General features: G+C 63.8%; 51 protein-coding genes (1 of these 51 running past the window's edge). 35 read left to right on the top strand and 16 right to left on the bottom strand.

Going from position 1 to position 57671, the window contains the following annotated elements; all coding sequences use genetic code 11:
* Nucleotides 1-308: 308 nt before the first annotated feature.
* The 11 genes from AC0L2O_RS28375 (at nucleotide 309) to AC0L2O_RS28425 (ending at nucleotide 12809) form a co-directional block, all read left to right on the top strand.
* Nucleotides 309-1166 carry a class I SAM-dependent methyltransferase gene (locus AC0L2O_RS28375; protein WP_473372051.1) on the top strand — a complete coding sequence of 286 codons (858 nt, stop codon included), beginning with the start codon at nucleotides 309-311 and terminating at the stop codon, nucleotides 1164-1166.
* Nucleotides 1167-1347: 181 nt separating this feature from the next.
* Nucleotides 1348-2370, top strand: coding sequence for a substrate-binding domain-containing protein (locus AC0L2O_RS28380; protein WP_369724757.1), 1023 nt, complete (start codon nucleotides 1348-1350; stop codon nucleotides 2368-2370).
* Between the two features lie 46 nt (nucleotides 2371-2416).
* Nucleotides 2417-3883 (top strand): sugar ABC transporter ATP-binding protein, encoded by a 1467-nt coding sequence (locus AC0L2O_RS28385; RefSeq protein ID WP_473372052.1) that lies wholly within the window; start codon nucleotides 2417-2419, stop codon nucleotides 3881-3883.
* 1 nt (nucleotide 3884) lies between these two features.
* Nucleotides 3885-4871 (top strand): ABC transporter permease, encoded by a 987-nt coding sequence (locus AC0L2O_RS28390; protein WP_473372053.1) that lies wholly within the window; start codon nucleotides 3885-3887, stop codon nucleotides 4869-4871.
* On the top strand, nucleotides 4868-5818 hold the full coding sequence (locus tag AC0L2O_RS28395; protein WP_369724762.1) for an ABC transporter permease: 951 nt from the start codon (nucleotides 4868-4870) through the stop codon (nucleotides 5816-5818). Before AC0L2O_RS28390 ends, AC0L2O_RS28395 begins: the two co-directional genes overlap by 4 nt.
* 260 nt (nucleotides 5819-6078) lie before the next feature.
* Nucleotides 6079-7080, top strand: coding sequence for an autoinducer 2 ABC transporter substrate-binding protein (locus AC0L2O_RS28400; protein ID WP_369724764.1), 1002 nt, complete (start codon nucleotides 6079-6081; stop codon nucleotides 7078-7080).
* A 108-nt stretch (nucleotides 7081-7188) separates the two neighbouring features.
* Entirely contained in the window at nucleotides 7189-8673 is a 1485-nt protein-coding gene (locus tag AC0L2O_RS28405) for a sugar ABC transporter ATP-binding protein (RefSeq protein ID WP_473372054.1), read from the top strand.
* A complete protein-coding gene (locus tag AC0L2O_RS28410; RefSeq protein WP_409189328.1) occupies nucleotides 8666-9670 on the top strand; it encodes an ABC transporter permease in 1005 nt (334 codons plus the stop codon). The genes AC0L2O_RS28405 and AC0L2O_RS28410 overlap by 8 nt, the downstream gene beginning before the upstream one ends.
* Complete coding sequence (locus tag AC0L2O_RS28415; protein WP_369724769.1) at nucleotides 9667-10674, top strand: ABC transporter permease; 1008 nt, start codon at nucleotides 9667-9669, stop codon at nucleotides 10672-10674. Before AC0L2O_RS28410 ends, AC0L2O_RS28415 begins: the two co-directional genes overlap by 4 nt.
* Before the next feature lie 6 nt (nucleotides 10675-10680).
* On the top strand, nucleotides 10681-12099 hold the full coding sequence (locus AC0L2O_RS28420; RefSeq protein WP_473372055.1) for a carbohydrate kinase: 1419 nt from the start codon (nucleotides 10681-10683) through the stop codon (nucleotides 12097-12099).
* Nucleotides 12096-12809, top strand: a complete 714-nt coding sequence (locus AC0L2O_RS28425; protein WP_473372056.1) for a class II aldolase/adducin family protein — start codon at nucleotides 12096-12098, stop codon at nucleotides 12807-12809. Before AC0L2O_RS28420 ends, AC0L2O_RS28425 begins: the two co-directional genes overlap by 4 nt.
* A gap of 130 nt (nucleotides 12810-12939) precedes the next feature.
* On the opposite strand, the gene iolE is transcribed toward AC0L2O_RS28425, so the two are convergent.
* Both iolE and iolD read right to left on the bottom strand, forming a co-directional pair.
* Nucleotides 12940-13839: a myo-inosose-2 dehydratase gene (gene iolE, locus AC0L2O_RS28430; RefSeq protein ID WP_369724776.1), complete on the bottom strand. Its 900-nt coding sequence runs from the start codon at nucleotides 13837-13839 to the stop codon at nucleotides 12940-12942.
* A 40-nt stretch (nucleotides 13840-13879) separates the two neighbouring features.
* Nucleotides 13880-15727, bottom strand: coding sequence for a 3D-(3,5/4)-trihydroxycyclohexane-1,2-dione acylhydrolase (decyclizing) (iolD, locus tag AC0L2O_RS28435; protein ID WP_473372101.1), 1848 nt, complete (start codon nucleotides 15725-15727; stop codon nucleotides 13880-13882).
* Nucleotides 15728-16160: 433 nt separating this feature from the next.
* On the opposite strand from iolD, the gene iolG reads away from it, so the two are divergent.
* Nucleotides 16161-17180, top strand: a complete 1020-nt coding sequence (gene iolG / locus AC0L2O_RS28440) for an inositol 2-dehydrogenase (protein ID WP_473372057.1) — start codon at nucleotides 16161-16163, stop codon at nucleotides 17178-17180.
* A 106-nt stretch (nucleotides 17181-17286) separates the two neighbouring features.
* Entirely contained in the window at nucleotides 17287-17742 is a 456-nt protein-coding gene (locus tag AC0L2O_RS28445; RefSeq protein WP_409192920.1) for an RbsD/FucU family protein, read from the top strand.
* A gap of 76 nt (nucleotides 17743-17818) precedes the next feature.
* Here AC0L2O_RS28445 and AC0L2O_RS28450 read toward each other — a convergent pair whose 3' ends face one another.
* Nucleotides 17819-18844 (bottom strand): aldo/keto reductase, encoded by a 1026-nt coding sequence (locus tag AC0L2O_RS28450; protein ID WP_473372058.1) that lies wholly within the window; start codon nucleotides 18842-18844, stop codon nucleotides 17819-17821.
* Nucleotides 18845-19036: 192 nt separating this feature from the next.
* Between AC0L2O_RS28450 and AC0L2O_RS28455 the strand changes: the two genes are divergently transcribed.
* Nucleotides 19037-19936 (top strand): SMP-30/gluconolactonase/LRE family protein, encoded by a 900-nt coding sequence (locus tag AC0L2O_RS28455; RefSeq protein WP_473372059.1) that lies wholly within the window; start codon nucleotides 19037-19039, stop codon nucleotides 19934-19936.
* Nucleotides 19937-19939: 3 nt separating this feature from the next.
* Here the strand turns inward: AC0L2O_RS28455 and AC0L2O_RS28460 are convergent, their stop codons facing one another.
* The 10 genes from AC0L2O_RS28460 to AC0L2O_RS28505 all read right to left on the bottom strand — a co-directional run bounded on the left by AC0L2O_RS28460 (nucleotide 19940) and on the right by AC0L2O_RS28505 (nucleotide 31032).
* The gene (locus AC0L2O_RS28460) at nucleotides 19940-20899 is read right to left on the bottom strand and encodes an ABC transporter permease (RefSeq protein ID WP_369724782.1); all 960 of its coding nucleotides are present in this window, start codon (nucleotides 20897-20899) and stop codon (nucleotides 19940-19942) included.
* Nucleotides 20896-22008, bottom strand: coding sequence for an ABC transporter permease (locus AC0L2O_RS28465; RefSeq protein WP_473372060.1), 1113 nt, complete (start codon nucleotides 22006-22008; stop codon nucleotides 20896-20898). The genes AC0L2O_RS28460 and AC0L2O_RS28465 overlap by 4 nt, the downstream gene beginning before the upstream one ends.
* Complete coding sequence (locus AC0L2O_RS28470) at nucleotides 22001-23542, bottom strand: sugar ABC transporter ATP-binding protein (protein WP_473372061.1); 1542 nt, start codon at nucleotides 23540-23542, stop codon at nucleotides 22001-22003. The genes AC0L2O_RS28465 and AC0L2O_RS28470 overlap by 8 nt, the downstream gene beginning before the upstream one ends.
* A gap of 66 nt (nucleotides 23543-23608) precedes the next feature.
* On the bottom strand, nucleotides 23609-24739 hold the full coding sequence (locus tag AC0L2O_RS28475; protein WP_369724786.1) for a sugar ABC transporter substrate-binding protein: 1131 nt from the start codon (nucleotides 24737-24739) through the stop codon (nucleotides 23609-23611).
* Between the two features lie 427 nt (nucleotides 24740-25166).
* The gene (locus AC0L2O_RS28480) at nucleotides 25167-26216 is read right to left on the bottom strand and encodes a LacI family DNA-binding transcriptional regulator (RefSeq protein WP_473372062.1); all 1050 of its coding nucleotides are present in this window, start codon (nucleotides 26214-26216) and stop codon (nucleotides 25167-25169) included.
* Nucleotides 26213-26857, bottom strand: coding sequence for a ThuA domain-containing protein (locus AC0L2O_RS28485; RefSeq protein WP_473372063.1), 645 nt, complete (start codon nucleotides 26855-26857; stop codon nucleotides 26213-26215). Before AC0L2O_RS28485 ends, AC0L2O_RS28480 begins: the two co-directional genes overlap by 4 nt.
* A 10-nt stretch (nucleotides 26858-26867) precedes the next feature.
* Nucleotides 26868-27965 (bottom strand): Gfo/Idh/MocA family protein, encoded by a 1098-nt coding sequence (locus AC0L2O_RS28490; protein ID WP_473372064.1) that lies wholly within the window; start codon nucleotides 27963-27965, stop codon nucleotides 26868-26870.
* Between the two features lie 22 nt (nucleotides 27966-27987).
* Nucleotides 27988-28836: a carbohydrate ABC transporter permease gene (locus AC0L2O_RS28495; protein ID WP_473372065.1), complete on the bottom strand. Its 849-nt coding sequence runs from the start codon at nucleotides 28834-28836 to the stop codon at nucleotides 27988-27990.
* On the bottom strand, nucleotides 28829-29740 hold the full coding sequence (locus AC0L2O_RS28500; protein WP_409192921.1) for a carbohydrate ABC transporter permease: 912 nt from the start codon (nucleotides 29738-29740) through the stop codon (nucleotides 28829-28831). The genes AC0L2O_RS28495 and AC0L2O_RS28500 overlap by 8 nt, the downstream gene beginning before the upstream one ends.
* A gap of 32 nt (nucleotides 29741-29772) precedes the next feature.
* Nucleotides 29773-31032, bottom strand: coding sequence for an extracellular solute-binding protein (locus AC0L2O_RS28505; RefSeq protein WP_409189338.1), 1260 nt, complete (start codon nucleotides 31030-31032; stop codon nucleotides 29773-29775).
* Nucleotides 31033-31202: 170 nt separating this feature from the next.
* On the opposite strand from AC0L2O_RS28505, the gene AC0L2O_RS28510 reads away from it, so the two are divergent.
* The 21 genes from AC0L2O_RS28510 to AC0L2O_RS28610 all read left to right on the top strand — a co-directional run bounded on the left by AC0L2O_RS28510 (nucleotide 31203) and on the right by AC0L2O_RS28610 (nucleotide 54512).
* The gene (locus tag AC0L2O_RS28510) at nucleotides 31203-31955 is read left to right on the top strand and encodes an SDR family NAD(P)-dependent oxidoreductase (protein ID WP_473372066.1); all 753 of its coding nucleotides are present in this window, start codon (nucleotides 31203-31205) and stop codon (nucleotides 31953-31955) included.
* Nucleotides 31956-32366: 411 nt separating this feature from the next.
* Entirely contained in the window at nucleotides 32367-33617 is a 1251-nt protein-coding gene (locus tag AC0L2O_RS28515; RefSeq protein WP_369724799.1) for an ABC transporter substrate-binding protein, read from the top strand.
* A 130-nt stretch (nucleotides 33618-33747) separates the two neighbouring features.
* A complete protein-coding gene (locus AC0L2O_RS28520; protein ID WP_369724801.1) occupies nucleotides 33748-34575 on the top strand; it encodes an AraC family transcriptional regulator in 828 nt (275 codons plus the stop codon).
* A gap of 201 nt (nucleotides 34576-34776) precedes the next feature.
* Nucleotides 34777-35787: a branched-chain amino acid ABC transporter permease gene (locus AC0L2O_RS28525; RefSeq protein ID WP_409189340.1), complete on the top strand. Its 1011-nt coding sequence runs from the start codon at nucleotides 34777-34779 to the stop codon at nucleotides 35785-35787.
* Between the two features lies 1 nt (nucleotide 35788).
* On the top strand, nucleotides 35789-36889 hold the full coding sequence (locus tag AC0L2O_RS28530; protein ID WP_473372067.1) for a branched-chain amino acid ABC transporter permease: 1101 nt from the start codon (nucleotides 35789-35791) through the stop codon (nucleotides 36887-36889).
* Nucleotides 36882-37664, top strand: coding sequence for an ABC transporter ATP-binding protein (locus AC0L2O_RS28535; protein ID WP_473372068.1), 783 nt, complete (start codon nucleotides 36882-36884; stop codon nucleotides 37662-37664). The genes AC0L2O_RS28530 and AC0L2O_RS28535 overlap by 8 nt, the downstream gene beginning before the upstream one ends.
* A complete protein-coding gene (locus tag AC0L2O_RS28540) occupies nucleotides 37657-39873 on the top strand; it encodes a Tm-1-like ATP-binding domain-containing protein (protein ID WP_473372069.1) in 2217 nt (738 codons plus the stop codon). The genes AC0L2O_RS28535 and AC0L2O_RS28540 overlap by 8 nt, the downstream gene beginning before the upstream one ends.
* 3 nt (nucleotides 39874-39876) lie before the next feature.
* The gene (locus AC0L2O_RS28545; protein ID WP_473372070.1) at nucleotides 39877-40710 is read left to right on the top strand and encodes a phosphoenolpyruvate hydrolase family protein; all 834 of its coding nucleotides are present in this window, start codon (nucleotides 39877-39879) and stop codon (nucleotides 40708-40710) included.
* Between the two features lie 26 nt (nucleotides 40711-40736).
* Nucleotides 40737-43640, top strand: a complete 2904-nt coding sequence (locus AC0L2O_RS28550; RefSeq protein ID WP_369724809.1) for a flotillin family protein — start codon at nucleotides 40737-40739, stop codon at nucleotides 43638-43640.
* 9 nt (nucleotides 43641-43649) lie between these two features.
* Nucleotides 43650-44087: an SRPBCC family protein gene (locus AC0L2O_RS28555; RefSeq protein WP_409189345.1), complete on the top strand. Its 438-nt coding sequence runs from the start codon at nucleotides 43650-43652 to the stop codon at nucleotides 44085-44087.
* A 3-nt stretch (nucleotides 44088-44090) separates the two neighbouring features.
* Nucleotides 44091-44534 (top strand): SRPBCC family protein, encoded by a 444-nt coding sequence (locus AC0L2O_RS28560; RefSeq protein WP_409189346.1) that lies wholly within the window; start codon nucleotides 44091-44093, stop codon nucleotides 44532-44534.
* Nucleotide 44535: 1 nt separating this feature from the next.
* Nucleotides 44536-45354 carry an FAD binding domain-containing protein gene (locus tag AC0L2O_RS28565; protein WP_409189347.1) on the top strand — a complete coding sequence of 273 codons (819 nt, stop codon included), beginning with the start codon at nucleotides 44536-44538 and terminating at the stop codon, nucleotides 45352-45354.
* A gap of 5 nt (nucleotides 45355-45359) precedes the next feature.
* On the top strand, nucleotides 45360-45836 hold the full coding sequence (locus AC0L2O_RS28570) for a (2Fe-2S)-binding protein (protein ID WP_369724817.1): 477 nt from the start codon (nucleotides 45360-45362) through the stop codon (nucleotides 45834-45836).
* A gap of 11 nt (nucleotides 45837-45847) precedes the next feature.
* On the top strand, nucleotides 45848-47440 hold the full coding sequence (locus AC0L2O_RS28575) for a xanthine dehydrogenase family protein molybdopterin-binding subunit (protein WP_473372071.1): 1593 nt from the start codon (nucleotides 45848-45850) through the stop codon (nucleotides 47438-47440).
* A complete protein-coding gene (locus AC0L2O_RS28580) occupies nucleotides 47441-48463 on the top strand; it encodes a xanthine dehydrogenase family protein molybdopterin-binding subunit (protein ID WP_369724819.1) in 1023 nt (340 codons plus the stop codon).
* 10 nt (nucleotides 48464-48473) lie between these two features.
* A complete protein-coding gene (locus AC0L2O_RS28585; protein WP_369724820.1) occupies nucleotides 48474-49355 on the top strand; it encodes an AAA family ATPase in 882 nt (293 codons plus the stop codon).
* Nucleotides 49352-50473, top strand: a complete 1122-nt coding sequence (locus AC0L2O_RS28590) for a vWA domain-containing protein (RefSeq protein ID WP_369724822.1) — start codon at nucleotides 49352-49354, stop codon at nucleotides 50471-50473. Before AC0L2O_RS28585 ends, AC0L2O_RS28590 begins: the two co-directional genes overlap by 4 nt.
* Nucleotides 50470-51354: an amidohydrolase family protein gene (locus tag AC0L2O_RS28595; protein WP_473372072.1), complete on the top strand. Its 885-nt coding sequence runs from the start codon at nucleotides 50470-50472 to the stop codon at nucleotides 51352-51354. The genes AC0L2O_RS28590 and AC0L2O_RS28595 overlap by 4 nt, the downstream gene beginning before the upstream one ends.
* Nucleotides 51355-51385: 31 nt before the next feature.
* A complete protein-coding gene (locus AC0L2O_RS28600) occupies nucleotides 51386-52234 on the top strand; it encodes an MBL fold metallo-hydrolase (protein ID WP_369724826.1) in 849 nt (282 codons plus the stop codon).
* Nucleotides 52235-52307: 73 nt separating this feature from the next.
* Nucleotides 52308-53882, top strand: coding sequence for an isochorismatase family protein (locus AC0L2O_RS28605; protein ID WP_473372073.1), 1575 nt, complete (start codon nucleotides 52308-52310; stop codon nucleotides 53880-53882).
* A gap of 3 nt (nucleotides 53883-53885) precedes the next feature.
* Nucleotides 53886-54512: an FMN-dependent NADH-azoreductase gene (locus AC0L2O_RS28610; protein WP_473372074.1), complete on the top strand. Its 627-nt coding sequence runs from the start codon at nucleotides 53886-53888 to the stop codon at nucleotides 54510-54512.
* A 12-nt stretch (nucleotides 54513-54524) separates the two neighbouring features.
* Here the strand turns inward: AC0L2O_RS28610 and AC0L2O_RS28615 are convergent, their stop codons facing one another.
* The 3 genes in view from AC0L2O_RS28615 to AC0L2O_RS28625 are tightly spaced (at most 21 nt apart) and all read right to left on the bottom strand, a layout consistent with a single transcriptional unit that may run on beyond the window.
* Nucleotides 54525-55535 (bottom strand): NAD(P)H-dependent flavin oxidoreductase, encoded by a 1011-nt coding sequence (locus tag AC0L2O_RS28615; protein WP_473372075.1) that lies wholly within the window; start codon nucleotides 55533-55535, stop codon nucleotides 54525-54527.
* 21 nt (nucleotides 55536-55556) lie between these two features.
* On the bottom strand, nucleotides 55557-56744 hold the full coding sequence (locus tag AC0L2O_RS28620; protein WP_473372076.1) for an acetyl-CoA C-acyltransferase: 1188 nt from the start codon (nucleotides 56742-56744) through the stop codon (nucleotides 55557-55559).
* A 14-nt stretch (nucleotides 56745-56758) separates the two neighbouring features.
* On the bottom strand, nucleotides 56759-57671 hold the 3' portion of the coding sequence (locus AC0L2O_RS28625) for an acyl-CoA dehydrogenase family protein (RefSeq protein WP_473372077.1). It continues 218 nt past the right edge of the window; the window shows 913 of its 1131 coding nt (coding positions 219-1131); its start codon lies off the right edge, out of view — the gene reads right to left on this strand; its stop codon occupies nucleotides 56759-56761.

The following is a 57671-nucleotide window of genomic DNA, read 5'->3' on the forward strand; positions in this document are numbered from 1 at the left end:
GGCCTTATCTTTGGCGGCTTGCAGGGCCCCGGCAACCAGCGCGGTCCGTTTGGCCCGGGATCGGGCCCGGGGCAGCCGCCCTTCTAAGCTCGTTTTCCCGGACTGCTCGCGAATTGGAGGTCGCCTCAGTCGGCGGCCTCTTTCGTTTTGGGCTCTAACAGCACGGTTGACCATTGCGAGCTTGCGATCGGGATGAAGTTCATTGGCCGCAGTACCCAAACGATCTAAGGTGCGTCGCGTAGTTGCCCGTAGATCGGAATGGCCAGGGTGTGATGAGCAAGCCTAGAACGAGTGGCGGAAAAGGCTTGTTGGCGGCAGCCGCCGTGAGCGCAAGCCTGCTCCTGAACACCTATGCAGCGACAGCTCAGAACAGTCAGCCAGCGCTTTCTTCGGAGCAAATCGGCCAGATCATGAAGAGCGCTGATCGCACTGCAGCAGATCGAACCAACGATCAGCGGCGCAAACCTGAGCAGATGCTTGCGTTCATCGGCATTCGTCCGGGTATCGTCGCACTCGATCTCAGCGCGGGCGGAGGCTACACCACCGAGCTGCTTGCTCGGGCAATCGGGCCCTCGGGTAAAGTTTACGGTCAGAGCCGGCCGCGTGACCCCAATCAAGCCCCGACGCCCCGCGTCGCACCAGAGGGCAACAGTAACCCGACCACCACGCCGAGCGCGGCGCCTGCAGCGCCAGCAAGCACACCGCGCCCGTCCCCTGTCGCCCTCGCCGAACGTGATAACAATCTCCGAAGCAACGGCGTCCCGGCCGCACCCATCGTTGCGCTCTCCCGACCGTTTGAAGACCCCGTTCCATCCGAGCTTGCGCCAGAACGCCTCGATCTCGTGACCCTGATGTTCAACTACCACGACCTGGGACACCTCGGCGTCGATCGCGCGGCCATGAACAAAGCAGTCTTTCGCGCGCTCAGGCCGGGAGGCCTTTACGTCATTGCTGACCATTCGGGTCGACCTGGTACCGGCATCTCCGAATCCGGCACCTTGCATCGGATCGAACAAGCGTTTCTTCAGCAGGAAGTCGAAGCGGCCGGATTCAAGCTGATCGAACAAGGCGATTTCCTGCGCAATCCGAACGATCCCAGAGATAACAATACGCCCGATCCGCCCCAACCCAAGGACGAATTCGTGCTCAAATTCATGAAGCCTTGAGTCCGACCGGAGCGACATTCGGAGTGGTGGAAACACGTCGCGACGGTTGTCGCTTCAACTGCGGCGGGCGGCAAACCAGCTTGTCGAACCGGCATCGCGACGATATCGTTCTCAAGGACTCCGGCGAAAATTCAAATGTTCGGAGCCGTGCAAGACCAAACGCTCGGGGAGGAGCATCACCATGAAATCCGCCATCGCAATCCTGGCTTGCTGCGCGGTCGGCAGCACGATCCTCGCTGGATCGGCTTTTGCCGGCACAAGTGACAAGAAAATCGCATTTTCCAACAACTACGCCGGCAATTCGTGGCGGCAGGCGATGCTCAAGAGCTACGATATCGTCACTAAGAAGGCGGTCGCGGACAAGTTGGTCGGAGCGGCGGATGTTTTCACCACTGCGGACAAGGACGTGCCTACCCAGGCCGCGCAGATCCAGAACCTGATCCTGCAGGGCTACAACGCCATTGTCATCAACGCGTCCTCTCCCGATGCCCTGAATGGTTCGATCAAACAGGCCTGCGATGCCGGCGTGGTCGTGGTGTCGTTCGACGGCATCGTCACCGAACCCTGCGCTTATCGCGTGGTCGTCGACTTCAAGGCCATGGGCAAAGAGGAAGTCGAGCAGATGGTCAAATTCCAGCCCGCCGGCGGCAATTTGCTCGAAATTCGCGGCCTCGCCGGGACCTCGATCGACGACGCCATCCATGCGGGCATCCTCGAAGGGGTCAAGGCCCATCCCGAGTTCAAGATTGTCGGGTCGGTAACCGGCGATTGGGACCAGACCACGGCGCAGAAGGCGGTCGCGACAGTCCTGCCGTCGCTGCCCGCCGTTGTCGGCGTGGTCGATCAGGGCGGCGACGGCTATGGCGCGGCCCAGGCGTTCGCCGCTGCGGGCAAGCCGCGGCCCACTATCATCATGGGCAACCGGCAGGACGAACTGGAATGGTGGAAGGAGCAAAAGGCCAAGGACGGCTATCGCACCTGGTCGGCCTCGATCGCGCCCGGTGTATCGACGCTCGCTTTCTGGGTCGCTCAACAGGTGCTGGACGGCAAGAAGGACATGCCGCACGACCTGCTGGTGCCTTACCTTGCCTTCACGCAGGACAATTTCGAGGCCGAATTGCCCAACATCCCGAAGGGCAGCGTCGCCACGCATGAGTATACGCAACAGGACGCCATCGCTGCGATCAAAGCCAACATGAAGTAATGGCTCGAAACGGACGAGGTCTCGCAGTCACCAGGTGCACGACGTAATGGTCGTTGCGAGCCCGGTTGTCGTCAAGCTGGACGGCGTCGAAAAGCGTTTCGGCGCCGTCCGCGCGCTGGGCGGTGTCGATTTGCGCGTCGAACAAGGTGAATGCCTCGGGTTGGTTGGGCATAACGGAGCCGGCAAATCAACGCTGATGCATATCTTGGCAGGGACCTCCCTCCCCGATCGCGGGCGCATCGTGCTTTGCGGCGATGAGCAGGCGCGCTATTCGCCAGCTCACGCCAAGAGGCTTGGTGTCCGGTGCGTCTTCCAGGAGCTCTCCCTGTGTCCCAATCTGACGGTTGCTGAGAACGCCCGCGTATTTCATCCCGCACTCCGCGGCTTCAACTGGCGACGAAGGGCCGGCGCGCTGATCGTCGACAAACTTGACGAAATCTTCCCCGGTCATGGCGTCGGCGCCTCCGACCTGGTTCAGGACCTCGCGATCGGGCGACGCCAGATGGTTGAGGTGGCGCGTGCCTTCACCGCCACGGATGAGCCGGTCCGCCTCGTCATTCTGGACGAGCCGACCTCGTCGCTCGATGCTCACACCGCCGGGCAGCTGCTCTCCTATATGCGACGCGCCGTCGCCGAAGGCATCAGCTGCATCTTCATCTCGCACCTTTTAGGTGAAGTGCTGCAAAACTGCGATCGCATCGTTGTGATGCGCGACGGCAAGACGGTTGCCGCCGATCGCGCCGAAGCCTTCGATCGCGACAAGCTGGTGACGGTCATGGGCGGCGAGGCGCAGGAACGCGAAGCGCGCGTCGGCAACCGTCTGGCGCGGGGGCATTCGCCACTTCGTGTTCGCGCTCGGCCCAGCCGGCAGACCGGCATTGCAGAACTGGTCGCGCATGAGGGAGAGATCATTGGGCTGGCCGGCCTCGCCGGTCACGGCCAGACCGAGCTGTTGCGTGCGATCTTTTCGGCGGCGATGCGTGCTCGCGCGGGCATCGAGGTTACCGCAACAGTTGCGCTCGTCGCCGGCGACCGCCAGGCCGAGGGTGTTTTCCCCGACTGGTCGATTTCGGAAAACATCGGCATCTGCTCGATCCGAAAGCTGAGCCGTGGCCTGCTGATTTCGCGTCAACGTGAGGAGGCGCTGGCTAAGTTCTGGCGTGACAAGATCGGGATACGAACCCCCGATGTCCGCAATAACATCCTTACGCTCTCGGGCGGTAACCAACAAAAAGCATTGTTCGCCCGCGCGCTTGGCTCGGATGCGCGCATCGTGCTGATGGATGATCCCATGCGCGGCGTCGATGTCGCCACCAAGCTCGAGGTCTATGACCTGATCGGCGAGGAGGCGCAGACCGGCCGGACTTTCCTTTGGTACACGACTGAAACCGACGAGTTGAGGAAATGCGATCACGTTTATATTTTTCGCAACGGCGCCATCGTCGCCGATCTGACCCGCGACGAACTCACCGAGGAGAGGGTCATCCAGTCATCATTCACGGAGCCGAACTGAGATGACGGCCGTAACGACCGCGGCAGCGCCGTCGAAGTCGCGCGCGACGGGCAGGCTCAAGGTGCCGCGCTTGTTGCGCGCGCTGCTGCCGGCTCTCTCGCTTGCGCTGGTGCTCGCGGCAATCGCCACTCTCAATCCGCGCGCGATCAGCTATTTCGGCTTCACGCTGATGCTCAACCTTGCAGTTCCGATCGCGCTGGCCACCATCGCGCAGATGTTCGTCATCGCCGGGAACGACCTCGATCTGTCGATCGGTGCCTTCGTCGGGTTTGTCGGCTGTGTCACTGCGACCTATTTGCGCGATGCGCCGCTGTTCGGAATCGTGGTGCTGCTGGGCTGCGTCGGTAGCTACGCGGCCGTTGGCGCCTTGATCCATCTGCGCAATCTGCCCTCGATCGTGGTGACGCTCGGCATGAGCTTCGTCTGGCAAGGGCTTGCCATCCTGCTGTTGCCGAAACCCGGGGGCCGAGCGCCGGACTGGCTGCTGGCGGTGATGGGCCTGAAGCCACCGCTGGTCCCCTTTCCCATCTTGGCCGCGCTCGTGATCGCGGTGGTCGCCCATCTTGGCCTGATGCGGACATCCTATGGCGCCATTCTGCGCGGCTCGGGGGGCAACGGGATCGCCATCAGCCGTGCCGGCTGGTCCTTGCTCAAGGCGAAAATGGCATTGTTCGCATTCACCGGCCTGTTCGGCGTGCTGTCGGGTCTGGCTCTGATCGGCATCACCACCTCCGCCGACGCCAATATCGGCAATGGCTACACCTTGCTCTCGATCGCCGGCGTCATCCTGGGCGGCGGCGAATTTGTCGGTGGCCGCGTCTCGCCAATCGGCGCGGTGATCGGGGCACTGACGCTGGCGCTCGCCGCTTCACCGCTCCTCACCTTCATGCATATTCCTCCCGATTGGCAAGTCGCAGCGAATGGTGCGATTCTCATCGTGGTGCTCGCTGCGCGGGTGCTGCTCAGTCCATCGGGAGCCGAGCGATGACGGACGTGGTCCGCAAGCTTCTGGCCAAGCCGTGGATTTGGTCTTACGCAGGCGCTTTGCTGGTCTGGTTGGCGGCGATTTTCTTCACACGCGGCTACGGCGCTGGCGGCATGATTACAGCCGCACTTTCGCTTGCGGTGTTTACCGTGGTGGTCGGCATCGCGCAGATGTTCGTCATCTCGCTCGGGCCGGGCAACGTCGATTTGTCGCTGCCGGCCAACATCGGGCTCGCCAGCGCGGTGGCCATGACAGTCATGTCCGGCGACGACGGTCTCGTCGCGATCGGCATGCTCGCCGCGCTCGCTTGCGGCCTCGCCATCGGAACGGTCAACTACCTGTTGATCTGGACGCTTCGCATTCCGCCGATCATCGCGACACTTTCCGCCAGCTTTGTCATCCAGTCGATCGACATCAGTTATGGTCGCGGCCTTCAGATCAAGCCGCCGCCGGGCTTTGCGGATTTCACCAACATTCAGATTCTCGGCATTCCCCTTCTCGCTATTCTCACCGTGGTTTTCACGGTCGCTGCCAACATTGCGTTGCAGCGCACCCTGTATGGCCGCTCGGTGCTCGCCATCGGCCAGAACATGAGGGCGGCGCGACTAGCCGGAATCAGGGTGGGGGTGGTCCGCTTTGCCACCTACGCGCTGTCGGGCACGCTCGGCGGTCTGGATGGCGCACTGCTGGCCGGCTATTTCCGCGGTGCCAATGTCGACATCGGCAACGAATATCTGCTGGCGTCTATCGCCGTCGTGGTGATTGGCGGCACATCGGTCGCCGGCGGCAAGGCGAATATTCCCGGCATCTGGGGCGCGTCGTTGTTTCTAGTGCTGCTGCTGACGATGCTCAATACCTTCGGCGTCAGCGCCGGGGTTCGGCTGTTGCTGACCGGTCTCATTATTGTCGGCGTAATTACTGCGGCCGGTGGCAAAAAAGCATTGGATTAGGCGCAGCGTGCCTCCATCCTGGAGCTTCGCGCGCACTCCAGCACCAAAAACATCACGAACTCCCACGCTTTGCCGCAGTGCGAACGTGGTTGGCGAACCTGTCAGTTGCTTGACACGTTCTGGAGCGCTGGTCTCTAATCCGGCAAGGTCCTGCGGTTGGACAGGCACACTTTGCCCCCAAGCAAGAACACGCTCGACTGCCCCGCGCGGCGACTGCCGGGTCAGGTGCAAAATGTAAAGTAGCTTCCTGGGAGGGAACAATGGACAGACGCCAGACGCTCAAGCTGATCGGTGGTACGGCCGCATTGGCCGGTGCGGGTTTTCCAGGCCTTGCCTTTGCGGAAGCCCAAAAGGAAATGGTCACGGTCGTCAAGATTGCGGGAATTCCGTGGTTCAACGCCCTTGAAAAGGGAATTCAGAAAGGAGCCAAGGACTTCAGCATCAACGCCACCATGGTTGGCCCGGCCAACGTCGATCCGGCACAGCAAGTCAAGCTGCTTGAGGATCTGATTGCCAAGAAGGTCAACGTGATCGGCTTGGTCCCGCTCGATGTGAAAGTCTGCGAGCCGGTGCTGAAGCGCGCCCAGGCCGCCGGAATCAAGGTCATCACGCATGAGGGTCCGGAACAGGAAGGCCGTGACTGGAATGTGGAATTGATCGACTCGGTTCGGTTTGGTGAGGTGCAAATGGAGCGCCTTGCCAAGGATATGGGCGGCGAAGGCGATTACGTGGTCTATGTCGGGACCCTCACGACGCCGCTTCACAACAAATGGGCCGATGCCGCGATTGCCTACCAGCAGAAGAACTTTCCGAAAATGAAGCTCGTCGCCGACCGCTTCCCCGGCGCTGACGAGATCGACACCAGCCAACGCACGACGCTGGACGTGATCAAGGCCTATCCGAACCTGCGTGGGATTCTGGGCTTCGGCTCGAACGGACCGATCGGCGCGGGCAATGCGGTGCGCCAGCAGCGCCTTGGCAAGAAGATCGCCGTGGTCGGCACCGTTCTGCCGAGCCAGGCGAAGTCGCTGATTGCGGATGATACGATCCGCGAAGGTTTCCTGTGGAATCCCACCGATGCCGGTTACGCCATGGTTGCGGTCGCCAAGCTCGTGCTCGATGGCAAGCCGATCACGGATGGCGTCGATATACCCGGGCTTGGCAAGGCAGCGGTCGATGTCGCCGGTAAGCAGATCAAGGTCGACAAGATCATGCGCATCAACAAGGAGACCATCGATGGGCTGATCGCCGGAGGGCTCTAGGCCTATACCGGCTCAGCCGCCTCATTGCGCTGCATTCCCGGCCTGCCGGTCGGGAATGCGGTCCCACTCGACTGATCGCACGATCGAACGATCCATTGCAGGCGAACTTTGGCGACTTTCCTGGAAATGTCAGGCATATCGAAGCGCTTCGGCGGCGTGCACGCGCTCCGCGACGTCGATCTGAATCTGGAAGTCGGCGAGGTGCATTGCCTTGTCGGTGAAAACGGCTCCGGCAAGTCCACCCTGATCAAGATCATTTCGGGCGTCGAAGCCCCGGAGCCTGGCGGCCGGATCGTGATATCCGGCAAGGAATATCCCAAACTAAACCCGGTCTACTCCACGCATTGCGGCATTCAGGTCATCTATCAGGATCTGTCACTATTCCCCAACCTCACCGTCGCGGAGAATATCGCGATGGCGCATCATCTTGGCGGCATTCACTCAGTGAACTGGGCCTCGATGCGCGCGACCGCGAAAGCCACAATGGCAAAGATCGGGGTCGGGTTCGACCCGGACGCGAAAGTGTCCGAGCTCAGCATTGCCGGACGCCAGCTGGTCGCGATCTGCAGGGCCCTGGCTGCGGATGCCAAACTCCTGATCATGGATGAGCCGACGGCATCGTTGACACGCCACGAGGTGAACGCTCTCATCAAGCTCGTCAGCGAGCTGAAGCGCGCTGGGATCTGCGTCGTCTTCGTCAGCCACCGTCTCGACGAGGTGCTTGAAATCGCCGAGCGCGTGACAGTGCTGCGGGATGGCGTCAAGGTCGGTACTTTTGCCGCCGACACAATCGACGGGCGCAAACTCAGCCACCTGATGACCGGCAAGTCCTTCGACTACCAGGTACAGGCGCCAGAGATTGCTGCCGGCCCGGTCGTACTGGAGGTCGAGGGCTTGGGCCGTGACGGTGAGTATGAGGATGTAAGCTTGCAGTTGCGCGCAGGGGAAGTGGTGGGCCTCACCGGTCTGCTCGGCTCAGGTCGAACCGAACTTGCGTTATCGCTATTCGGCATGAAGCCGCCCGATCGCGGTAGCATCGCGCTTGACGGGCACCGGATCGCGCTCCGCACAAATGCAGAGGCGATCCGTCGAGGGATCGCCTATGTGTCCGAGGATAGGCTTACGCTTGGTCTCATCCTGAATCAGTCCGTCACGGCGAACCTCACACTGACTGTGCTGGAACGTCTGGCAGGCGCATTTGGCCTGATCGCCGCCCGAGCGCGTCAGAGCCACGTTGCGCGCTGGGTTACCGAACTCGGGATCAAGATCTCCAACCCGGCCAACGCGGTGAAAACGCTCTCCGGGGGCAATCAGCAGCGTGTCGTGCTCGGCAAATGGATGGCGACCAACCCGCGGGTGCTTATCCTCGATAGTCCGACCGTGGGTGTCGACATCAGCGCCAAGGACGGAATTTATGAAATCGTCCGACGGTTGGCCCGCGACGGCGTCGCAGTGCTGATGATATCCGACGAAATCCCCGAGGTCCTTTATCATAGTCATCGCGTGCTGGTGATGCGCGACGGGCGTTTGACAACCAATGTGGCTGCTGCAGCGATTTCCGAAGATGCGCTTCGGCAGGCGGTCAATGCCTGAATCCCACATTGCATCATTCGGCAGGTTTCGTCGCAGTCACGAGTTTTGGCTGCTGATCGTCATTCTCGGGCTTTGCTCCAGCCTGGGCTTCGCGAATGCCCAGTTCCTGACGATGCAGAATCTGTTTGACCTGCTGACCTCCTACGCTTTCGTCGGCATCCTGGCGCTCGGACTGCTGGTCGTGCTGATCGCCGGCGGGATCGACATCTCCTTCACCGCGACGGCGTCGGTAGCGCAATATGTCACACTCTCCATTGCCAATGCTTACGGCGCGAACTGGATCAGCGTCTTCGCCATCGCGATCGGGATTGGTGGTGCGCTCGGTGCCCTCAATGCGATCTTCATCCAGAAACTTCGAATACCATCGATCATCGTTTCGGTCGCAACACTGAACATTTTCTATGGGCTTCTGATCTTCTTCACCGGTGGCAAATACATCTATTCGCTGCCGGACTGGTTCGCGACGGGGATATTCTGGTTCGAATTCGAATGGGGCAAGGATAGCTCGTACGGTGTCAACCTGCAGATCCTCGCGCTTGCGCTGGCCTTTCTCGTCACCTGGCTCCTGCTCAACCGAACCAATATCGGCCGGCAAATATATGCCATGGGAGGCAATACCGATGCCGCGCAGCGGCTCGGCTTCCACATTTTCGGCCTCAACATACTGGTCTATTCTTACATGGGTGTCATGGCCGGAATCGCCTCCCTGGTCCAGGCACAACTGGCGCAATCGGTTGCTCCGACAGTTCTGGTAGGCAAGGAACTCGACGTGGTCGCCGCGGTCGTACTCGGCGGCGCCAGCTTGATGGGCGGCGTCGGTACCGTCCTCGGCACGTTTTTGGGCCTGACACTGCTCGCCGTACTCCAGAATGGAATCATTCTGCTGGGAGTTTCGTCCTACTGGTCGCCGTTCTTCGTTGGCCTGGTTATTCTCATTTCGGTCTCGGCGACCGCCTGGTCGCAGCGAGAGCGACGAACCCGCAGCGTGCGCGCATGAGTAATGCGCCCGCCCTCTCACTTCCCCGGCGTATGGTCGCCCTCGCCAGCAGCGGCACGGTTGCCACGCTCATCCTGCTGTTGCTCGCGCTTTGGGTGGTGTTCGCGATCATGATTGGCGACCGGTTCTTCTCGGTCGACACGCTGCAGTCCATGGCTTTCCAGATGCCGGAACTAGGCATCCTCTCGCTTGCGATGATGCTGGCCTTGCTATCCGGGGGACTCAACCTTTCCATCATCGCGACTGCCAATCTGTCCGGACTGACCATCGCCTTCCTGCTGACGCACTACATCCCCGGGACTCAGGGGCTTGCCTCAGCCGGCATTCAGGTGCTGGCGATCGCTGCAGGATTTGCGGTGGCCGCATTGGTCGGCCTCCTCAATGGTTTTGTCATCGCCTATCTCGGCGTTTCGCCGATCCTGGCCACGCTCGGGACGATGACGCTCTGCAAGGGCCTTGCGATCGGGCTGTCGCGCGGCAACGTCATCTCCGGATTTCCGGAGCCCATTGTATTTATCGGCAATGGAACAGTTTTCGGGGTACCCTTTGCTTTGATCGTACTTGCGTTCTGCGCCTTGCCCGTCGCGCTCATGCTGAACGCGACCCCGTTCGGGGCAAAGGTTTACATGATCGGCTCGAACGAGAAGGCGACGCGCTACTCCGGGGTCAATACCCGCGCCGTCCTCCTCAAACTGTATGTGCTTTCCAGCCTGCTCGCGGGTGTGGCAGCAGTGGTGATGCTTGCACGTTTCAATTCGGCCAACGCGGCATACGGCGAGAGCTATCTTCTGGTCACCATTCTCGCGGCCGTCCTCGGCGGCATCGATCCGTTCGGCGGCTTCGGCAAAGTCGGGGGATTGTTGCTTGCGCTGATCATCCTTCAGGTGATCTCGTCTGCGTTCAATCTTTTGAATCTCAGCCAATTCCTCACGCTGGCGATCTGGGGTGGAATCCTGATTGCCGTCGCGGCGGTTCCTCGTTTGAGCGGTAAAGCGCCGCGGTAGACAGCCATGACGTATTCGATCTCCTCGCCCCGGATCGCCGTTCTCGACATTGGCAAGACCAATCTGAAACTGCTGGTGGCGAGCGACGACGGCTGGTCGCTCGAAACACGTACGATTGCTAATGTACCGGTCACTCAAGGGCCCTACCTCGCCTATGATCTTGTCGGGTTGGAAGAGTGGTTTCTCGATAACCTTGCCGTCGTCTCTCAACGGCATGCGATTGGCGCCGTGATCGTGGCTGCGCACGGGTGCGGCGCGGTTCTCGTCGACGGTGATACGCCCGTGCTGCCGATGATGGACTATGATGCGGTCTCTCCGCCGGCGATCGACGAAGCTTATGCCCGGATCGCGCCCGCTTACGATGAGGTGTTTTGCGGCATCGGAGGCGCGATGCGGCTCGGAAAGCAGCTGCTGTGGCAGGAAAGCGCGTGTCCAGTCGAGTTCGCCCGCGCAAAAACCTACCTGACAACCGCGCAGTTTTTCGCTTTGCGGCTCGGCGGACGTGCGGCCAGCGAAATCTCGCAGCTCGCGGCGCAGAGCCATATCTGGGACCTCATGCACCATCGGCCTTCTTCTCTCATGCGCAAGCGCGGCTGGAGCCATCTGCTGCCCGAACGCATACCCGCCGGTGCGGTGCTAGGGACGGTTTCGGAGTCCGTAGCCAGGCGCACCGGCCTGGCGCAATCGACCGAAATCCTCTGTGGCGTGCATGATTCCAACGCCAACCTGTTTCGCTACAAGGCTGCTGGCATGGCGGATGCCTCGATCCTATCGACCGGGACCTGGATGATCGGCTTTCAGCGCGGTCTTTCTCTGGACAAGCTCGATCGCGCGCGCGCGATGGTTCTCAATATCGATGTCGATGGGGAGCATGTACCCTCGACACTGATCGCGAGCGGCCGCGAATATGACCTGATCCGCGGAGACAATCGCGCTTCTGATGCAGCGGTCCTCGCCGCATTGCCTACCCTGCTGTCGAAGGGGACCCTGGCGCTCCCCTCGTTCATCGGCGATGATGGATTGTTTCCGGGCGCGGCCCACCGCGGCCGGGTCGTCGGACCGCGCCCCGAAACGCCCGCCGAATGGCAGGCATTGGCGGTGCTTTACGCTGCCTTCAGCGCAAACCGCTCGCTTGACGCGCTTGGGAGCTCGAAACGCATCATTATCGACGGTGGCTTTGCCGCAAACCTGCCCTTCGCCCGCTGCCTCGCCACTTTGCGATCCCAGCAGAGCGTCGGGATCAGTCAATCCCGGGACGGTACGGCGCTCGGCGCCGCCCTGCTGTGGCGGCGATTCTCGCGTACGCTGCCGGTTTCAAGCGTGATGCTTGAATCCGTCACATCACTCAGCAAGGATGGGTTCAATCCGGGCGACCTTTCCGCTGCCTACCAGTCCTGGATCGCCTTCTCGGAGCCCGCCTCATGACTGACCACATTCATGCCGATCTGCGCCTTGGCATTGTCGATACCTGCAGAGAGATGAATCGAAACGGACTCAATCAGGGCACATCCGGCAATCTGTCGCACCGCATTCCAAATGGAATGCTTATCACGCCGACCGGCCTGCCCTACGATCGGATGCAGCGAGAAGATATTGTCGCGATGGATTTTGCCGCGAACTACCAAGGCAATCATCGGCCGTCATCTGAATGGCGCTTCCACCGCGATATCCTTCGAGCACGCGAAGACGTGAACGTGGTACTCCATACCCATTCGACCTTCAGCACGATCCTCGCGGTGCACGAGCGGGGCATTCCCTGCTTCCACTATATGGTCGCAGTTGCGGGGGGCAACGATGTCCGCTGTGCGCCCTATGCTTGTTTCGGCACGCAGGCGCTATCAGACTACGCCCTCAAGGCCCTCGAAGATCGCAACGCCTGCCTTCTCGGCCACCATGGCTTGATCGTAACGGCCCACTCGTTCGAAAAGGCCCTTTGGCTTGCCGTCGAGGTGGAGACGCTGGCGAAGATGTACGTCCACGCACTTGCTATCGGCGAGCCGCCGCGCCTCAGCGAGACCGAAATGGGTCAGGTCCATGAACAGATGAAACGTATGAGCTACGGCCAAGCGCCTGACCTCGACGATATCCGCGATGTTCCGCGCGCCATAGCTGAGTCGAAACGGCCACCGCACTGACGGTGATGACAGCTGGCACCGGGTCAAGGGCGATGAGTGCACGGCAGCCCAGTGCGCGAAGGGCACTTGTGGATCGGCGTTCCTACGGCAATCCTCTCCACGCCGCAGGCTTATCGCTCGAGAAGTTCGATTAGGTGAGCCCCGCCTCATGGAGCGAAGCTCTGAGATGTGCGACGCCCTTCTTGGCGTAAACGAGCGGGTTGGCCTTCCTGGGATCCTGCTCAGCCTCGACCACGACCCACCCGGAATAACCCTTGAGCTCCGTAAAGATGGCGACGTAGTCAACCGAACCGTCACCCGGAACGGTATAGATTCCGAGTTTGTCGCCCTCCCCCAGCACGGCATCGAGAAAGCTCCAGTCCTTTGCATGGGCTTGCTCAAGAACGCTCGGGCGAACATCCTTGGCATGGACATGGCTGATCCGCGCGCGATATTTCCGCGCGAGCACGCCAGGATCGGCACCCGCCCACGTGGCGTGGCCCGTATCCAGCAGCAGGTGGACGGAAGGACCGGTCGCGGCCATCAGTGCGTCAATGTCATCGCCTGTCTCGACGATTGTGCCCATGTGATGATGATAGACGAGCCGCACGCCTTCGGTGATCGTGCGATCCGCCACCTGGGTAAGCCGCCGACCCCATTCGGCCCAGTCGCTCCCAAGGAGACGCGGCCGCTCGGAGAGACGTTTTGAACGATCGCCGTGGATCGCATTCGAGGTCTCGCAGAAGACAAGAACGTTCGAACCCATCGCTTTCAGCAGATCCAGGTGTGGACGTAGCCGCCGCATCTCCTCGTCGGCATCGCGCTTGAGCAGTTCCGCCGAATACCAGCCCGAAATGCACGCCAACCCGTACGGCGCGAGCGCCGCCTTCAACGCCTCGGGCTCGCGGGGAAACTTGTGCCCCAGCTCCATCCCGACGAAGCCGGCTTCCTTGGCTTCGGCAAGGCAGACCTCCAACGGCGTTTCTCCGCCGATACTCTGTAGATCGTCGTTGGACCAGCCGATGGGATTGGCGCCGATACGAATCGACATGCTGTTGAGCCTTCCTTCGTTGCCGCTTGCCGGCATCACATTAATTCCAGTCGCTCTGCGCCTTCCGGGCGTCCGCATAGCGCTCACGCGCGGCCCGCACCTCCGCCCGCACCGATACTTCAGGCACCGCCACGTCCCACCAATGTCCGCCTGCATCGGTCGACCTTGAGGGATCGGTATCGATGACGATCACGGTGGTGCGATCGTTCTGCCGCGCCCTTCGCAGGGCCGCCTCGAGTTCGCCGAGATTGCCGACTTTCTCGGAAACCGCGCCGAGCGAACCAGCGTGCGTTGCGAAATCAATCTCCGGCAGAGTTTGATGCCGCGCCGTCGCGAGCAGGTTGTTGAACGACGAACTTCCGGTGCTGCGTTGCAGGCGGTCGATGCAGCCAAAGCCCCGATTGTCCAGCAGGACGATCGTGAGCTTGAGGCCCAACATCAGCGAAGTGGCGATCTCGGAGTTCAACATCAAATACGACCCGTCTCCGAGCATCACAATGACCTCGCGAGCAGGGTTCGCCATTTTGACGCCAAGTCCGGCCGCAATCTCATAGCCCATCGTGGAGAAGCCGTACTCCGCGTGATAGCCGCCGGCGGCGCCGGCGAGCCAGAGTTTGTGGAGCTCGCCAGGCAAGCCGCCTGCTGCACACACGACTACGTCCGACGGCTGGGCTGTGCGCTGCACGGCACCAACCACCTGAGCATCCGACGGAAGACTCTCGTTGCCGAGCGCAGTGTACTTGCCCGCAACCGCCAGCCAGCTTTCACGCTCCGTCCTTGCCTGCGTAACCCATTCGAGCGGTGGCAGCCACTCACCGAGCGCCTTGTCGAGCGCATCGAGACCCTCGCGCGCATCGGCGACAAGCGGCTGGCTGCCCCGCTTGGTCGCGTCGAATGCTTGCACATTGAGCGCGATGATCCTGCAGTCGGCGTTCGGGAATAGTGACCAGGAGCCAGTGGTGAAATCCTGAAGGCGCGTGCCTACGGCGAGAATGACGTCAGCCTCCCGAGCAGCACGGTTGGCCGCAGCCGTTCCGGTGACCCCTATCGCTCCCATGTTGAGCGGATGGCTCGCTGGAAACGCGCTCTTGCCAGCCTGCGTTTCAGCAACGGGAACGTTGTGTTTCTCGCAGAACAGCAGCAACTGCTCCTCGGCCTCGGAATAGAGGACCCCGCCGCCCGCAATGATGAGCGGCTTTTTCGCCGCGCGCAGCAGCGCAGCCGCCGCCGAGAGCTCCCGGTGATCGGGCCTCGCCCGGCGTGGCCTCCACACGTGTGGCTCAAAAAAACTGTCGGGATAGTCATAGGCTTCGGACTGCACGTCCTGGCAGAGCGCCAGCGTAACGGGGCCGCAGCGAGCCGGATCCGTCAGCACGAGGAGCGCGTTGGCCAGCGCCGGCACGATCTGCTCCGGCCGCGTGATGCGATCGAAATAACGCGAGACCGGCCGGAAGCAATCGTTGGCCGATATGATGCCATCCCCGAAATCCTCGACCTGCTGAAGCACCGGATCTGGCCGTCGCGACGCGAAGACGTCCCCGGGCAGAAACAGAACGGGCAGACGGTTGACGTGCGCGAGCGCCGCCGCGGTCACCATGTTGGTGGCGCCGGGTCCGATCGAACTCGTACAGGCCATCATACGTCGGCGACGCGAGGCCTTTGCGAAGGCGATCGCCGCGTGCGCCATCGACTGCTCATTGTGGGCTCGAAATGTCGGCAGCGTATCTTCAGCTGCGTGCAGCGCTTCACCTAGACCGGCGACGTTGCCGTGGCCGAAAATCGCCCAGACGCCCGCAAACAGCGGAACCTCACGGCCGCCGAACTCAGCTTTCTGAACCGCGAGCGCCCTGACAAGCGCCTGCGACATTGTGAGCCGCGTCGTTTTCATCGGCATTGACCTCCTCCCACCCTCGTTTGCCTCACGCTGCTGACAGCCGGGTCCCGCGCCCGTTCGAGATGCGCGAAAGAGTTGACCACGTCGGCGCCGTCGCGCAAGAGGTGCTCACGGATGAAGCGCTCCATGACATTCATGTCTCACCCCTGCCCGCGTTTGGCTCGCGCGAGAGCACCGCCACCGTCCATCCATCCTGATGTACGGCCGAGCGGGCGTGAACTCCCGCCGGAGCGAGCGCTCGCCTGCCTCGGGCAATGAATGCGATCTTCCCCAATTCCAAAGCTATTTGTGTCTCCCTATTGGTTCTTGATGAATACCGATTTGATATTCCGGTCAATCGGAATATCTATCTCATTCTCTCGGCCGGTTCGGCCGAGCTCGCCGCGGCAGGGAGTGCGCGGCGATGAGACCGCGAAAGAGAGGTTCGATGACCGTCAAGTTCGGTTTGATTGGCGCCGGCCGGATCGGGAAAGTTCACGCGAGGGCAATCGGCTCGAGTTCGGACGCCAGGCTTGTCGCGGTGGCCGACGCCTCGCCCACCGCTGCGCGTGATCTCGCAATCGCTTTTGGGGCAGATGTCCGCTCTATCGAAGACATCGAGCGATCGGCCGATGTCGATGCCGTCGTGATCTGTACGCCGACGGATACCCATGCCGATCTCATCGAATGCTTTGCGCGGCGGGGCAAGGCAATTTTTTGCGAAAAGCCAATCGATCTCGACGTTGCGCGGGTCGCGCAGTGTTTGTCCGTGGTCGACAAGGCGAGGGTCACGCTGATGGTCGGGTTCAACCGTCGCTTCGATCCGCATTTCTCGGCTGTGCGCAAGACCATCGATGACGGCACGATCGGCGACGTTGAAATGATCTCGATCACCTCCCGTGATCCTGGTCCGCCGCCCCACGACTACATCGGCCGATCGGGCGGTATCTTCCGAGACATGACTATTCATGATTTCGACATGGCGCGTTTTCTTCTGAAAGAAGAACCTGTCTTCGTAAGTGCTCACGCCTCGGTGCTGGTCGATAAGGCGATCGGCGAGCTGGGAGACTTCGACAGTGCCAGCGTCATCCTGGAGACCGCATCGGGCAAACAGTGCCTGATCTCCAACTCGCGCCGCGCGACCTATGGCTACGACCAGCGGATCGAGGTCCACGGATCGCAGGGAATGGTCGCGGCTGAAAACCAGCGCCCGGTCTCAATCGAGATCGCCGGCAAGAGCGGCTATACCAGGCCGCCGCTGCACGACTTTTTCATGACGCGCTACCTGGAAGCCTACGCCAACGAGATCGCCGCATTCATCGCAGCAGTCACCGGCGGGAAGCCGGTGTCGCCAGGCGGTGAAGACGGACTCCTCGCGCTGATGATTGCGAACGCAGCACTCGAATCCGTCAAGAGCAGAAAGACAATCCGTCTGGTCCCGAGAACGACGACGACAACGCAGACGTAGGGTTTTCCGGGAGATGCTGCGATCCGAACCAAAATCGCGCACTCACCGGAGGCTTGACGAACCGCAGCCGATCTCACTAGCATGTAACGAAAATAGCGGGCGCGCCATGCTGAAGTCGCTTGATCCCATTCTGAATGCGGATGTCCTCCACGCGCTGCGATCGATGGGGCATGGCGACGATCTCGTGCTGTGCGACACAAACTTCCCGGCCGACTCCGTTGCCCGCCAGACGGTGCTGGGCAAGCTGCTACGTATCGACAACGTCACCTCGGCGCGAGCGGCCCGCGCGATCCTCTCGGTGCTTCCCCTCGATTCATTTGTCGACCAACCCGCCCTGCGGATGGAAGTCGTGGACCAGCCGAACGAAATCCCGGCCGTCCAAGCGGAAGTGCAGAGGGAGATCGATGCTGCGGAAGGACGTTCGCTTCGGCTAGGCTCGATCGAGCGATTTGCCTTCTACGAGCGTGCCAAGAAATCGTACTGCGTGATCCAGACCGGCGAGCGCCGCTTCTATGGCTGCTTCATCTTCAAGAAGGGCGTCATCCCGCCCGATGCGGCCTAGGCCGCTCGTTGTCGTCGGCATCTTCCTCGAGCGGTACATCGTCAGCGGTCGGAGAAATTGCCGGCGACCAGCGGGCCTATCTCGGGACGGGCGCCTCGGTGTCGAGCAGTCGTGCCGCTTTCAGGTCGCTCCAGAGCGCGGCCGGAACCTCAGTTGTCAGTGCAGCCAGGTTGCGCTCAACCTCCTGCGGGCTCTGCCCGCCCAGGACCACGCTCGCGACAGCAGGATGACCGAGCGCAAAATGCAAAGCTGCCGTCGGCAGCGCTACGCCGTGAGAGGCGCAGACGCGCTGGATCTCGGCCACCCTGGAAAGGATCTCCGGCGGCGCGTCCTGATAATTGTACTTCGCGCCGGCGACCGGCCCGGTCGCGAGAATTCCCGAATTGAACACGCCGCCGAGCAGCACCGCGATGCCCTGCTTCAGCGCCAGCGGCATGAACTCCTTCAGCGCCGGCTGCTCCAGCAGTGAGTAGCGTCCGGCCAGGAGCATCACGTCGAACGAACCGGCCTGCGCAAAGCGCACGCACATCTCGGCTTCGTTGACACCGATCCCGATGCCGGCAACCACGCCTTCCGAACGCAGTCTGTCGAGCGCCACATAGGCGCCGGCCATCGCCTCGCGAAACCGATCCTCGATCGCAGCCTGGCCATGGGTCCAGACGTCGACGTCATGGATCAGCAGCAGATCGATCCTGTCGGTGCCCAGCCGCAGCAGCGACTGCTCGACCGACCGCATCGTCCCGTCATAGGAGTAATCGACCACGGCCCGGTGCGGATGCCCTCCGACAAAGCCCGACCGGGTCTCGGGCCGGTGGAACGGATCCATCCAGCGGCCGGTCTTGGTGCAGAGGACGACATCCTGCCGCTTCACCCGCCGGAGCGCAGTCCCGCAGCGATGCTCGGACAGGCCGTTGCCGTAGTGCGGCGACGTATCGAGCAGATTGATGCCGAGTTCGAGGGCGCGACTTGCAGCGGCAATCGCGGTGCGGTCGTCGAGCTCGAGGAAAAGATCGCCCAGCGGCGCGGTTCCAAATCCAAGGATGGAGGCCTGAAGCCCGGTCCGGCCAAGCGGGCGGCGCGGCAATGCTGATTGAGAAACCATGGTGGATCGTTGCCCTTCTCGGCGCCGTTTTCGACGCGCTGGTCTCATTGTCGGGAGCTGCAGCGTATGTGTTTGCCGCCGCGTGTCAACGCTGCGTGCGACGCCCAAAGCTGTTCCGCTGATACCGCGGACTTGCTAAGAATGAGAGAAAGCGCGCGGACACCTCACGATCCGCGGCAACAAGGAGGAAAGATGCTCCCCTATGTCACGCATGATCCCCGGTTTACGCGCCTGGTCTTCGGCCATGCCAATCTTGAAAAGCTCACCAGCGGCTGCCGCTGGGCCGAGGGACCTGCCTATTTCCCGGCCGGTCGCTATTTGATCTGGTCCGACATTCCCAACAATCGCATGATGCGGTTCGACGAGACCGATGCGTCGGTCTCCGTATTCCGTTCGCCGAGCTTCAATTCCAACGGCAACACGGTTGACCGCGAGGGACGGCTCGTCACCTGCGAGCATTTGATGCGGCGCGTCACGCGGACCGAGCACAACGGCTCGATCACGGTGCTGGCTGATCAATTCGACGGCCGCAAGCTGAATTCGCCCAACGACGCCGTCGTCAAATCGGACGGCTCGATCTGGTTCTCCGATCCGACCTACGGCATCGACAGCGACTATGAGGGCCTGCAGACCAGGTCCGAGATCGGAGCCTCCAACGTCTATCGGATCGACCCCGGCACCGGCGCGGTGACGCGCGTGGTGTCGGACCGCGTCCAGCCCAACGGGCTCGCTTTCTCGCCCGACGAGACGCTGCTCTACGTCGCCGACACCGGTGCCACGCATGTCGACGGGCTACCCGCGACGATCTGGTCTTATCAAGTGGATGGGCAAAAGCTCACGGATGCAAAGCTATTTTCCACCTGTCCGGATGGTCTCTATGACGGCTTTCGCGTGGACATACACGGCAACATCTGGACGTCGGGCGGCCGCAACGTGTTCTGCTATGCGCCTGACAGCACCCACATCGGCACGATCCCGATCGGCGAGATCGTCGCCAATGTCTGCTTCGGCGGCCCGCGCCGCAACCGGCTCTATATCTGCGGGCAGACTTCGCTGTACGCGATGTTTCTCAACACCCGCGCGGCCGTGTAATGCTTAGCTCGTCACGCGCTCGCCGCGCCCGTAGACCAGCAACATGAAGATGATGACGAGGCCGTAGATCACCTGGCGGCCTGCTTCCGGCATATCCATGATCGACAGCACGCTGTTGAGGAGCACGATCAGCACGACTCCGATCAGCGTGCCGAGATAGCGGCCGCGACCGCCGAGGATGTTGGTGCCTCCAATCACGACAGCGGCGATCGAGGGCAGCAGATAAGCATCTCCCATGCCCTGATACGCCTTGGTGGAATAGCCGGCGAGCAGCACGCCCGCGAGCGCGGCGGCAAGCCCGCAGAGGACGAAGCAAATCACCGTGACCCGGCGCGTGTCGACGCCGGCGAGATAGGCCGCCGCTTCCTTGTTCCCGATTGCATAGACGTATCGGCCAAGCGCCATGCGCTGCAAAATCACCACGACCAGCACGGAGACCGCAGCCCAGACGAAGAGAGCGTTCGGGATGCCAAGCGTACGCTCGCCCGCCAGCACCCGCATCAGGTCGGTCGCCCCCGTCTGCGGCGCATAGCCCCCGGTATGCGCAACCATGAGGCCGCGCATCACGGCATTGACGCCGAGCGTGAAGATCATCGAGGGGACGCGCAGATAGGCGACACCGATACCGTTGACGAGACCGACCAGGACGCCAATTCCGAGCCCGACCGGAATGGCGAACGGACCGCCCACGGAGGTCGCCATCATGGCGGCGGCGGCCAGCGTCCATGGAACCGACAGATCGATTTGCGCGATCAGGATCACGATCATCATGCCCGCCGACACGATGCCGAGGAATGCACCGATCTGCAATTGCTGGAGCAGATAGGCCGGCGACAGTAGCGGGGTGCTGCCGAAACGAGCGAACGTATACACCGTGCCCGCGACGAGGATGACCAGGATGAACAGCGCCGCAATCAGGATCGGGCGGTCGTCTCGCGAGAGACCGAAGGAGGCTGTCGTCATCGGAACAGCTCCAGCGTATTCTTGACGCGCAGCACGCCCAAAGCGCCGATGCTGACGGCGGCGAGCAGGATCACGCCCTCGAACAGTGGTTGCAAAAGGGGCGCGATGTCGAAAATGCGGAAGAAGAAGGAAATCACGCGCAAGACCATGGCGCCGAAGATCGACCCGATCGCACTGCCGGTGCCGCCGAGCAACGATGTGCCGCCGATCACCACGGAGGCAATTGAGTTGAGCGTATAGGCGCCCGCCTGCGGAATATCGGCATTGCCCGACGAAGTCTGGATGGCGAGGAAGAGACCGCCGCAGCCGGCAAAGAAGCCCGCGAGCGTGAAGGCCGCGATCTTGGCGCGCTCGATGGGAAGGCCGGACATATAAGCTGCGCCCTCGGCCGAGCCGACGGCATAGACGGCGCGGCCGAGAACGGAGCGCCGGAACGGCACCCACACCACGAGCGGAATAAGAACGAGAAGCACGAACGGCACCGGGATCCAGGCGAACGGCGCAAACCAGCCCGCCGCGCCGTCGTCGAAGATGTGCACGGTCGAGGCGAAATCGCCGAGCGAATTGGTCAGCGCCCAGTTCAGATCCTCGTCGATCTTGCCGCCTGGGGTCGGACGCAGGAATAGCGCGATGCCGATATAGACAGCGCCGGTCGCAAGCGTCGCAATGATCGGCTGGATACGCCCATAGACGACAACGCAGCCGTTGATGAAACCGGCAGCCGTGCCGATCGCAAGGCATACGGCAATCCCAAGCAGGATGCCGGTCACGCCGCCTGGAAAGGTGCCGAGGCCGATATGCAGGCCGAACAGATCGAGATGCAGCGGCGCGCCACCTGCCGCGCCGGTCAGGAGGTAGCTCGCAAAGCAGCCGACCATGGTCATGACCGCGCCAACGGAGAGATCGAGGCCCGACATCAGGACCGGGATGGTCTGTGCCATCGCCAGCATGGCGAGCGCAAAAATTTCGTCGCCATTCTGCACCAGCACGGCCGGGGAGAAACCGCGGGGATGGGCGATATTGTAGAGAATGTAGAGGGCGCAGAACAACAGGATAGCGGTGACAAGACCGATGTTCTGGCGGATCCTGATGGCGAGATCGTCAAGCATGCTGAGCCTGCGCTGCGGCATCGGTGTCGATGTTGAGGGAGCTCGCGACGATGTTGGTCTCGGTGAGGTCGTCGCCTTCGAACTCGCGCACGATGCGCCCGTCATACATGATGGCGACGCGGTCGCAGCAGCCGATGAGTTCGTCATAGTCGGTCGAGTAGAACAGGATGGCTGCGCCCTGGTCGGCAAGTTCGCGCATCAACCGGTACAGCTCCTGCTTGGTGCCAACGTCGATGCCGCGTGTGGGATCGTTGAGCAGGATGATGCGCGGATCGGTCATCAGCCATTTGGCGAGCACCACCTTCTGCTGGTTGCCGCCCGACAGCGTCGAGACCGCATCACTCGCCGCGCGCAGCTTGATCTGCAGCCGTGCGATGGCCCGCTGGATCGCGGCGCGTTCCTTAGCCCCGTCGACGAATGGACCGGTGGAGAGGGCGTCGAGCGAGGCGATCGCAAGATTGTCCGCGATCGACATCGGCAGCATCAGCCCTTCGGTTTTGCGGTCCTCCGGGACGAGCGCGATGCCGACCGATTTTGCCGCCGCCGGAGAGCCGGGACGCACCTCGCGATCGGCAACCGCAACGCGACCCGTGACGCCGCGCAGAACGCCGAACAAGGCGAGCAGCAGCGATTTCTGGCCCTGACCATCGAGACCGCCGAGCCCGACGATCTCGCCGGCGCCGACGCTGAGTGAAATGCGATCGAGGTGCCTTTCCCAGGACAGGTTCTCCAGCGTCAGCACCGGTTTTGCGGTTTGGCGCGGCGGCTTCGGCGGATACTGGGCCGTGATGTCGCGCCCGATCATGAGCTGGACGATCTCGGCGGTGGAGCGCGCGCCCGTGTCGAAGGTTTCGATGTGACGGCCATTGCGAAACACCGAGGCGCGGTCGGCGAGCGCCTCGACCTCGTGCATGCGGTGCGAGATGTAGAGGATTGCGACGCCCTTGGCCTTGAGTCGTGCCAGCATCGCATAAACCTTCTCGACATCCGCGCTGGTCAGAGCCGATGTGGCCTCATCGAGGATCAGCAACTGCGGGTATTTGCCGAGCGCCTTGGCAATCTCGACAACCTGGCGCCGCGACAAGGGCAGATCGCGGACGTGCCTCAGGGGATTGATATCCTCGCAGCCGATCTCTGCCAGAAGCTGTTCGGCGCGGCGCCGCTGCGCCCTCGCATCGATCAGGCCGAACCGCCGCGGCGGCGACGCGATGGAGATGTTGTCCGCGACCGAGAGGTCGGGCATCAGCGACAGCTCCTGGAAGATGCAGACGACACCGGCCGCATTCGCCGCCGCCGGCGTCGTGAAGCCGACGTCGCTGCCCGCGAGGCGCATGCGACCGCTGTCCGGCTGCACCACCCCGGCGATGATCTTGATCAGCGTCGACTTGCCGGCGCCGTTCTCGCCCAGCACGGCGTGGATCTTGCCGCGCTCGCAGGCGAAATCGACGGCTTCCAGCGCGCGAACGCCGGCATAACGCTTGGAGATTCCGGCGAGCTCCAGGAAGGCGGGTTGCGTCGGGTCGGCAGCCGGCATGTCCGGGCCTTCACGCGACGACGGCCCGGCGGATGCCGGGCCGTGACGGAGCGATCGCTGCAGAGGTCACTGGGTGTTCTTCTCGCTCTGCGACATGATCTCCGGCGCGGTGAAGTTCACGCCGCAAGGTGTGAACTGGTTCGGCGCGAAGAAGTTGGCATTGAGCTCAGGCCAGTAATTCGTGCCCGGCTTGAGGTCCTTGTAGGTCGCCACCGGAATCGGGATCGAGATCAGCTGCGGCATGACGTTGCCCTGCAGCGCCGAGATCGCCGCCTTGGTCGCGATCGCAACCAGCGCCGGCGACTGGCCGTAGGACATGCCCTTGAGCCCGTCCTTGGCGTGATCGGCGATCTGCTTGCGGTACTCGTTTTCGCCCTCGCCCGACATCGGCACAAAGGGATGCTTGGCAGCCATCAGCGCCTGCACGGTGCCGTCGGAGCCGCCTTGGGTGAATATTCCGTCGAAATGGCCATGCACGGCCAGCGCATCCGCGGTTACCTTCTGCGAGGTGCCGGTATCCCAATTGCCGACGACCTCGGTGATTTTGAAGCTGTTGCCGGGCCCTTCCATGACCTCGCGGAAACCGAGATGACGGTCGCGGTCGACCGAGTTGCCGGGCAAGCCGCGAACTTCGAGAATGTCGCCGGATTTCTTGCCACTCTCATCGATCAGCCATTTGGCCGACATGCGGCCCATTTCCTTCTGGTCCTCGTTGACCATCATCACCTTGTCGGTGTCGAGAACGTTGTCGAAGGGCACCACCACGACATTGTTCTTGTCGGCAAGCCGGATGATGCGATCAAACCCGTCGGGCGCGACCGCAATCGTGACGATGGCATCGAAGCCCTGGTTGATGAAATCCTCCATCGCGCCGAGTTGCGCGGCAACATCGGTCCCGGTGGAGACGACCTTGAACTCCTTGATGTTCTCCTTGATCCCCGGTTGGTCGGCGAATGCCTTGGCGGTCTTTACCATCTGGATGCGCCAGGTGTTGCCGACGAAACCGTTGACCAGCGCGATCCGGTAGGGGCCGGGCTTCTTTGGCCACTGGAAGAATTTCGTTTCAGACGACCACGGCTTGAAGCAGGCGGGATCGGCACCCGGACCGGAGACGACCTTGGGACCCGCCAAAGCACTCACCGAGGACAGCAGCAAGCCAGCGCAAGCCAGCCCCGCCAGACGAAGCGTCCACACCATGTCATTTCTCCCTGAGCGTTTGTGTTCCACCCTAATGCGGCGTTGTCGCCATGCCGGGAATTGACCTCCCCGTGCGCTTTGCCGAGACAAGATGGCACGCAACTTGCGATCCTGACAAGCGGAGGGCGAATGCTCGGCCGCGACACACGACGTGAACGCACCGCACAACGATCGCGATTGCGGGAAGCAGAAAACGTAACGATGACAGCCGGATGTTCGTGGGCGGCATGGGATGGCGCAGCGGCGACGGTGGGCCATGGCCGACCTTCCGTGGCCCCATCCACGCGCGCGACGAAAAAAATGACACTCAGGGAAAAGTGTGAATCGCTATGCGAAGCCGCGGGGCAGCCGCGACAATGCCAGCGACCGGGACGTGCGTCGTCGGCCGCCAGCAACAGGCAGCTGCGCATCAGCAACGCGTACGACGTTACGGCAGATTGTCGCGCAGAAAAATGTCGATGCGAATGCGCTCCTGGTCGGGGCTGATCGGCTCACCCGAGCAATGCGCCAGCAGGACTCGCGCTGCAGAGCGCGCCTCGTGACCGGAGTCCTGGTTGATGATTGCATCAAGTGTGCCTCGGACCAGGAAACGCCGCGTGTGCTGGGTCAGCTCGTGAGTGATCCAGACCACTTTGCGCGCACGCCCGGAGATCTCTAGCGCATCGGCGATGCCACGGTTCCCGGCGCCGCAGCAATATATGCCACGGAGATCGGCATGGCGCACGAGCAGCGCGGCTGTGAGCTCTCTCGTGCGTTCGCTGTCGTCGCGGCCCTCGATGGCCGGTAACGCGAGCAGGTTCGGATACTCGCCGGACAGGATCTGGTGGAAGCCGAACTGCCGCTCGCTGTGGTCGCGCAGCGACAACGATCCGGCGATCACGGCAACCGTCCCCTTGCGGCCGCGAAGGAAGCGTCCCATCAATGTTGCCGCAGTTCGCCCCGCGGCCGGATTGTCGATTCCGACATAATGCAGGCGCCGCGAGCTCGGCGCGTCCGACACAAGGGTCACCACGGCGACCTCGCGGGCAACAAGCTCGTCGATCGCCGCACGCACCCTGGGATGGTCGAGCGCAACGACGGCGACCCCCTGATAGACGGGGGACAGGTTCTCCAGCGCGCCGGCGAGCACGTCCGGATCGAATACGTCGACATGGACAACATCGATAAAGCCGCGCTGGCTGGCGAGCCAGTGTGCGGTACGCTGGACCTGCTCGGTCAGGCTCGTCATGAAGCTGTTGCTGCCGCTCGGCAGCACGAAGGCGAAGCGGAACGACTGCCCACGGGCGAGCCGCGCGGCCGCGACGTCGGCGCGATAGCCGAGCTTTGCCACCGCCGCCTGGACGCGCGCAACGGTCTTGGCGCGCACGCCATCGCGCCGGTTGACGACGCGATCGACGGTCGCGAGCGACACGCCCGCCGCGCGCGCAACGTCCTCGAGCGTTGCGCGGACCGCCGACTGCGTCGCACCAGCTGTCATTCGCGGGCCGCCCACAGCAAGCCGCGGATCATCAAGGTTCGAATCTCCGGGACGTCCAGCTCGTAGGCACGGTGGCCGAGTGAGGAATAGAACACCCTGCCCGCGCCGTATCGCTTCTTCCACACCACCGGCATCACCACGCCCTCGATCCAGGGCGCGTGCTCGCCGCTGAAGGTCGTTGTCGCCAGCACCTCATTGGCGGGGTCGACATGCATGTAGTACTGCTCGGAGCGATGCTCAAAGCTATTCAGGCCCTTCGTGATGGGATCATCCGGCTTCGTCAAATCGACCTTGTAGTCAATGATGTTGCCGGGATGCGCGACCCACTGCCCTCCACACATGAACTGGTACTCGACGGAATCGCGGAAGGCATCGCCCATCCCGCCGTGGTGGCCGGCGAGCCCCACTCCGCTCCGCACCGCCGCGCAGAGATTGAGCGCTTCTGCCTTCTCGATCTTCGACATAGTGTAGATCGGGATGATCAGCGACAGATCGTGGATCGCAGCATCGGCGAACGCCGCCGTTGTGGTCTCGATCCGCACCTCGAAGCCTTCCGCCTTCAGCCAGCCGCGGATCATCGAGGCACAGAGATCGGGATCGTGTCCCGGCCAGCCGCCCCAAACAATCATTGCATTGCGCATGTTTCCGTCCTCAGTCGATCTGTCCGGTTTCACGTCCGGCCGGCAGCATCGCCGGCCGCTCAACGCGGCTCTCGATCTTGACGCGCCGTCCTTCGTCGGCGGAGGTCTGGAACGCCTCCATCACCTCCAGTACATGGAACGCAAGCGCGCCGCTGGCACGATGCGGCCGGTTGTTCAGAATTGCGGTGGCCATGTCGGCGACGCCGATGGAACGGAACTCGCCGTCGATATGCCCGTGGGTCAACGGCACCGCCTCCCATTCGCCACCGGTCTTCGCGACCTGCACCTCGCCGCCGAAGCGGTTCGAGTCCGGCACCAGCATGCTGCCTTTGTCGCCATAGATTTCGATCGGCGCGTGACGGTGCTTGGGGATGTCGAAGCTCATCGTGATCGAGACGACGGCACCGCTCTCGAATTCGAGCGTGCCCGCGACATGGGTCGACACCTCGACCGGGATCAGCGTGCCGTTCATCGGCTGGCTGGTCACAAGGCGCTCGGATTTCGGACGTGCGGTGGAGCCCATCACGCTCGCGACCGGGCCGAGCAGCTGCACGAGATCGGTGATGTAGTATGGGCCCATGTCGAGCATCGGGCCGCCGCCGCGCAGATAATAGAAGCCCGGCGCCGGATGCCAGCGCTCGTGGCCAGGGCAGCCAAAGAAGGCGCTGCCCGCCGCCGGCGTGCCGATCGCTCCGTCGTCGATCAGCTTGCGCGCGGTCTGGTGTCCGCCTCCGAGAAACGTGTCGGGCGCGCAGCCGACGCGAAGGTCTTTCTGCGCGGCGAGATCCATCACCTTGCGGGCTTCCGCGATGTTGATGCCGAGCGGCTTCTCGGAATGGACATGCTTGCCGGCATTCAGAACGGCCAGACTGACGTCGGTGTGGGCGAGCGGCACCGTGAGATTGATGACGATCTCGATGTCGTCGCGCTTGAGCAGTTGATCGACCCGCATCCCCGGCAGCCCGAAGGCGGCGCCCTGGCGCTCTGCGGCATCGCTGCGCATATCGGCGAGCGCCCTGACCTCCATGACCGGGAAGCGCTGGGCCGCCTTCAGGTAGGCGGTGCTGATATTGCCGCAGCCGATGATCCCGATGCCCACTTTTCTCATTGTGATCTCCGTAAGGTCCCGCTCATCCCTTGACCGCGCCTGCGGTGAGGCCGGCGACGATATGCTTCTGCGCCAGAAGGAACAGAATGATCGTCGGCAGGATGGTCAGCGTGATGAAGGCCAGGATCAGGTGCCATTCGGACGAATATTCGCCCTGATAAACCATGATACCCAGCGGCCAGGGATAGAGCGAATCGGTGTTGAGCATCACCAGCGGCAACAGATAGGCATTCCAGCTGTTGACGAACGCGATCGTCCCGACGGTCGCCAGGATCGGCCGCGATAACGGCAGGGTCACATAGCGGAAGAAGTTGATGTAGCTGCATCCGTCGACCAGCGCAGCCTCCAACAGCTCGTACGGGATGTCCTTGAAGAAACGCCGCAGCAGCAGCACACTCATGGCGAGACCGAAGGCCGCCTGCGGCAGCGCAACGCCAAAATAGCTATCGAGCAGCCCGAGATCGCGCACCTTGATGAACAGCGGCAGCACGGCGGTCGCGGCCGGAAACAGCAGGCCGAGGGTCAGGTAGCTCAGCAGCATCGAGCTGCCGTAGAACTTGATGTGCGCGAAGGTGAACGCCGCCATGGAGGCGACGACCAGGGTCAATGCCACCGTGAGCGTCGAAATGACCAGCGAGTTGCGCAACAGCTGCCAGTAGCGCACGGAGAACAGGATGTCGGCATAATTCTGCCACTCCCAGTGGCGCGGCAGGCCGAACGGATTAACGCGCAGTTCGCCAAGCGATTTGAAGCCCCCGAGCAAGGTCGCGAGCAGCGGCACCAGCACGAAGATCGCAACGACGGCGAGGAACAACGACTTGAACAGCCCCGCGGAATCGAACGGCGCACGTGTGGTCTCGACATTACTCATCGCGCATGAACCATCGCTTGTAGGTCACGGCAAAGGTCACGCAGATCGCGAACAGGATGACACCGATGGCGCTGCCGTAGCCGACCCGCATGCGGGAGATGCCGTTATTGTAGAGAAAGCTCACCATCGTGTTCGAGGAGTCCGCAGGTCCGCCGCGCGTCAGCGGCATGACCAGGTCGAACAGCTGCAGCGAGCCGACGATGGCGAAGAATATTGAGAGCCGGATCGTCGGATAGAGCAACGGGATGACAACGTGGCGCAGGGTTTGCGACCGGGTCGCGCCGTCGATCCGCGCGGCCTCGATCAGGCTCTTGTCGAGACTCTGGAGTGCGGCGATGAACAACATCATGTGAAAGCCAAAGTACTTCCAGACCACCACGATCAGCACGGCCAACATCGACGTCTCGGTCGAAGCCAGCAGATGCGGCGCCTCGGCACCGAAGGCGCGCCAGATCGAGGCGACGAGGCCGTAGTCGCCGTCATAGACAAAGCTGAAGATCAACCCGGTCGCGATCTCGGCCAGGATATAGGGCATGAAGAACAGCATGCGCAGCGCCACCGCTCCGCGAAAACGCTCCGCCAGCATCAAAGCCAGGGTGAGCGCAAGCGGCAGCTGAATCGCAAGCGAGACGGCGATGATCAGTCCGTTGTTGCGCAGCGCAAGCCAGAAGGCGCGCGTCTCAAACACGAAGCGGTAATTGTCGAAGCCAATCCAGTTCGTCGGCCTGCCGAAGCCGTTCCAGTTGAAGGCCGAGTACCAGGCGGCCTCGCCGACCGGCAGCACCACGAACAGCGTGAACAGCACCAACGCCGGCGGCAGGAACAGGATCAGGACGGTGAGGCGGCTGTCCCAGCGAGGACCGCGAACTGCGAGTGGCGAGAACGATGTCTCCGCAGCGTCCATCGCCGGCGAGGCCACGATCCGCCGCACCACTGTCAGTTACCCTGCTTCCGCGCCGCCTCGATCGCCTTGGCAGCGTCCTGCGGACTCATGCTGCCGCCGGCGATTTCCGCGCTGACGTCATTGACGACGCGACCGACCGAAGGGCCGAGGCTCTGGTCATAGAAGTTCTGGTGGTAGTTCGACTTCGCCAGATTGGCCGCGATCAGCTTCATGAAAGGATTGTTGAGACCGGCCTCCGCACCCTGCACCACGGGAATGATGAAGTTGCCCGCGGCAAGCCGGGTCTGAACGTCCTTGGAGATGAAGTATTTCAGGAAGTCGACCGCCTCCTTCGGCGAGTCTTTTGTGATCAGCCAGCCTGTGATGCCCCCCAGCGTGTCCGTCGGCGCGCCCTTCCCGCCGGCCACGACCGGAAAATCGAACCAGCAGATCTTGTCTTCGCTCAGCCCGACCTTGTCGGCGGCGAGCGCGCGCTGCAAATTGTAGATGCTACTGATCGCGAGCGTCATCGCCGCCTTGCCATCACCGAAATAGCCGACGGCCTGCGGGTTCTTGAACCCGAGAAAGCCGTTCTGGAATGGCTGGAGATCGACGAGTTGCTTGAACAGCTCGCCGGATTTCTGGAAGGTCTCGCCGGCAAAGCCGCCATTCTCGCCGCGCAGCGCCGCTTCGAACGCCGGCTTGCCGCCGACACGGACTGCAAGATGCGTCCAATAGAAATGCAGCGGCCATTTGTCAGCGCCGCCGACCACGATGGGCGTGATGCCGGCGGCCTTCAGCGTCTTCACCGCGGCGAGCAGATCGTCCCAGCTCTTGATGGCGGCCGGATCGACCTTCGCCTTCGCCATCAGTTCCCTGTTGCAGAGGAACCCGACCTGCGACAGCGCCACGGGCAGGCCGTAGACGCGACCGTTGCTGGTGAACGCGGCAAGCGCCGCCGGCGTCAGGCTGTCGCTGTAGCCCTTCACGGAATCGGTAATGTCCTCGAGCACGCCGGCTTCGATCTGCGTCTTCAACACGCCGCCGGCCCAACTATAGATGATGTTGGGACGGTCCTTGGATTGCAGGATGGTCGGCAGCTTGGCCTTGTAGGCTTCGTTCTCGAGGAACTGCATCTCGACCTTGACGCCCGGATGCGACGCCTCATAGGCGCGCGCGACCTCCTCCCAGATCTTCACCTGGGCCGGGTTAACCTCGATGTGGAGCCATTTCACGGTTGTGTCGGCTGCGGCGACGCTGGCCCAAAGCAGGCATGCGGCACCGGCGAGTCCCAGCTTCCCGAGCAGCCTCATCACATTCCTCCCAATCGGCTTCTATTCTTTGGGCGCGATCCTGCCTTCGATTTTTGAGGTACGCAACTGAATTTCTGATCTATGCACCTCACCAGGGGAATAGCTAAGCTCGGCGCGAGCGCTGGACGTCGCACCGCACGGCCCGCGACGCAACTCAAGAGGTTCCATCCATGGCTGCCGTTTATTCCGACCTCGCCGGCAAGGTCATTCTCGTCACCGGAGGCGCATCGGGCATTGGCGCCGCCATCGTGCGGCACTTTGCGCAGCAGAAATCCAAGGTCGTGTTCTTCGACGTCAAGGTCGACGAAGGCCAGCGCCTGGCACGTGAGCTCTCGGATCAGGGTCTCAGTGCGCATTTCCAGCGTGTCGACTTGACCGATGTCGCGGCGTTACGCGCCGGCGTCGCGGAGGCGCGCAACGCATACGGCGCGACCAATATCCTCGTCAACAATGCCGCGCACGACGAACGGCATAACACCGAGGAGGTGACGCCAGAATATTGGGACAACCGCATCGCCGTGAATCTGAAGCACCAGTTCTTTGCGGCGCAAGCCGTGTTGCCGGACATGAAGACGGGGAACGCCGGCGTCATTATCAACTTCGGCTCGGTGTCGTGGATCGCCGGACAAGGCGGCATGGCCGCCTACACGGCCAGCAAGTCAGGCGTCATTGGTCTCACACGCTCCTTGGCGCGCGACTACGGTCCCTACAACATCCGCGTCAATGCGATAGCGCCGGGCTGGATCATGACTGAGCGCCAGCTCGAGAAATGGATGACGCCGGAAGGCGAGGTCGAGCTGATGCAGCGGCAATGCCTCAAGCGCAGACTCGTACCCGATGCAAAGTTCACCGTCTTTCTCGCTTCCGACGAGGCCTCCGCCTGTACCGCTCAACATTATGTCGTAGATGGCGGCTGGGTGTGAGATGGCTTCAGTCTTGAGCGCGTAACGCGCGAAGCTGGAATCCGCGGACTGAGAGACATACCCTTTGCATTAATTTCTTGCTGGAATTTCTGAACTGGGTCAAAACTCGGGAGACCGTTCACATACTGCGCCGAGAGTCGCCGCGCGCGATCGATCTCCGGCGCGACGGCGCACATCTGCGCCACGCGCTGTCTTCGATACGCGCACGAATTCGTCGCAGAGCTGCGGTTGCACCGCAAAACCACTTGCGCCGCAACAATCAAAATGAGACTGCCCGTCAAACCACGCGAGGCTTACGACATCGGTGTCGCGCCCCGCATCGGCTAGCCTTGCGTGCAACAAAACAACCGGGTGTCCGCGCTCACCACGTCAAACATGCGGATGCCGACGGGATCACCAGGGAGGAGACCGATGTTGAAAGGCAGTGCGGGATTGATTCTATTGAGTGCCATGTTGTTGTCTGGCACGGCGATGGCCCAGGAGAAGATCAAGGTTGGCGTCACCGCGACGCTCGAAGGCACCTACACCGTGCTCGGTGAGGATGGCATCCGCGGCTTTCAGACGGCGCTCAACGTGCTCGGCAAGAAGGTCGGCGACAAGGAGCTCGAATTCGTCATCGCCTCGACCGATGCGACACCGGACTCTGCCGTGCGCGCCGTGCGCAAGCTGATCGAGCAGGACAAGGTCCAGATCCTGCTGTCGCCGCTGTCTGGCGACGAAGGCATCGCGGTCAAGAATTTCGCAAAGACCCATCCGGAGCTGACTTTCATCAACGCCGCCTCCGGTGCCCAGGAAACGACCTATGTCGATCCGGCGCCGAATTTCTTCCGCTACAACATGGACGGCGCGCAGTGGCAGGTGGGCCTCGGCAAATACGCCTATGACGAGAAGAAGTATAGGAAGATCGCGACCGTCGGCGAGGACTATTCCTTCATCTACACCCAGGTGTTCGGCCTCGTGCTCGAATTCTGCGGCGCCGGCGGACAAGTCACCAACAGGCAATGGGTGCCGCTCGGCACCAAGGACTTCGCCTCGGTCATCGCCGCGCTGCCGGATGACGTCGACGCCATCTATCTCGGTCTCGGCGGCGCCGACGCCGTCAACTTCCTCAACCAGTACCAGCAGGCCGGCGGCAAGGCACATCTGATGGGCGGCTCGATCATGATCGACCAGACCATCCTGTCGTCCAAGGGCAACGCCAAGAACGCGCTGGTCGGCACGCTCGCCGCGAGCGGCCAGGCCGACACCTGGGAGGATCCGGGTTGGCAGAAGTTCGTCAAGGACTACCAGGACGCCTTCCCGGCCAACAAGCGCTTCCCCAGTCCGTCGCTGCTTGCCACCAACTATTACGGCTCGACCATGGCGCTGATCCTGGCGCTGCGCCAGGTCAACGGGGATCTCTCCAATAACCAGGCCAAGTACAAGGAAGCCCTCGCCAAGATCGAGCTCGACGCGCCCAACGGCAAGATCAAGCTCGACTCCAACCGCCAGGCGATCGGCACCAACTTCGTCACCGAAGTTGTCGACGACGGAAAGGGCGCGCTGTTCTCCAAGGTCGTGAAGGTGATCCCGAACGTCAATCAGACCTTGGGCTACGATCCCGCAGTGTTCGCCAAGATCGGTTTGCCAAGTCGTACGGTACCGGAATGTAAGAAGTACTGACATAGTCTCGTTCGCGAGCGACGACGGAGCGGGGAGAGATTTGCAAGGCGCCGACATCATGCGCCCTTGCATTCTCTCCCCGGTTGTTGAACGCTACCGGGAAAAGACAAAAGCTTCTGGGAGAGAAGGCATGAGCCGGGCGCTCGCCGTCTTCCACGGCCGCTTTGGCCGGGCGACGGTCTATCAATTAAACCGCCCTTTCAACATCCACGCACATCGCGAAGGTCATTTGATCTTCCATGTCGGGGGGCGTCCCGCATGCATCGATGTCAGCGATGGACGTTACGAGCTCACCGAAGGGTCCGTCGTCGCGGTCAACCCATGGGAGCCGCACAATTTCCTGCCGTCCGATCTCGATCTCGGCGCCGTTTTCTTCGTGCTTTATGTCAATGCGGAGTGGTTCGCGCCCGATGCGCCCGGCGCCGACCGCCTTCGCTTCGGCCGCACCCAATTCACGCGATCGGTGGCACTGGACAAGCATATCAAGCACGCAGCCGCCCTCGTGTGCGGCGCCCCTTCGCTCAATAGCCTGGATGGCGAGCTGAGACGGCTGATCGACATCTGCTATGACGAGAGCTGGCAGCAGGCCGAGACCGCGCGCGATCCGCGCGCAAACGGTTCCGTCACCGATTTTCGCGTGCGCAAGTGTATCAAGATGATGTCGGAGAGTCCCGGTGCCGAGATCGAGCTCGACACCATCGCGCGTGAATCCGGCCTCTCGCGGCCGCACTTCTACCGGCTGTTCCGCACCCAGACCGGCGTCACCCCTCACCTCTATCTCAATACGCTGATGATGGAGCAGGCGCTGGAAGCGCTGGTGGCGAGCGAGGCGCCGATCGCCGATATCGGCTTCGATCTCGGCTTCTCATCGCAGAGCGGGTTCACCCGCTTTTTCGCAGCCAATGTCGGGATGGCACCAACCGATTATCGTCGCGCGGCCAAGGTTTTGCGCGCCTGACATACGCGCGAAAAGATACTCACGATCAAACGCTTTCCTTCCGGCCCATCTAGGATGTGCGGAACGCGATCCCGCAAAGAGGATCGCGATTGATAGGGAGCGCACGTTCATGGCAGGGCTTGCGGCCGGCAACGGTCTGCGTGCCACCTCGCCCCGATCGGGGCAAGAGGGTTGGGCTGGCGCGAAGACGGATCGGCGATCATGACCCGCTTTGTCGAGCGCCATCCAGCCTGGGCGCTGATCATCATCATCGCGGTCGCCGTCGCTCTTTGGCTGATCTTCGCGGTATGGCCGCAGGGCCTTGAAGAGGCAATCGGCCGCAAGCGGGTCTTCCTCAACGCGCTGTTCAACGGCATCACACTTGGCGGCCTCTATTTCCTCGTCGCCAGCGGCTTTACGCTGATCTTCGGGCTGATGCGCAACGTCAACCTCGCGCACGGCTCGCTCTATCTGTTCGGCGGTTACGTCGGCTACGCCATCAGCGCCTCGACCGGCTCCTGGATTCTTTCGTTCATCATCGCCTTCATCCTGACTGCGCTGGTCGGCGTCCTGCTCCAGGTTCTCGTCTTCCGCCGCATGGAGGGCCAGGACCTGCGCCAAACCATGGTCACCATCGGGCTCTCGATCGTGTTCGCCGATCTGATGCTATGGGCCTGCGGTGGTGACTTCTACCAGATCCAGACCCCGAATTGGCTGATCGGTCCGATCGAGCTGCCGCTGATCACCGCCGTGAAATCCTCGGGCGAGCCGGTGTATCTGCGCTATCCGCTGGTGCGGCTCGTGATCTTCCTGGCCTCCGTCGTCATCGGCGTCGCGATGTGGCTCGCGCTCAACCGCACCCGGATCGGCATGATCATCCGCGCCGGCGTCGACGATCGCGACATTCTCGCCGCGACGGGGGTGCGCATCCAGATCGTCTTCGTGCTCGTCTTCGCACTCGGCGCCGGGCTCGCCGGCATCGCCGGCGTGGTCGGCGGGACGTTCCAGTCCCTCTCACCCGGCGAAGACATCCGTTTCCTGCTCGCCTCGCTCGTGGTCGTGATCGTAGGCGGCATGGGCTCCATTCCCGGCGCCGCGCTCGGCGCGCTGATCATCGGCCTCGCCGAGCAGCTCGGCTCGGTTTACATCCCGACCTACGCCATCGTCGTGACCTTCCTGATCATGGTGCTGGTGCTGGCGCTTCGGCCGCAGGGCCTGCTCGCGAGGCGCTGACATGTCCGTTGCCCACGACGCCCGCGTCCAAGCCCACGTCCAGGTCCACAAGCCAGCCTCGACGGCTCAAGCTCCGGCCGCTCGCCGATGGCCGGACATCAACGATCCCGCAGCCTGGATCGTGGCGATCATCCTGCTGGTCATGCCGCTGATCGCCAACGGCTTCTTCCTGATCGAGATCTTTGCGACGACGCTGGTCCTCGGCACCATCGCGCTCAGCCTGATGTTTCTCGCCGGCTATGGCGGCATGGTCAGCCTGATGCAGCTCACCATCGCGGGCCTTGCAGCCTACATGGTCGCGGTGTTCGGGGTCAGCGGCAACCCCAATATCAGCCTGGGTTGGCCGTGGTGGCTTGCCGTCCCGATGGCGCTCGCGCTCGCGACCCTGTTCGGAACGCTCGGCGGCGCGCTCGCGGTGCGCACCGAGGGCATCTACACCATCATGATCACGCTCGCGATCGGCGCGGCCTTCTATTACTTCACCAACCAGAACTGGGCCATCTTCAACGGTCACACCGGGATCAATACCGTCGCGACGCCACACTTCTGGGGTGTCAATTGGCGCGATGATATTCCCTTCTATTACATCGTGCTCGCCGTCGCCGCGCTCTGCTATTTCGCGGTCGACTATATCTCCCGTGCCCCGTTCGGGCTGGCGCTCCAGGGTGTGCGCGACAATCCGCGCCGCATGGCCGCGCTCGGCTTCAACGTCAATGCGCACCGCGTCGCGGCCTATGCGGTCGCCTCCTTCATCGCGGGGCTCGCCGGCGTGCTCCAGGTCTGGAACTACCGCCAGATCTCCCCCGGCTCGGTCAGTGTCGGCGCCTGCATCGACGTCCTGATCATCGCCGTCGTCGGCGGCATCACGCGGCCGATCGGCCCCTATATCGGCGCGCTGGTCTTCGTCCTCCTGCGCACTTTCGCGCTCGATTTCCTGGTCAAGATCGGTCTCGACGGTAATCGCTTTCGCTTGCTGATCGGGCTTGGCTTTCTCGCCATCGTGTTCTGGTCGTCGGACGGAGTCATCGGGCTGTGGCAACGCTGGCGCCAAAGTCGGCGTCGACAAGCCGACCGCCCGGGCGGAGGGCGCGGCCATGGATAGCGTCGCGCAACGCCTCTCCGTGGTCGGTGCCGGCGCCGCGCTGGAACTCCGCGGCGTCACACGGCTGTTCGGCGCGCTCGCGGCGCTGACCGACGTTACCATCACCGTGCGCCCGGGCGAGCGCCGCGCCGTGCTCGGTTCCAACGGCGCCGGCAAGACCACACTGTTCAACTGCATCACCGGCGACTTCCCGCCCTCCTCCGGCACGATCCGCTTCTTCGGCGAGGACGTCACGCATTTTCCGCCCTATGAGCGCATCCGGCGCGGGCTGCGACGGACCTATCAAATCTCTGCGCTGTTTCCCGGCCTCACTGTGCAGGACAATGTCTATCTCGCCTGCTGTGGGGTCTCGCGCGGACGATTCTCTTTCCTCCGTCCCGGGCAGAACGATGCCCTGATGCACGCCGCCGACAATCTGGTGCAGGCTGTGCATCTGGCAGCGGTGAAGGACCAGCGCGTCGCGGAGCTCGCCCACGGCCAGCAGCGCCAGCTCGAGATCGCGCTGGCCCTTGCCGGCGCGCCGCGCTTCGTGCTGTTCGACGAGCCGGCCGCCGGACTCTCGCCGACCGAACGGGCGGAGCTGGTCGAGATCCTGACCTCGCTCCCCGCGCATATCGGCTACATCATCATCGAGCACGACATGGACGTGGCGTTGCGCGTCGTCGAGAGCGTGACGATGATGCACAACGGCCGCATCTTCAAGGAGGGCGTGCCGGAAGAGATCCAGTCCGATCCCGAGGTGCAGGAGCTTTATCTCGGAGGCGGCCATGAATGAGGCCCGCCGCAGCAGCGCAGCCCTCGAGGTCCGCGGCCTCGATGTTTATTACGGCCATTCGCACGCACTGCAGGGCGTCGACCTCTCGCTCGATGCCGGTGTGTTCTCCGTCGTCGGCCGCAACGGCATGGGCAAGACCACGCTGTGCAAGGCCATCATGGGCTTGGTTCCGGTGAGCGGCGGCTCGATCCGCGTCCGTGGCGAGGACATCACACGACGGCCGCCAGCCCACATCGCGCGTCTTGGCGTCGGCTATGTGCCGCAGGGCCGCCGACTCTGGCGCTCGCTCAGCGTCGACGAACATCTGCGGCTCGCCGGTGGGATGCGGTCCGGATCCTGGACCGTCGAGCGGATCTACGACACCTTTCCACGACTTGCCGAACGCAAGGACCATGGTGGCGGCCAGCTCTCCGGCGGCGAGCAGCAGATGCTCGCGATTTCCCGCGCGCTGCTGACAAATCCGCAGCTCCTGATCATGGACGAGCCGACCGAGGGGCTTGCGCCCGTCATCGTCGCCCAGGTCGAGGAGATGCTGCTGCGGCTCGGCGACGATGACGACATGTCGGTGCTCGTGATCGAGCAGAACATCGGCGTGGCGACCGCGGTCTCGCGCAACGTCGCGATCATGGTCAACGGCCGCGTCAATCGCATCATCGACTCCGGCCGGCTCGCCGCCGACCGCGAGCTCCAGCAGCGCCTGCTCGGCGTTGGCTTGCATGCCGAACTTACGCCTGATCTCGACCTGCCGGCGGCAGGCGCCGAGACGAAGACGGTCCCACAGCCCGCCCGACCGACCGGCCCGATCCGGGTCTACATCTCCAACCCAACGCCACCGACACGCTGGTCCCAACCCGCCCCGATCGCACGGATCGAAGCAGCGGCACGCACGCTCTCGACGCAGGTTGCGCGCCTCGACGAGACGGCGCGACGCAAGCGCGAGCCGGCGACGTCGCAGTCCTCGGGGCCGCCAATCGTCCTGGTGGTCGGCACGCTCGACACCAAAGGCACCGAGCTGCGCTTCATCCGCGACATCATCGCCGCGAACGGGTTGCGCACCCGGCTGGTCGATGTCTCCACCAGCGGCAAGCAGGCAAGCTGCGACGTCTCCGCGCAGGAAATCGCGCTCAACCACGGCCGCGGTGGTTCGGCCGTGTTCGGGCCCGATCGAGGAGCCGCAGTCACCGCCATGGCGGATGCGTTCGCCAACTGGCTGCGGCGCCAGGGCAACATCGCCGGCGTGATTTCGGCCGGCGGCTCGGGCGCGACATCGCTGGTTGCGCCGGGCATGCGCACCCTGCCCGTCGGCGTGCCCAAACTGATCATCTCATCCGTCGCCTCCGGCGATGTCGGACCCTACGTCGGTCCGGCCGACATCACCATGATGCACTCGGTCACGGACGTTCAGGGGCTCAACTCGATCTCGCGCGCAGTGCTGTCGAACGGCGCCAACGCCATCGCCGGCATGGTCAGGGCGCAGCTCGATCAGCGCGAGGCCGGGGAGCGCGCTGCCAGCGCCAGCTCGCCGTCGGTCGGCATCACCATGTTCGGCGTCACGACGCCGGCCGTCCAGAAGATCGCAGCCGATTTGGGCGATGACTTTGAATGCCTCGTCTTCCACGCCACCGGCGTCGGTGGCCGCTCGATGGAAAAGCTCGTCGAGTCCGGCCAGCTCGCAGCCGTCATCGATCTGACCACAACCGAGATCTGCGACCTCCTGATGGGCGGTGTGTTTCCGGCCACGGACGATCGCTTCGGCGCGATCATCCGCACCCGCGCGCCCTATATCGGCTCGGTTGGCGCGCTCGACATGGTCAATTTTGGCGCGCCCGAAACCATCCCCGAACGCTACCGCACGCGAAAATTTCACGTCCACAATCCGCAGGTGACGCTGATGCGCACCACGGCAGAGGAAAACGAGCGGATGGGCCGCTGGATCGGCGAGCGGCTCAACCAGATGGACGGGCCGGTGCGCTTCTTCCTGCCCGAAGGCGGCGTCTCCGCACTCGACGCCCGCGGCCAGCCGTTCTGGGACCCGGAGGCCGACACCGCCCTGTTCCGCGCGCTGGAGCGTACGGTGCGGCAGACCGGCAACCGTCAGCTCATCCGCGTCAAGCAAAACATCAACGATCCCGAGTTCGCCTCGACCATCGTGAGCGCGTTCCGAACGCTGTTCGGTCGTGCCGGGGCGCGCCGGAGGCTAGTGAGGTGACCGATGGCCCGGTTTGAACGCGCGGTACTCCTGAGGCGATTTCGCGAGATGGCGAAGCGCGGCGAGCCCATCGTCGGCGGCGGCGCCGGCACCGGGCTGTCGGCCAAATGCGAAGAGGCCGGCGGCGTCGATCTCATCGTCGTCTACAATTCCGGCCGCTATCGCATGGCGGGCCGCGGCTCGCTCGCCGGACTGATGGCCTATGGCGACGCCAACGCCATCGTACTGGAGATGGCTGGCGAGGTGCTGCCAGTGGTCAGCAAGACGCCGGTGCTCGCGGGCGTCAACGGCACCGACCCGTTCCGGGACATGGACGTGTTCCTCGACCAACTGAAGGCGCTCGGTTTTGCCGGCGTGCAGAATTTTCCGACCGTCGGTCTGATCGACGGCATTTTCCGCGCCAATCTCGAAGAGACCGGCATGTCCTATGCGCTGGAGATCGACATGATCGCCAAGGCGCGCGAGAAAGACTTGCTGACGACACCCTACGTGTTCAGCGAGAAGGAAGCCGCCGCGATGGCGATCGCCGGCGCCGACATCATCGTCTGCCATCTCGGGCTCACCACCGGCGGCTCGATCGGCGCGCAGACCGCACTGAGGTTGCAGGACTGCCCGGCGCGGGTCGACACCTGGGCGTCAGCCGCGCTGAGCGTCAATCCGGACATTCTGGTGCTTGCTCACGGCGGTCCGATTGCTGAACCCGCGGATGCCGATTTCATCATGAAGAACACCCGTCATTGCCACGGCTTCTACGGCGCCTCCTCGATGGAGCGGCTGCCGGTGGAACGTGCGCTGACGGATCAGGTCCGAAAATTCAAGGCGATCGGCGCGCGATAACGCCGGAACGATTGAGGGAGGGAAACATGTCAGGGATCCTGGTCGGCGAGCTCATCCTCTGGCTGATCGTCGCGATCGTCTTGATCGTGGTCGGCGTCTACATCGTGAACTGGCTCTATCACCGCTCCTCCAAAGAGACGTCGTTCGTCCGGACCGGCTTCCTCGGCGAACGCGTGGTGATCAACGGCGGCGCCTTCGTCCTGCCGTTCGTCCACGATTACACGCCGGTCAACATGAACGTGCTGCCGATGGGCGTCGTGCGCTCCAGGCAGGACGCGGTGATCACCCGCGATCGGATGCGCGTCGACATCGAGGCCGATTTCTATGTCCGCGTCCAAGCCACCCGCGAAGCGGTTTCCATCGCAGCCGCCACACTCGGCCGCCGCACCATGGAGCCGGAGCAGCTTCATGCGCTTCTCGCCGGCAAATTCATCTCCGCGATCCGTTCGGTCGCCTCCGAAATGACGCTGGAGCAGATGCATGAGCAACGGGGCGAGTATGTCGCCCGCCTCAAGGCGAACGCGGCGGAGGCTCTCGCCCAGAACGGACTTGAGCTGGAATCGGTCGCGATCACCGATCTCGATCAGACCGACCTTGAATTCTTCAATCCCTCGAACCGCTTCGATGCCGAAGGTCTGACCCGCCTGATGGAGGACATCGAGGCCAAGCGCAAGCTGCGCAACGACATCGAACAGGACTCGATGATCCGGATCCGCACCCGCAATCTGGAAGCCGAGCGGCAGGCGCTCGACATCGAGCGCGAGAGCGAAACCGCGAGATTGGAGCAGGAACGCGACATCGAAATGCGCCGCGCGCTGCAACGGACCGAAGTCGCCCGCGAACGCGCGCTCCGCGAGACCGAGGCCGAGCAGGCCCAGATCTCGGCGCGCGAAGCCATCGAGCGCTCGCGGATAGCCAATGAGCAGGCGATTGCGGAGGCTCGCATCGCCTCCGAGCGCGAGACCCGCCAGAAGGAGATCGAGCGCACCCGCACCATCGAAGAGAAGGAGCTGCTGGCGCGCGAGGAGATCGAGAAGACCCGGATTGCCAACCAGCGCTCGATCGACACGACGCGAATTGCATCGGAACGCGAAGTCCGCCAGCACGAGATCGAGCGGATGCGCACCGTGGAGGAAGCCGAGATCGCCGCCCGCGAGGCGGTCGAGAAGGCCCGGATCCAGCAGGACCGCGTCGTTACCGACGCCCGCATTGCCAATGAGGAAGAGACGCGGCGCCGTGAGATCGAACGCACCCGCGCTGTTGATGAGGCCGAGATCGCCGCCCGCGAGGCCACCGAAAAGGCCCGCATCGCCCAGACCATGATCGTCAATTTGGAGCGCATCTCCTCCGACGAGCGTACCCGCGCCCTGGAGATCCAGCAGGTCCGCACCATCCAGGAGGCCGAGATCGAGGCGCAACGCTCCGTCGAGGCGGCCCGCATCGCCCGTGAGCGGACACTCGCGGCCGAGCGCATCGCCGCCGAGCAGAACACCCGGCAGCTGGAGATCGAGCGCAACCAGACGCTGGACGTCGCCGGCATCGCGGCGCGTGAGACCACCGAGGCTTCACGCATTGCCCAGGAAGAGCGCGTCCGCTCACTGGAGATCGCCCGCAACCGCGCCGTCGAGGAAGCGGACATCGCCTCCCGCGAGGCGATCGAGGCTGCCCGCATCGCGCAGGAGAAGACCGTTGCGGCCGAACGGATCCAGGCCGAGCGCGACACGCGTTCGCTCGAAATCGAGCGCACCGGCGTGCTGGAGGCAGCCGAGCTGAAGCGGCGCGACGCCATCGAGCGCCAGCGTATCACCGTCGATCTCGCCCTCGAAGCGGAACGGATCACGTCGTCCAAGAAGCGCGAGGTTCTCAACATCGACCACAAGAAGGCGATCGAGATCGCGGACGAGGAGCGCGTCATCGCGCTCGCGGCCAAGCGTTCCGAGCGCATCGATGCCGACCGCCAGGTCAAGCAGGCCGAGATCGTCGCCCGCAAGGAGGTGGAGACCACGGATGTCTCCCGTGAACAGGCGCTTGAAACCGCCCGAATCGAGCGCCGCCGCGCCATCGAGCAACTCGAAGTCGCCCGCGTGCAATCGCTCCAGGAGGCCGAGATCGCCTCCCGCGAGGAGGTCGAGCGCGCCCGCATCTCCTCGGACCGCGGCCTCGACGAGGCCCGCATCGGCCGCGAGCGCGAGCTGCGCAAGCTCGAGGTCAACCGCGAGAAGGAGGTCGAGACCGTCCTGATGGAGAAGGCGATCGCGATCCACACCAAATCGCTGGAGGAATCGGCGGCCAAGGCCACCGCGGAGGAAGCGCGGATGCGGGCTACGGAGGCGACCGAGCGCGTCATTACCGCGCGCGAGAGCGAGATCGCCAAGCGGCGCAGGACCGTCGAGGTGATGCTGGCCGAGAAGCAGGCCGAGGAAACGCGCATCGCCGCTGAAGCCGAGCGCGTCCGCGCCGCCGTCGAGGCCGAAGCGCAACGCATGCTGAACGAAGCCGAGAACGTGCTCACCGATCAGGCGCGTTACTCGCTGTTCCGCCGAAAGCTGCTCGACCGCATCGAGGGCATCGTACGCGAGAGCGTCAAGCCGATGGAGAAGATCGAAGGCATCCGCATCCTCCAGGTCGATGGCCTCAACGGCAACGGCCATGGCGGCAATGGCGGCCGCAGCGCCACCGACGAGGTGATCGACTCGGCGCTGCGCTACCGCGTGCAGGCACCGTTGATCGATTCGCTCCTGGCGGACATCGGCGTCGAAGGCGGCAGTCTTGCAAAAATGCCAGGCCTGATCCGCGAAGCCCGCGACATGCAGGGCATCAAGGAGTCCGCGCGCAAGAGCGGCGGCGGCGACAAGGCGGCCGTCGCCCCCCCTGCGAGTGAGGGCGGCGGCGAATTGCCAGCCGAGCGCGGTCCGCGGAAAAAGAGCTGAGGTCGCACCATGCCACGCGTCTACGTCTCCACCGTCGTCAATGCGCGCAACGACCGCGTCTGGGCCCGGGTGCGCGACTTCAACGGCCTGCCGAACTGGCACCCGGCGATCGCGGAAAGCCGTATCGAAGGCGGCGAGCCCTCCGACAAGATCGGCTGCGTCAGGGATTTTCGCCTGCGCAATGGCGACCGCATCCGCGAGAAGCTCCTGGGCCTGTCCGATTACGACATGTTCTGCACCTACTCGATTCTCGAATCTCCGATGGGCGTCGACAACTACGTTGCGACCTTGCGGCTCACGCCGGTCACCGACGGCGACCAGACCTTTATGGAATGGACCGCCGAATTCGACTGCGCGCCGGAGCGGGAAACCGAGCTGGTCGGCAACATTGGCGGCGGCGTGTTCCAGGGAGGCTTCGACGCCCTCAAGCGTGTGTTCGGAGGCTGAGTGGTGCCGCACATCGTCAAGAGCACCATCCTGGATGCGCCGAGCGACGCGGCGTGGTCGGTGTTGCGCGATTTCAACGGGCACGACCGCTGGCACCCGGCGGTCGCGACGTCCTCCATCGAACGTGCGCAGTCTTCCGACAAGATCGGCTGTGTCCGGCGCTTCAAGCTGAAGGACGGCTCGGAGCTGCGCGAGCAGCTGCTGGCCCTGTCCGATCTCGAACAGACCTTCAGCTACTGCCTGCTCGACACCCCGATCCCGATGTTCAACTACGTCGCCCATGTTCGCCTGCTGCCGGTGACCGACGGCGACCGCACCTTCTGGCACTGGGAATCGCGCTTCACGACCAAGCCGGAAGACACGGACCGCATCACCCACATGGTTGCGGAAGACATCTACCAGGCGGGATTCGAGGCGATCCGCCGCCATCTGAAGGAGGCCGCCTAGCATGGCCGTGATCGTGAAAACATTCGCCAACGCCAGCGAGGCGGCCGCCGCGCTGTCCTCGGAGCGCAGCGCACGCTATCTCGGCGGCGGCACGCTGGTGATGCGGGCGCTGAACGAGGGCGACGTCTCGGTCTCGACCGTCGTCCGCGCCAGTGACCAGGCGCTGACCCGGATCGATGCATCGGGCCCTCGGGTCACGTTGGGGGCCGGCGTCACCTTCGGACGGATCCTCACTGAGCGCGATCTCGCCTTCCTGCACGCCCCTGCCCGCTCGATCGGCGGCCCCGCCGTCCGCAACATGGGCACGGTCGGTGGCAACCTGTTCGCGCCCATCCCTTACGGCGATTTCACCGTGGCACTGCTGGCGCTCGACGCGACCGTCACCGTGCAAGGCGGCTTCGGGTCGCGCGACATTCCGATCGAGGAATTTCTTCAGGCGCGCGACCGGCAGTCCGGCACTCTGGTCCTGTCGGTGTCCTGTACCCGGCCGGCGAGCACCGAGGCATTCCGCTATCGCAAGATCGCCCGGATCAAGCCGAAGGGCGGCTCCGTGATCACGATCGCCGCGCACCTGCCGATCTCGGGCGGTCGCATCGCCGGGGCGCGCATCGCGCTGGGCTCGATGGCGCCGACGCAGATCCGCGCTCGCGCCGCCGAGCGCGCGCTGGAAGGCCGTTCGCTGGATGGCGCGACGATCGCGGCCGCGGCTTCGGCCGCCGGCGAAGGAACATCCCCGGCGGACAACGCGCTCGGCAGCGCCTGGTATCGCCGCGAGATCGTCGGGGTGCACCTGCGTCGCCTGTTGTCCGGCCAGGAGTGACCGCGATGTCCAAAATCCCCCTGCAATTTCGTCACAACGGCCGCGACGTCGCGATCTTTGTGGAAGGCGGCACCAATCTCCTCGTTGCACTCCGCGAACTGATCGGCGACATGACGCCCAAGTTCGGCTGCGGCCAGGGCGGCTGCGGCGCCTGCAGCGTGTTGATCGACGGCGAACTCCACTTGTCCTGCCTGACGTTGGCGGAGACGGTCGCGGGCCGTTCCATAGAAACTCTCGACGGTATGAAGCAGGGTCCCAACCTGCATCCGCTTCAGCGCGCGTTCGCCGACCACTTCGCGGCCCAATGCGGCTATTGCACCCCGGGCATGCTGATGGCGGCGAAGGCCCTGCTCGACCGCACCCCCGCTCCGAGCCGCGCCGAGATCGTCGAGGCGATCTCCGGCAACATCTGCCGCTGCACGGGCTATGAGCCGATCATCAATGCGATCCTCGCCGCCGCGGGCGGCCGGGCCAGCGCCTGAAGGACCCGACCATGCTGGAACTGCGCAAGGACATTTTTGCCGACGAGCGCGACGATAACCTCAAGGAGATCGGCAAGGGCACGCAGCGTCAGGACATGCTCGGCCACGTGACGGGCACGTCGAGCTATTTCAATGACCATCAGCTTCAGGGCATGCTGCACCTGAAGGTGGTGCGCTCGACCCAGGCGCACGCCAGAATTCGCCGCATCGACACCACCGAGGCCGAGCGATCGGCTGGCGTGCGCCGGATCATCCGCGGCGCCGACGTGCCGCGCAACCTCAACACGCTTTTGAGCCTGATCAATTTCGGCAACGACGACGAGCCGTCGCTTGCGGTCGACAAGGTCCGCTACAAGGGCGAGCCGATCGTCGCCATCGTTGCCGATAGCGAGCGCGAAGCATTCGAGGCGATTGCAAAGATCAAGGTCGATTATGAACCGCTGCCAGCCGTGTTCGACGTCGAAGATGCGCTGAAGCCCGGCGCGCCCGTGGTCAACGAGACCTATCCCAAGAACACATTCACCTATCACGAGACTTATGACCACCAGAAGCTCCGCTTCGGCGACGCCGATGCGGCGCTGGCGAGCGCCGATCATGTGCTGGAGCAGCGCTACCAGATGTCGCCGATCGAGCACGCGCCGACCGAGACCAATGGTGCGATCGCCGCGCCCGATACCAACGGCCGCTATCTGGTCTACACCTCGACCCAAGCGCTGTTCTTTTCGGTCGACACCTGCGCCAAGATCCTGGACGTCCCGTCCAACACCTTCCACTTCATCGGCGGCACCGTCGGTGGCGGGTTTGGCGGCAAGGTCGATACGCTGACCGAGCCGCTCGCGATCCTCGGCGCGATGCTGACCGGGCGACCCGTGCGCTACGTGTTCGGCCGCGAGGAGGAGATGCAATACGGTCCGCCGCGCGGCGCCGAGCGCATCTACATCAAGGACGGGGTGATGCGCGACGGCCGCATCGTCGCGCGCAAGATCACTGCCTATTTCGACAGCGGCGCCTACACGCGGCTGTCCAGCTACGCCGCCGTGAAATGCGCCGCGCACCTGCCGGGCCCCTACACCATCCCGAACGTCTATGGCGACGTCTATTGCGTGTTCACCAACCGTACGCCGGCCACCGCCATGCGCGGCTTCGGCGTCACCGCGATGGACTTTGCGATCGAGTGCCAGATGGACAAGCTGGCGAACCTCGTCGGCATGGACCCGATGGAATTTCGCATCCTCAACGCCTATCGCGACGGCGACATGAAGGCGCACCGGCGCGAGGCCAAGAACACGGCACTGATCGAATGCGTCCAGGTCGCGGCCGAAAAGGCCAAATGGCCGATTCGCGACGAATTCAGGCGGGCATCCTCACGCAAGGACGGCGGCGGCAGCCGCGCAGCCATTCCACCGACCCCGACCGCTTCGCGCGCGGCGCCGACGGCGGCGGCGCAGCAGCGCACGAGCTACGACCGGCTCCCGCCCACAATCACCCGCGAACCGCCGCGCGAGCCGCCACCCCCGGCTCCCCCGCCGCCCTCGCCGCGGCCGGCCGCGCCCTCGCATGGCGCGACGCGTTTTTCCTCCGTCTTTGGCACCAGGAGGCGCTAGATGACCCGGCATCGCGGACGCGGCATGGCGTCGATCAACTATCCCATCGGCATGAACCTCGGCGGCGATCCGAGCCAGGCGCTGGTGCATTCAAATCCGAGCGGCAAGTTCACCGTGGCGCTGTCGTCGATCGACCTCGGCCAGGGCATGAAGTCGGTGACGCGGCAGATCTGCGCGGAGACGCTGGGCGTCCCCGTCGAGGACGTCTATGTCGACACGGCGGACTCCGACACCGGGCCGCATTGCATGGGCTCATTCGCCTCGCGCGGCACCCATCGCGTCGGCAATGCCGTAATGGCGGCAGCACGCGAGGCGCGTGGCGTGATGATGGAGGCTGCGGCCGAAGAGTTGGAAGTCAACGCCGCCGATCTCGAGACCGACGGACGTGGCAACATCCACGTCAAGGGCGCTCCGCACCGTTCGATCTCGACCAAGGACGTTGCTATCGCGGCGCAGTTCAAGCAAGGCAAGACCATCTCGGGCCGCGGCATTTTCCTGGTGCCTCTGTCCGACGTCGATCCGGAGACCGGCGAGATGTCGCCGGCGACCTGCTACGCCCATGCCTGCCTCGTCGCCGAGGTCGAGGTCGACGACGAGACCGGTGAAGTCGCGATGGTGCGAATGGACTCGGCCTATGAGCTTGGTCGCGCGCTGAACCCGCGGCTGGTCGAGCAGCAGCTCGTCGGCGGCGCCTGGATGGGCATCAGCCACACGCTCTATGAGACAACCGAGCCCTATTATCCCGAACCCGTTCACGGCCCGCGCGACTTCGTCGAATATCTGATGCCCGGCCCCGGCGACATCTGCCCGCACGATATCGCCGTGCTCGAGCGCCCCGCTCCCGACGGACCGTTCGGCGCCAAGGGGCCCGGCGAGATGTGCGCCAACCCCGTACTGCCGGCCGTTGCCAACGCAATCTTCAACGCCGTCGGGGTGCGCATCGACGATCTCCCGATCACCCCGGAAAAAGTCCTGCGCGCGATCAAATCCCAAGGCGGTGCGCGGCCGCAGGCGCGGCGCTGAGGTCTGATCCATGGCCGTCCGCAGCAACATCGTCGGCATCGACAGCCCGGAGGCGCTGGAGAAGGCGCTACGCGCGGCCTATTATCTCGCCGACGAAGGTCTCGCGACCGCCGCCTATCTCGGTCTCGCGCTCGGCAAACCGTTGCTGCTCGAAGGCGCGCCGGGCGTTGGCAAGACCGAGGCCGCGAAGGCGATCGCCGCCGTGCTCGGCCGCCGGTTGATCCGGCTGCAATGCTACGAGGGCATCGATGCCTCCGCCGCGCTCTACGAATGGAACTATCCGCGTCAGATGCTCGCGATCCGCCAGGCCGGCGACGAGAGTATCGACATCTACGGCGAGAGCTTCCTGATCGAGCGGCCGATGCTGGCAGCGCTGCGCGCGCCCGACTCCACGGTACTGCTGATCGATGAAATCGACCGCGCCGACCAGGAGTTCGAGGCATTTTTGCTCGAGTTCCTGTCAGACTTCCAGATCTCGATTCCCGAGCGCGGCACCGTGCGCGCCGCGGAACGCCCGGTCGTGGTGTTGACGTCCAACCGCACCCGCGACCTGCATGAAGCCCTGCGGCGGCGCTGCGTCTATCACTGGATCGACTATCCGACCGCCGAGCGCGAGGCGCGCATCGTGATGATGCGAGCCTCCAGCGTCGCCGAGGCCACCGCGCGCGCGGTGGTGGCCGCGGTGGAAAAGCTGCGGCGCGAGCCGCTGAGCAAGGCGCCCGGCATCGCGGAAGCCGTCGACTGGGCCGAGGCGGCGACGCTGCTGCACAAGGGCGGCGCGCGCTGGCCCGACGCCTTCAAGCGCTCCATCGGCGTCGCACTGAAGGACGAGGAAGACCTGCACTTCATCTCGCCCCGGCTCGACGCGATGCTGGCGGAGGCGACTGCATGAGAAACGAGAACCAGCTGCCGCGGGCGGCCCGCATCTTCGTCTCGTTCGTTTCGCTGCTCCGCACGAACGGCTTCGCCGTAGCACCGGAACAGACCACCATTTTTCTCGCGGCCATCGAACTGCTCGGCCCACGCGGCCTCGGCGATGTCAGGCAGGCGGCGCTCGCCACCCTCGCCCCGCCTCCCGAGCGACGCGCCACCTTCGACCGCCTGTTCGATCTGCACTTCCGCGGCAGCGAAGCCATCGAGCATGCCGACGACGGCGAGGACGACGAGACCGTCCGCCTCCAGGAGGAAGGCCGCGGCGAGGAAGAACCGCTGTTCTCAGGTGAGGCCAACGAATCCGGCCTCAGCGCGACCCGCACCGAGGCCCTGGTCGAGCGCCGCTTCGCCCAGCTTTCAACGGCAGATGCGCTGCGGCGCCTGGCGCGCGAGGCCCCGAGGCGTCTGCCGCGGCGGCGCGGGCACCGGCGCATGCGCGCCCGCCGCGGGCCGTTTGCGGACCTGCGCCGTACCTTGCGCGATTCCGTCCGCAGCGACGGCGAGATCTTGCGGCTCGGTCACCTGAAACGCAGACAGCGCCCGCGGAAGATATTGCTCCTGATCGACGTCTCCGGCTCAATGAAGAGCCGCACCGAAGACAACATGAAGCTTGCGCATACGTTGGTGCAGGTCGCGCCGAATGTCGAGGTCTTTACCTTCGGCACGCGGCTCACGCGCGTGACCCGCGCGCTGCGGCTGAAGCGGCGCGAGCAGGCGCTGAACGCGGCCGCGCATCTGGTCAGCGACTGGGACGGCGGCACCCGAATCGGCGATGCGCTTCAGGCCTTTCTCGCTGTGCCTCGATTTGGCGGCTACGCGCGCGGCGCTGCCGTGATCATCGTGTCCGACGGCCTCGAGCGCGGCGAGCCTGACGCACTGCGCGACGCGGCGGCAAAACTGTCGCGGCGGGCCTGGCGGGTGAGCTGGTTGACGCCGCTTGCGGCCGGCCCCGGCTTTCGCCCGCAAACCGAGGCGCTGGTCGCGATCGAGCGCTATGTCGACGACCTCGTCGATGGTGGATCGAGCGCGGCGATCGTGGCCCATGTGCTGGCATTGGGTCGAAGGAGAGTTGCGTGACCGAGATTGTCGACGGGCATCATCACATCTGGCGACAGGCCGACCTGCCCTGGCTGACCGGCCCGATGCAGCCGCGCATCTTTGGACCTTACGAACCGATCAGGCGCGATTATCCGATTCAGGAATATATCGAGGATCTCAAGGATACCGGCGTCTCCCGCTCGGTCTACGTGCAGACCAACTGGGCCAACGACCGTTTCGTGGACGAAGCAGCCTGGGTGCAGCACACCGCCGACGAACACGGTTGGCCGCACGCCATCGTCGCCTACGCCAATTTCGCCGTCGACGACGTGCGCCCGCAGCTCGACCGGCTCAAGCGCTATCCGCTGGTTCGTGGCATGCGAATGCAGCTGCACTGGCACGAAAACCCGCTTTATCGCTTCGCTGCAAAACCGGATCTGTGTGTCGATCCCACGATCCGACGCAACGTCGCGCGTCTCGCCGAATACGGCTGGAGCTTTGACTTGCAGGTGTTCACGCCACAGATGCCGGACGCGGCAGAGCTTGCCAACGCCTGTCCCAAGGTGACCTTCATCCTCCAGCATGCCGGCATGCTGGAGGACGTGTCGCCGGCGGGACGCGCCGCATGGCGCTCCGGAATGGCGCGGCTCGCGGCATGTCCGAACGTCGTGTCGAAGCTCTCGGGGCTCGGCACCTTCATTCATCGCAACGATCCCGACCACGTCGCGGCGGTGCTCACCGACACCGTGGCGATCTTCGGCGCCGAGCGCTGCTTGTTCGGCTCCAATTTCCCCATCGAGAAATTGTGGACCAGCTATCGCGAGCTCGTCGATGCTTTTCGTGCGGCGGCTGCCCCGCTGACTACCAAGCAACAGGACGCGATCTTCAGGACTACGGCAGCGCGCGTCTATCGGCTTTGAGAGACAAGAAACAAGATACGGAGGGCAACGAATGGCGCTGGAGATCAAGATCCTGGACTATGGCGATATCGAGCTGGAATCGAGCTTTCTGGTTCTCGGCCGCGACTGCGGCCGAACCCGCCGCGTCCTCACCCTCGGCTTCCTGATCCTCGGCGGCAAATACCCGGTCGTGGTCGATACCGGCTACCGCTCCAACCAGATCATGGAGACGCTGGGCATGCGCGGCCTGCAATACCACGAGCACATGATCGAGAACCAGCTGGCGCGCCATGGCGTGCGCATGGGCGACGTGCGCTTCGTCTGCCACACCCATCTGCACATCGACCACGCCGGCAAGGACGATCTGTTCCCGATGAATACGACCGTCGTGCTCAATCGCAAGGAGCTCGAATATTCCGTCTCCGGCCTGATGCATCCCCAATACCCGGCGCCCGATATCAAGCACCTCATCGACCGCCTGCATACCAAGAGCGCGCTGCGCTTCCTCGACCTTGAGATCACCGGCCCGATCGAGCTGATGCCTGGCGTGTATTGCGACGCTGCCAACGCGCATACCGAGGGCTCGATGAACATCATCGTCGAGACCGCCGACGGCATCGCGACCATCTGCGGCGACGTGATCTACGATTTCAACGACCAGATCGTCACGCCCTTCAACGAGATCCACGATTGGGAGCCGCGCACGACCGGCAATCACGGCACCAGCAAGCGGGCCGAGAAGGCGTCGATCAAGAAGCTCCTGAGCAATTCGCGTTACCTGCTTCCGGTCCACGACAGGCCGGCCAAGATCGAGGGCGGGGTCGTGGTCGGACGCCTGCACGACCAGGTCCCCGGCCCGATCGTGCAATCGTTGCCCGCACGCAACTGGTTCCCGGCCTGAGGGCTTTTTGTCTGCGTGATCTTGATGGAAACCGCTCCAGAGTTTTCCGGATCATGCTTCTGAGGATCGACCGATGACCCACGTCACCCTGCGCTCCGAATTCGACGCTTTGATTGATCCCTATGCGCCGGTGGCGCAGGTCGGCACCGGCTTCGACTTCACGGAAGGACCGATCTGGCACCCGATCGATCAATATCTGCTGTTCTCGGACATGCCGGGCGACGTGCGACGGCGCTGGGACGCCCGGCGCGGCGTGGTCGAGGTCAGGCGCCCGTCGAACAAATGCAACGGCATGACTTACGACGCCGAGCTCAATCTGATCGTCTGCGAGCACGCGACCTCGTCGCTGATCCGCGAGCGGCCGGACGGCCGGCGCGAGGTGCTGGCCTCGCACTTCCAGGGTCAGGAGCTCAACAGCCCGAACGACGTCTGCGTGCACTCCTCGGGCGCGATCTATTTCTCGGACCCGTGGTACGGCCGCATGCCGGTCTATGGCGTCGAGCGGCCGCGGCAGCTCGGCTTCCAGGGTGTCTATCGCGTCGTCGCTGGCGGCGAGCCAACGCTCGTGGTCGATCGCAACCTGTTCGACCAGCCGAACGGGCTCTGCTTCTCGCCCGACGAGCGACTGCTTTATGTCAACGACACCGTGCAGGCGCTGATCCGCGTGTTCGACGTCAACAGCGATGGCTCGCTGTCGAACGCGCGCGTGTTCGCCAGCGGCATCCGTTCCGAGCTGGAGCCCGGCCTGCCCGACGGCATGAAGTGCGACCAGCACGGCAATGTCTGGGTCACCGCGCCCGGCGGCGTCTGGGTCTATTCGCCGCGCGGCGAGCTGCTAGGCAAGGTTCGCGTGCCCGAGCTGGTCGCCAACCTCGCCTGGGGCGGACCTGATTTTCGCACGCTGTACCTGACCTCGACGCATTCGGTCTATGCCATCCCGACCAAGGCTGGACCGCGCCACGAGCCCTATATGAGCGCCAGGCGTGGCGGTGGCGGCGCAGGCGCCGGGCCAGCAGCCGCGGCGCCCATCCTCGCCGATGGCGAGATGCAGCTCGATCCGCGGCGTTGCGCTATGATCATTCAGGATTTGCAGAACGACGTGATCATGGACGGCGGTGCGTTCGCCGACTCGGGCGCGCCGGGACACGCGAAACAACAGCATGTCGTCGAGAATGTGCGCCGGCTCGCGGAAGCTGCGCGCGCCCGCGGCGTCACCATCATCCACGTCTGGTTCGTGGTCGAGCCCGGCGCCCCCGGCGTGACGTTGAACGCGCCGCTGTTCGAGGGCCTCGTCGACAGCAAGGCGATGGTCCGCGGCAGCTGGGGCGCGGCACCGGCCTCGGGTCTCGAACCGCGGCCCGGCGATTTCGTCGTCGAGAAGATGCGGATGAGCGCCTGGGAGGGCACCCGGCTCGAGACGATCCTCAAGGCGACCGGGCGCGACATGATCATCAACACCGGCGCCTGGACCAACATGTCGGTCGAGCACACCGCGCGTACCGGTGCCGACAAGGGCTATTTCATGATCGTGCCGGAGGACTGCTGCTCGACCATGAATGCCGATTGGCAATCTGCCTCGATCAACTTTGCCATGCAGAACGTCGCCGTCGTGACGCGCGCGGACGCGGTCATCAGAGCGCTGGGATGAATGGTGGCAAAGCTGCTGCACCTGTCCTGCTCGCCGCGCGCCGACTCCGAGTCGAGCGCCGGCGCGCGGGTGTTTCTCGAGGGGTTTCGCCAGGCGCGGCCGGACTGGGATATCGACGCGGTGGACCTTTGGCGAGAGCGGATGCCGGAGTTCGCAGGCCCGATCGTCGAGGCCAAATATGCGCGCATGACTGCAACGCCCTTCAACGACGCGCAACGCGACAGCTTTGCCGAGGCCGAACGGATGGCGCTGCGCTTTTCGCTCGCCGATCGGGTGCTCATTTCCGCGCCGATGTGGAATTTCGGCATCCCCTACAAGCTGAAGCAGTGGTTCGACATCGTCATCCAGCCCGGCCTGACGTTCCGGTTCGACCCGGCGCAGGGGTACCTTCCGCTGCTGAAGGACCGGCCGACCGTCGTCATCCTCGCGTCCGGCAGCGATTTCGGCACCGGCATGAATCGCGGCCGCATCGACATGGCCACGCCCTATTTGCGCGAGGCGCTCCGCTTCATCGGCGTCAGCGACGTGCGCTTCGTGCCGGTCGGCCCGACCACCGGCCCGGCGGATCCGATCCTGGCCGCTCGCGAAACGGCATACCGACGGCTCAGGGACATCGCTGCACGTTTTTGACGATGCTCCTCGTCAAGCAACGGCGCGCGTGGTCGGACTTGCGACAGTGCCGTCAAGGAATCCGGTCAGCCGCTGCCGGATGATTTGCTCGGCTTCGCTCATGATGCGGTCGACCAGCTCCTTCACCGTCGGGATATCGTGGATCAGCCCGACCACCATGCCGCAGCTCCAGGCGCCGGCGTCCATCTCGCCGTCGACCATCACCCTGGGGTAGACACCCGCGACCTGCTCGTGGATATCCTCGATCTTGAGGCTGGCCCCCTTCTCGCGCTCGACTTCGAGCAACTGATCGACGCCCTTGTTCTTGAGCACGCGCTCGGTGTTGCGCAGCGCACGCATCACCAGCACCGTGTCGAGCTCGGTGGCTTTGACCAGAGCCCGCTTCACGTTCGCATGAACGGGGGCCTCCTTTGTCGCGATGAAGCGGGTGCCCATGTTCATGCCGGCGGCGCCCATCGACAGAGCGGCAACGAGGCTCCGCGCATCCGCCATGCCACCGGAGGCGACGAACGGAATCTTCAGTTCGTCCGCCGCGCGCGGCAGCAGGATCATGTTCGGAACGTCGTCCTCGCCGGGATGGCCGCCGCATTCGAAGCCGTCCACACTGACGGCATCGCAACCGATCTTTTCGGCTTTCAGCGAATGCCGCACCGAGGTGCATTTGTGGATCACCTTGATGCCGGCGGCCTTCAGCGCCGGCATGTACTGCTCGGGGCTGCGGCCGGCGGTCTCCACCGCCTTGACGCCGCCTTCCTTGATGGCGGCGATATACTCCGGATAGGGCGGCGCAGTGAAGCTCGGCAGGAACGTCAGGTTCACGCCGAACGGCTTGTCGGTCATGTCGCGGCATCGCGCGATTTCCTTGGCCAGCAACTCCGGCGTCCGCTGGGTGAGGCCGGTGATGATGCCGAGGCCGCCGGCGTTCGACACCGCGGCTGCCAGCTCGGCGAAGCCGACATAGTGCATGCCGCCCTGGATGATCGGATGCTGGATGCCGAACAGTTCAGTGATTGCTGTCTTCACGTGCGCTTCTCCGCTTTCCGATCAGTTGACGATTTCGAACAGGCCTGCCGCGCCCATGCCGCCGCCGATGCACATGGTTACCACGCCGTATTTCGCCTTGCGCCGCCGCCCCTCGATCAGGATATGCCCCGCAAGCCGGCTGCCCGTCATACCATAGGGATGGCCGATGGCGATCGAGCCACCATTCACGTTCAGCTTGTCCGGATCGATCCCGAGCTTGTCGCGGCAGTAGATCACCTGGACGGCATAGGCTTCGTTCAGCTCCCAGAGATCGATGTCATCGATCTTGAGGCCGTGCCGCTTGAGCAGGCGCGGGATCGCAGCGACCGGACCGATGCCCATTTCGTCCGGTTCGACTCCGGCCGCAACGAACCCACGGAAGATGCCGAGCGGCTTCAGGCCTTTCTTGGCGGCGATCTTGTCGCTCATGAGCACGCAGGCTGAGGCGCCGTCGGAGAGCTGGCTGGCATTGCCGGCCGTGATGGTCTTGCCTTCGAACACCGGCTTGATCTTCGCAAGCCCTTCCGCCGTGGTCTCGGGGCGCGGACCTTCATCCTTCGAAAGCGTCACCTCTTGATAGGTGACCTCCTTGGTGTCCTTGTTGACGACGGCCGTCCTGGTCGTGATTGGGACGATCTCGTCATTGAAGCGTCCGGCCTGCACCGCGGCACCGATACGGCGCTGGCATTCGAGGCTGTATTCGTCCTGCCGGTCGCGGCCGATCTTGTAACGCTCGGCCACGATCTCGGCGGTGTCGAGCATCGACATGTACATCTCCGGCTTCATCGCCGTCAGTTCGTCGTCGACCGCATGGAATCTGTTCATGTGCTCGTTCTGCACCAGGCTGATCGATTCGACGCCGCCGCCAATCGCGATCTCGACGCCGTCCAGCATGATCGAGCGTGCCGCCACCGCTATGGCCTGCAGGCCGGAGGCGCATTGCCGATCGATCGTGGTCCCGGCGACGGTGACCGGGAGGCCGGCACGAATCGCCCCCTTGCGTGCGACGTTCATCACCATCGTGCCCTGCTGCATCGCGCAGCCCATCACCACGTCCTCGACCTCGCCGGGGTCGATGCCCGCGCGCCTTACCGCTTCCGCCATCACATGGCCGGCGATGGTCGGCCCCTCGGTGTTGTTCAGCGCACCGCGATAGGCCTTGCCGACGCCGGTGCGGGCGGTGGAAACGATAACTGCCTCTGTCGTCATGCTTGCCTCTTTTGTTACGCAGCCGCGTCGAGCTGCACATAACGCAGCAAGTGGTGGGCGGGGTCGCCAAACTGGATGTTGATGGAGGAGATTCGCTTGAAGTAGTGACCGACGTTCAACTCGTCGGTCATGCCCATGCCGCCGTGGAGCTGCACCGCCTGCTCCGCGATGAACTTGCCGGCATAGCCGACCCTCGACTTGGCGCCGGAGGCGAGGCGCGAGATACCACTCTCGCCGGCACCGAGGCTGAGATTGAGATGCTGCATCAGGGAAAGCGCCTCCTGATGCGCGATGAACATGTCGACCATCCGGTGCTGCAACACCTGGAAGCTGCCGATGGTGACGCCGAACTGCTTTCGGGCCTTGGAGTATTCCAGCGTCGCGGAGTTCAATTCGGCCATCGCGCCGACCGCCTCGGCGCAGAGCGCGCCGATGGCCCTGTCGCGGCAGCCTTCCAGCAGGGCGACGCCTTCGCCCTCGCTGCCGAGCAACTCGCCGCGCACATCGCGGAAAGTGATCTCCGCGGCACGGCGGCCGTCGATGGTCTTAAAGCTCCGCAATTCGAGATTCGCCGCCCGGGCATCGACGACGAACAGGCTGACGCCGGCGCGATCGTCGCGCTTGCCCTTGGTGCGGGCGGAGACGATAAGATAGTCCGCCCAGGGCGCCGCGATGACGGCGGTCTTCTCACCAGTGAGTATGTAATCGCGGCCGCTACGCCGCGCCGTGGTCGCGACATTGGCGAGGTCGAAGCGCGAGGCTTTTTCGGTCCAGGCCAGCGCCCAGATCTTCTGTCCGGCAATGATATCGGGAATCAAGGTCTGCTTCTGCTCTTGGGAGCCGGCGTGCTCGATCAAGCCGCCGGCCAGCACGATCGTCTCGATGTACGGCTCCACGACAAGGTAGCGCCCGAACTCGTGGGCAACG

It is taken from the genome of Bradyrhizobium sp. Kon10 (genome assembly GCF_055807395.1).

What these genes read in the sequence shown, in the direction of transcription:
- AC0L2O_RS28380 (WP_369724757.1), top strand. Translation starts at nt 1,348, where the DNA reads ATGAAATCCGCCATCGCAATCCTGGCTTGCTGCGCGGTCGGCAGCACG.
- AC0L2O_RS28385 (WP_473372052.1), top strand. Translation starts at nt 2,417, where the DNA reads ATGGTCGTTGCGAGCCCGGTTGTCGTCAAGCTGGACGGCGTCGAAAAG.
- AC0L2O_RS28390 (WP_473372053.1), top strand. Translation starts at nt 3,885, where the DNA reads ATGACGGCCGTAACGACCGCGGCAGCGCCGTCGAAGTCGCGCGCGACG.
- AC0L2O_RS28395 (WP_369724762.1), top strand. Translation starts at nt 4,868, where the DNA reads ATGACGGACGTGGTCCGCAAGCTTCTGGCCAAGCCGTGGATTTGGTCT.
- AC0L2O_RS28400 (WP_369724764.1), top strand. Translation starts at nt 6,079, where the DNA reads ATGGACAGACGCCAGACGCTCAAGCTGATCGGTGGTACGGCCGCATTG.
- AC0L2O_RS28410 (WP_409189328.1), top strand. Translation starts at nt 8,666, where the DNA reads ATGCCTGAATCCCACATTGCATCATTCGGCAGGTTTCGTCGCAGTCAC.
- AC0L2O_RS28415 (WP_369724769.1), top strand. Translation starts at nt 9,667, where the DNA reads ATGAGTAATGCGCCCGCCCTCTCACTTCCCCGGCGTATGGTCGCCCTC.
- AC0L2O_RS28420 (WP_473372055.1), top strand. Translation starts at nt 10,681, where the DNA reads ATGACGTATTCGATCTCCTCGCCCCGGATCGCCGTTCTCGACATTGGC.
- AC0L2O_RS28425 (WP_473372056.1), top strand. Translation starts at nt 12,096, where the DNA reads ATGACTGACCACATTCATGCCGATCTGCGCCTTGGCATTGTCGATACC.
- iolE (WP_369724776.1), bottom strand. Translation starts at nt 13,839, where the DNA reads ATGTCGATTCGTATCGGCGCCAATCCCATCGGCTGGTCCAACGACGAT.
- iolD (WP_473372101.1), bottom strand. Translation starts at nt 15,727, where the DNA reads ATGAAAACGACGCGGCTCACAATGTCGCAGGCGCTTGTCAGGGCGCTC.
- iolG (WP_473372057.1), top strand. Translation starts at nt 16,161, where the DNA reads ATGACCGTCAAGTTCGGTTTGATTGGCGCCGGCCGGATCGGGAAAGTT.
- AC0L2O_RS28445 (WP_409192920.1), top strand. Translation starts at nt 17,287, where the DNA reads ATGCTGAAGTCGCTTGATCCCATTCTGAATGCGGATGTCCTCCACGCG.
- AC0L2O_RS28450 (WP_473372058.1), bottom strand. Translation starts at nt 18,844, where the DNA reads ATGGTTTCTCAATCAGCATTGCCGCGCCGCCCGCTTGGCCGGACCGGG.
- AC0L2O_RS28455 (WP_473372059.1), top strand. Translation starts at nt 19,037, where the DNA reads ATGCTCCCCTATGTCACGCATGATCCCCGGTTTACGCGCCTGGTCTTC.
- AC0L2O_RS28460 (WP_369724782.1), bottom strand. Translation starts at nt 20,899, where the DNA reads ATGACGACAGCCTCCTTCGGTCTCTCGCGAGACGACCGCCCGATCCTG.
- AC0L2O_RS28465 (WP_473372060.1), bottom strand. Translation starts at nt 22,008, where the DNA reads ATGCTTGACGATCTCGCCATCAGGATCCGCCAGAACATCGGTCTTGTC.
- AC0L2O_RS28470 (WP_473372061.1), bottom strand. Translation starts at nt 23,542, where the DNA reads ATGCCGGCTGCCGACCCGACGCAACCCGCCTTCCTGGAGCTCGCCGGA.
- AC0L2O_RS28475 (WP_369724786.1), bottom strand. Translation starts at nt 24,739, where the DNA reads ATGGTGTGGACGCTTCGTCTGGCGGGGCTGGCTTGCGCTGGCTTGCTG.
- AC0L2O_RS28480 (WP_473372062.1), bottom strand. Translation starts at nt 26,216, where the DNA reads ATGACAGCTGGTGCGACGCAGTCGGCGGTCCGCGCAACGCTCGAGGAC.
- AC0L2O_RS28485 (WP_473372063.1), bottom strand. Translation starts at nt 26,857, where the DNA reads ATGCGCAATGCAATGATTGTTTGGGGCGGCTGGCCGGGACACGATCCC.
- AC0L2O_RS28490 (WP_473372064.1), bottom strand. Translation starts at nt 27,965, where the DNA reads ATGAGAAAAGTGGGCATCGGGATCATCGGCTGCGGCAATATCAGCACC.
- AC0L2O_RS28495 (WP_473372065.1), bottom strand. Translation starts at nt 28,836, where the DNA reads ATGAGTAATGTCGAGACCACACGTGCGCCGTTCGATTCCGCGGGGCTG.
- AC0L2O_RS28500 (WP_409192921.1), bottom strand. Translation starts at nt 29,740, where the DNA reads ATGGACGCTGCGGAGACATCGTTCTCGCCACTCGCAGTTCGCGGTCCT.
- AC0L2O_RS28505 (WP_409189338.1), bottom strand. Translation starts at nt 31,032, where the DNA reads ATGAGGCTGCTCGGGAAGCTGGGACTCGCCGGTGCCGCATGCCTGCTT.
- AC0L2O_RS28510 (WP_473372066.1), top strand. Translation starts at nt 31,203, where the DNA reads ATGGCTGCCGTTTATTCCGACCTCGCCGGCAAGGTCATTCTCGTCACC.
- AC0L2O_RS28515 (WP_369724799.1), top strand. Translation starts at nt 32,367, where the DNA reads ATGTTGAAAGGCAGTGCGGGATTGATTCTATTGAGTGCCATGTTGTTG.
- AC0L2O_RS28520 (WP_369724801.1), top strand. Translation starts at nt 33,748, where the DNA reads ATGAGCCGGGCGCTCGCCGTCTTCCACGGCCGCTTTGGCCGGGCGACG.
- AC0L2O_RS28525 (WP_409189340.1), top strand. Translation starts at nt 34,777, where the DNA reads ATGACCCGCTTTGTCGAGCGCCATCCAGCCTGGGCGCTGATCATCATC.
- AC0L2O_RS28530 (WP_473372067.1), top strand. Translation starts at nt 35,789, where the DNA reads ATGTCCGTTGCCCACGACGCCCGCGTCCAAGCCCACGTCCAGGTCCAC.
- AC0L2O_RS28535 (WP_473372068.1), top strand. Translation starts at nt 36,882, where the DNA reads ATGGATAGCGTCGCGCAACGCCTCTCCGTGGTCGGTGCCGGCGCCGCG.
- AC0L2O_RS28540 (WP_473372069.1), top strand. Translation starts at nt 37,657, where the DNA reads ATGAATGAGGCCCGCCGCAGCAGCGCAGCCCTCGAGGTCCGCGGCCTC.
- AC0L2O_RS28545 (WP_473372070.1), top strand. Translation starts at nt 39,877, where the DNA reads ATGGCCCGGTTTGAACGCGCGGTACTCCTGAGGCGATTTCGCGAGATG.
- AC0L2O_RS28550 (WP_369724809.1), top strand. Translation starts at nt 40,737, where the DNA reads ATGTCAGGGATCCTGGTCGGCGAGCTCATCCTCTGGCTGATCGTCGCG.
- AC0L2O_RS28555 (WP_409189345.1), top strand. Translation starts at nt 43,650, where the DNA reads ATGCCACGCGTCTACGTCTCCACCGTCGTCAATGCGCGCAACGACCGC.
- AC0L2O_RS28565 (WP_409189347.1), top strand. Translation starts at nt 44,536, where the DNA reads ATGGCCGTGATCGTGAAAACATTCGCCAACGCCAGCGAGGCGGCCGCC.
- AC0L2O_RS28570 (WP_369724817.1), top strand. Translation starts at nt 45,360, where the DNA reads ATGTCCAAAATCCCCCTGCAATTTCGTCACAACGGCCGCGACGTCGCG.
- AC0L2O_RS28575 (WP_473372071.1), top strand. Translation starts at nt 45,848, where the DNA reads ATGCTGGAACTGCGCAAGGACATTTTTGCCGACGAGCGCGACGATAAC.
- AC0L2O_RS28580 (WP_369724819.1), top strand. Translation starts at nt 47,441, where the DNA reads ATGACCCGGCATCGCGGACGCGGCATGGCGTCGATCAACTATCCCATC.
- AC0L2O_RS28585 (WP_369724820.1), top strand. Translation starts at nt 48,474, where the DNA reads ATGGCCGTCCGCAGCAACATCGTCGGCATCGACAGCCCGGAGGCGCTG.
- AC0L2O_RS28590 (WP_369724822.1), top strand. Translation starts at nt 49,352, where the DNA reads ATGAGAAACGAGAACCAGCTGCCGCGGGCGGCCCGCATCTTCGTCTCG.
- AC0L2O_RS28600 (WP_369724826.1), top strand. Translation starts at nt 51,386, where the DNA reads ATGGCGCTGGAGATCAAGATCCTGGACTATGGCGATATCGAGCTGGAA.
- AC0L2O_RS28605 (WP_473372073.1), top strand. Translation starts at nt 52,308, where the DNA reads ATGACCCACGTCACCCTGCGCTCCGAATTCGACGCTTTGATTGATCCC.
- AC0L2O_RS28620 (WP_473372076.1), bottom strand. Translation starts at nt 56,744, where the DNA reads ATGACGACAGAGGCAGTTATCGTTTCCACCGCCCGCACCGGCGTCGGC.